General features: G+C 68.6%; 55 protein-coding genes and 3 tRNA genes (2 of these 58 only partly in view). 24 read left to right on the top strand and 34 right to left on the bottom strand.

Translation table 11 applies throughout. The features are described 5' to 3' along the window. The 7 genes from ACIOSR_RS10645 to ACIOSR_RS10615 form a co-directional block, all read right to left on the bottom strand. On the bottom strand, positions 1-1,190 hold the 5' portion of the coding sequence (locus tag ACIOSR_RS10645) for a sugar ABC transporter ATP-binding protein (RefSeq protein ID WP_402752580.1). The gene continues 328 nt to the left of window position 1, outside the view; only the first 1,190 of its 1,518 coding nucleotides appear in the window; the start codon lies at positions 1,188-1,190; its stop codon lies beyond the left edge, outside the window. A 3-nt stretch (positions 1,191-1,193) separates the two neighbouring features. Continuing rightward, positions 1,194-2,249, bottom strand: coding sequence for a LacI family DNA-binding transcriptional regulator (locus tag ACIOSR_RS10640; RefSeq protein ID WP_056044249.1), 1,056 nt, complete (start codon positions 2,247-2,249; stop codon positions 1,194-1,196). Between the two features lie 545 nt (positions 2,250-2,794). After that, on the bottom strand, positions 2,795-3,247 hold the full coding sequence (gene rplI, locus ACIOSR_RS10635) for a 50S ribosomal protein L9 (RefSeq protein WP_043595329.1): 453 nt from the start codon (positions 3,245-3,247) through the stop codon (positions 2,795-2,797). Positions 3,248-3,261: 14 nt separating this feature from the next. Continuing rightward, the gene (gene rpsR, locus ACIOSR_RS10630; protein ID WP_043595327.1) at positions 3,262-3,522 is read right to left on the bottom strand and encodes a 30S ribosomal protein S18; all 261 of its coding nucleotides are present in this window, start codon (positions 3,520-3,522) and stop codon (positions 3,262-3,264) included. 51 nt (positions 3,523-3,573) lie between these two features. Then, positions 3,574-4,149, bottom strand: coding sequence for a single-stranded DNA-binding protein (locus tag ACIOSR_RS10625; RefSeq protein ID WP_043595325.1), 576 nt, complete (start codon positions 4,147-4,149; stop codon positions 3,574-3,576). Between the two features lie 4 nt (positions 4,150-4,153). Continuing rightward, positions 4,154-4,552, bottom strand: coding sequence for a 30S ribosomal protein S6 (gene rpsF / locus ACIOSR_RS10620; RefSeq protein ID WP_054145729.1), 399 nt, complete (start codon positions 4,550-4,552; stop codon positions 4,154-4,156). Between the two features lie 191 nt (positions 4,553-4,743). Then, complete coding sequence (locus ACIOSR_RS10615) at positions 4,744-6,183, bottom strand: CCA tRNA nucleotidyltransferase (protein WP_173154067.1); 1,440 nt, start codon at positions 6,181-6,183, stop codon at positions 4,744-4,746. Positions 6,184-6,346: 163 nt separating this feature from the next. On the opposite strand from ACIOSR_RS10615, the gene ACIOSR_RS10610 reads away from it, so the two are divergent. From ACIOSR_RS10610 to ACIOSR_RS10585, 6 genes are all read left to right on the top strand, one after another. Then, on the top strand, positions 6,347-8,575 hold the full coding sequence (locus ACIOSR_RS10610; RefSeq protein WP_402752579.1) for a DUF6049 family protein: 2,229 nt from the start codon (positions 6,347-6,349) through the stop codon (positions 8,573-8,575). Continuing rightward, the gene (gene murJ, locus ACIOSR_RS10605) at positions 8,572-10,236 is read left to right on the top strand and encodes a murein biosynthesis integral membrane protein MurJ (RefSeq protein WP_056044245.1); all 1,665 of its coding nucleotides are present in this window, start codon (positions 8,572-8,574) and stop codon (positions 10,234-10,236) included. The genes ACIOSR_RS10610 and murJ overlap by 4 nt, the downstream gene beginning before the upstream one ends. A 174-nt stretch (positions 10,237-10,410) precedes the next feature. Next, a complete protein-coding gene (gene trxB, locus ACIOSR_RS10600) occupies positions 10,411-11,403 on the top strand; it encodes a thioredoxin-disulfide reductase (protein ID WP_402752578.1) in 993 nt (330 codons plus the stop codon). 48 nt (positions 11,404-11,451) lie between these two features. Then, a complete protein-coding gene (gene trxA / locus ACIOSR_RS10595; RefSeq protein WP_043595317.1) occupies positions 11,452-11,778 on the top strand; it encodes a thioredoxin in 327 nt (108 codons plus the stop codon). Between the two features lie 117 nt (positions 11,779-11,895). Beyond that, a complete protein-coding gene (locus ACIOSR_RS10590) occupies positions 11,896-13,200 on the top strand; it encodes a PLP-dependent aminotransferase family protein (RefSeq protein ID WP_402752577.1) in 1,305 nt (434 codons plus the stop codon). 76 nt (positions 13,201-13,276) lie between these two features. Further along, entirely contained in the window at positions 13,277-14,239 is a 963-nt protein-coding gene (locus tag ACIOSR_RS10585) for a D-alanine--D-alanine ligase (RefSeq protein WP_123571101.1), read from the top strand. Between the two features lie 1,136 nt (positions 14,240-15,375). Here the strand turns inward: ACIOSR_RS10585 and ACIOSR_RS10580 are convergent. The 8 genes from ACIOSR_RS10580 to rpmH all read right to left on the bottom strand — a co-directional run bounded on the left by ACIOSR_RS10580 (position 15,376) and on the right by rpmH (position 20,482). Next, complete coding sequence (locus ACIOSR_RS10580) at positions 15,376-16,323, bottom strand: ParB/RepB/Spo0J family partition protein (protein ID WP_159828383.1); 948 nt, start codon at positions 16,321-16,323, stop codon at positions 15,376-15,378. After that, entirely contained in the window at positions 16,323-17,246 is a 924-nt protein-coding gene (locus ACIOSR_RS10575; RefSeq protein ID WP_402752576.1) for a ParA family protein, read from the bottom strand. The genes ACIOSR_RS10580 and ACIOSR_RS10575 overlap by 1 nt, the downstream gene beginning before the upstream one ends. A gap of 222 nt (positions 17,247-17,468) precedes the next feature. Next, positions 17,469-18,104, bottom strand: coding sequence for a 16S rRNA (guanine(527)-N(7))-methyltransferase RsmG (rsmG, locus tag ACIOSR_RS10570; RefSeq protein WP_056044233.1), 636 nt, complete (start codon positions 18,102-18,104; stop codon positions 17,469-17,471). Between the two features lie 10 nt (positions 18,105-18,114). Continuing rightward, complete coding sequence (locus ACIOSR_RS10565; protein ID WP_402752575.1) at positions 18,115-18,678, bottom strand: protein jag; 564 nt, start codon at positions 18,676-18,678, stop codon at positions 18,115-18,117. Next, positions 18,675-19,631, bottom strand: coding sequence for a membrane protein insertase YidC (gene yidC, locus ACIOSR_RS10560; protein WP_056044230.1), 957 nt, complete (start codon positions 19,629-19,631; stop codon positions 18,675-18,677). Before yidC ends, ACIOSR_RS10565 begins: the two co-directional genes overlap by 4 nt. A gap of 10 nt (positions 19,632-19,641) precedes the next feature. Beyond that, complete coding sequence (gene yidD, locus ACIOSR_RS10555; RefSeq protein WP_082460104.1) at positions 19,642-20,004, bottom strand: membrane protein insertion efficiency factor YidD; 363 nt, start codon at positions 20,002-20,004, stop codon at positions 19,642-19,644. After that, a complete protein-coding gene (gene rnpA, locus ACIOSR_RS10550) occupies positions 20,001-20,336 on the bottom strand; it encodes a ribonuclease P protein component (RefSeq protein ID WP_056044228.1) in 336 nt (111 codons plus the stop codon). Before rnpA ends, yidD begins: the two co-directional genes overlap by 4 nt. A gap of 8 nt (positions 20,337-20,344) precedes the next feature. After that, positions 20,345-20,482 (bottom strand): 50S ribosomal protein L34, encoded by a 138-nt coding sequence (gene rpmH, locus ACIOSR_RS10545; RefSeq protein ID WP_043595303.1) that lies wholly within the window; start codon positions 20,480-20,482, stop codon positions 20,345-20,347. 388 nt (positions 20,483-20,870) lie between these two features. On the opposite strand from rpmH, the gene dnaA reads away from it, so the two are divergent. From dnaA to ACIOSR_RS10495, 10 genes are all read left to right on the top strand, one after another. Further along, entirely contained in the window at positions 20,871-22,286 is a 1,416-nt protein-coding gene (gene dnaA / locus ACIOSR_RS10540) for a chromosomal replication initiator protein DnaA (protein ID WP_056044226.1), read from the top strand. Positions 22,287-22,783: 497 nt separating this feature from the next. Next, positions 22,784-23,932 (top strand): DNA polymerase III subunit beta, encoded by a 1,149-nt coding sequence (dnaN, locus tag ACIOSR_RS10535; protein WP_056044224.1) that lies wholly within the window; start codon positions 22,784-22,786, stop codon positions 23,930-23,932. Between the two features lie 60 nt (positions 23,933-23,992). Then, complete coding sequence (gnd, locus tag ACIOSR_RS10530) at positions 23,993-24,880, top strand: phosphogluconate dehydrogenase (NAD(+)-dependent, decarboxylating) (protein ID WP_056044222.1); 888 nt, start codon at positions 23,993-23,995, stop codon at positions 24,878-24,880. A 17-nt stretch (positions 24,881-24,897) separates the two neighbouring features. Beyond that, positions 24,898-26,157 (top strand): DNA replication/repair protein RecF, encoded by a 1,260-nt coding sequence (recF, locus tag ACIOSR_RS10525; RefSeq protein WP_402752574.1) that lies wholly within the window; start codon positions 24,898-24,900, stop codon positions 26,155-26,157. Then, positions 26,154-26,708, top strand: coding sequence for a DciA family protein (locus tag ACIOSR_RS10520; RefSeq protein WP_173154046.1), 555 nt, complete (start codon positions 26,154-26,156; stop codon positions 26,706-26,708). Before recF ends, ACIOSR_RS10520 begins: the two co-directional genes overlap by 4 nt. Before the next feature lie 166 nt (positions 26,709-26,874). Further along, the gene (gene gyrB, locus ACIOSR_RS10515; protein WP_402752573.1) at positions 26,875-28,848 is read left to right on the top strand and encodes a DNA topoisomerase (ATP-hydrolyzing) subunit B; all 1,974 of its coding nucleotides are present in this window, start codon (positions 26,875-26,877) and stop codon (positions 28,846-28,848) included. Between the two features lie 77 nt (positions 28,849-28,925). Beyond that, entirely contained in the window at positions 28,926-31,613 is a 2,688-nt protein-coding gene (gyrA, locus tag ACIOSR_RS10510) for a DNA gyrase subunit A (RefSeq protein ID WP_056044217.1), read from the top strand. Continuing rightward, positions 31,606-32,013: a DUF3566 domain-containing protein gene (locus ACIOSR_RS10505; RefSeq protein WP_043595295.1), complete on the top strand. Its 408-nt coding sequence runs from the start codon at positions 31,606-31,608 to the stop codon at positions 32,011-32,013. The genes gyrA and ACIOSR_RS10505 overlap by 8 nt, the downstream gene beginning before the upstream one ends. Positions 32,014-32,086: 73 nt before the next feature. Continuing rightward, positions 32,087-32,160: transfer RNA gene (locus tag ACIOSR_RS10500), tRNA-Ile, on the top strand. Between the two features lie 83 nt (positions 32,161-32,243). Next, positions 32,244-32,316, top strand: a tRNA-Ala gene (locus tag ACIOSR_RS10495). A gap of 264 nt (positions 32,317-32,580) precedes the next feature. Here ACIOSR_RS10495 and ACIOSR_RS10490 read toward each other — a convergent pair. After that, positions 32,581-33,117 carry a hypothetical protein gene (locus ACIOSR_RS10490; protein WP_123571109.1) on the bottom strand — a complete coding sequence of 179 codons (537 nt, stop codon included), beginning with the start codon at positions 33,115-33,117 and terminating at the stop codon, positions 32,581-32,583. 137 nt (positions 33,118-33,254) lie between these two features. Between ACIOSR_RS10490 and ACIOSR_RS10485 the strand changes: the two genes are divergently transcribed. Both ACIOSR_RS10485 and ACIOSR_RS10480 read left to right on the top strand, forming a co-directional pair. Next, positions 33,255-33,794: a peptidylprolyl isomerase gene (locus tag ACIOSR_RS10485; protein WP_056044214.1), complete on the top strand. Its 540-nt coding sequence runs from the start codon at positions 33,255-33,257 to the stop codon at positions 33,792-33,794. Next, a complete protein-coding gene (locus ACIOSR_RS10480) occupies positions 33,795-34,643 on the top strand; it encodes a rhomboid family intramembrane serine protease (protein ID WP_159828368.1) in 849 nt (282 codons plus the stop codon). A 161-nt stretch (positions 34,644-34,804) separates the two neighbouring features. On the opposite strand, the gene ACIOSR_RS10475 is transcribed toward ACIOSR_RS10480, so the two are convergent. After that, a complete protein-coding gene (locus ACIOSR_RS10475; RefSeq protein ID WP_043595289.1) occupies positions 34,805-35,038 on the bottom strand; it encodes a cell division protein CrgA in 234 nt (77 codons plus the stop codon). Positions 35,039-35,190: 152 nt separating this feature from the next. Between ACIOSR_RS10475 and ACIOSR_RS10470 the strand changes: the two genes are divergently transcribed. Genes ACIOSR_RS10470 through ACIOSR_RS10460 form a run of 3 tightly spaced genes read left to right on the top strand, consistent with a single transcriptional unit; the run spans position 35,191 to position 36,766 of the window. Continuing rightward, positions 35,191-35,967, top strand: a complete 777-nt coding sequence (locus tag ACIOSR_RS10470; protein WP_159828366.1) for a class E sortase — start codon at positions 35,191-35,193, stop codon at positions 35,965-35,967. Positions 35,968-35,969: 2 nt separating this feature from the next. Then, positions 35,970-36,131: a hypothetical protein gene (locus ACIOSR_RS10465; protein ID WP_173154031.1), complete on the top strand. Its 162-nt coding sequence runs from the start codon at positions 35,970-35,972 to the stop codon at positions 36,129-36,131. After that, on the top strand, positions 36,128-36,766 hold the full coding sequence (locus ACIOSR_RS10460; protein WP_123571112.1) for an aminodeoxychorismate/anthranilate synthase component II: 639 nt from the start codon (positions 36,128-36,130) through the stop codon (positions 36,764-36,766). The genes ACIOSR_RS10465 and ACIOSR_RS10460 overlap by 4 nt, the downstream gene beginning before the upstream one ends. A gap of 117 nt (positions 36,767-36,883) precedes the next feature. On the opposite strand, the gene pknB is transcribed toward ACIOSR_RS10460, so the two are convergent. The 7 genes from pknB to ACIOSR_RS10425 form a co-directional block, all read right to left on the bottom strand. Continuing rightward, positions 36,884-38,590, bottom strand: a complete 1,707-nt coding sequence (pknB, locus tag ACIOSR_RS10455) for a Stk1 family PASTA domain-containing Ser/Thr kinase (RefSeq protein ID WP_123571113.1) — start codon at positions 38,588-38,590, stop codon at positions 36,884-36,886. Positions 38,591-38,746: 156 nt separating this feature from the next. Then, complete coding sequence (locus ACIOSR_RS10450) at positions 38,747-40,525, bottom strand: protein kinase domain-containing protein (protein ID WP_056044207.1); 1,779 nt, start codon at positions 40,523-40,525, stop codon at positions 38,747-38,749. Further along, positions 40,522-41,997, bottom strand: a complete 1,476-nt coding sequence (locus ACIOSR_RS10445) for a penicillin-binding protein 2 (protein ID WP_173154021.1) — start codon at positions 41,995-41,997, stop codon at positions 40,522-40,524. The genes ACIOSR_RS10450 and ACIOSR_RS10445 overlap by 4 nt, the downstream gene beginning before the upstream one ends. Beyond that, a complete protein-coding gene (locus ACIOSR_RS10440; protein ID WP_402752686.1) occupies positions 41,997-43,352 on the bottom strand; it encodes an FtsW/RodA/SpoVE family cell cycle protein in 1,356 nt (451 codons plus the stop codon). Before ACIOSR_RS10440 ends, ACIOSR_RS10445 begins: the two co-directional genes overlap by 1 nt. A gap of 85 nt (positions 43,353-43,437) precedes the next feature. Further along, positions 43,438-44,685: a PP2C family serine/threonine-protein phosphatase gene (locus ACIOSR_RS10435; protein ID WP_043595276.1), complete on the bottom strand. Its 1,248-nt coding sequence runs from the start codon at positions 44,683-44,685 to the stop codon at positions 43,438-43,440. A gap of 6 nt (positions 44,686-44,691) precedes the next feature. Continuing rightward, positions 44,692-45,213, bottom strand: coding sequence for an FHA domain-containing protein (locus ACIOSR_RS10430; protein ID WP_402752572.1), 522 nt, complete (start codon positions 45,211-45,213; stop codon positions 44,692-44,694). Next, a complete protein-coding gene (locus ACIOSR_RS10425; RefSeq protein WP_043595272.1) occupies positions 45,210-45,923 on the bottom strand; it encodes a DUF3662 and FHA domain-containing protein in 714 nt (237 codons plus the stop codon). The genes ACIOSR_RS10430 and ACIOSR_RS10425 overlap by 4 nt, the downstream gene beginning before the upstream one ends. Before the next feature lie 108 nt (positions 45,924-46,031). Here ACIOSR_RS10425 and ACIOSR_RS10420 point away from each other — a divergent pair. Then, positions 46,032-46,115 (top strand) — tRNA-Leu (locus tag ACIOSR_RS10420). A 94-nt stretch (positions 46,116-46,209) separates the two neighbouring features. Next, positions 46,210-46,809 (top strand): hypothetical protein, encoded by a 600-nt coding sequence (locus ACIOSR_RS10415; protein WP_402752571.1) that lies wholly within the window; start codon positions 46,210-46,212, stop codon positions 46,807-46,809. A 21-nt stretch (positions 46,810-46,830) separates the two neighbouring features. Here the strand turns inward: ACIOSR_RS10415 and ACIOSR_RS10410 are convergent, their stop codons facing one another. The 10 genes from ACIOSR_RS10410 to ACIOSR_RS10365 form a co-directional block, all read right to left on the bottom strand. Further along, on the bottom strand, positions 46,831-47,319 hold the full coding sequence (locus ACIOSR_RS10410) for a hypothetical protein (RefSeq protein ID WP_402752570.1): 489 nt from the start codon (positions 47,317-47,319) through the stop codon (positions 46,831-46,833). A gap of 892 nt (positions 47,320-48,211) precedes the next feature. Further along, positions 48,212-48,736, bottom strand: a complete 525-nt coding sequence (locus ACIOSR_RS10405) for a T6SS immunity protein Tdi1 domain-containing protein (protein ID WP_402752569.1) — start codon at positions 48,734-48,736, stop codon at positions 48,212-48,214. A gap of 60 nt (positions 48,737-48,796) precedes the next feature. After that, positions 48,797-49,276 carry a hypothetical protein gene (locus ACIOSR_RS10400; RefSeq protein WP_402752568.1) on the bottom strand — a complete coding sequence of 160 codons (480 nt, stop codon included), beginning with the start codon at positions 49,274-49,276 and terminating at the stop codon, positions 48,797-48,799. Positions 49,277-49,407: 131 nt separating this feature from the next. Then, entirely contained in the window at positions 49,408-49,854 is a 447-nt protein-coding gene (locus ACIOSR_RS10395; RefSeq protein WP_157485207.1) for a hypothetical protein, read from the bottom strand. Beyond that, complete coding sequence (locus ACIOSR_RS10390; RefSeq protein WP_402752567.1) at positions 49,826-52,219, bottom strand: DNA/RNA non-specific endonuclease; 2,394 nt, start codon at positions 52,217-52,219, stop codon at positions 49,826-49,828. Before ACIOSR_RS10390 ends, ACIOSR_RS10395 begins: the two co-directional genes overlap by 29 nt. Continuing rightward, positions 52,219-52,575, bottom strand: a complete 357-nt coding sequence (locus ACIOSR_RS10385) for a DUF6507 family protein (protein WP_402752566.1) — start codon at positions 52,573-52,575, stop codon at positions 52,219-52,221. Before ACIOSR_RS10385 ends, ACIOSR_RS10390 begins: the two co-directional genes overlap by 1 nt. Continuing rightward, positions 52,572-52,946: a hypothetical protein gene (locus ACIOSR_RS10380; RefSeq protein WP_402752565.1), complete on the bottom strand. Its 375-nt coding sequence runs from the start codon at positions 52,944-52,946 to the stop codon at positions 52,572-52,574. Before ACIOSR_RS10380 ends, ACIOSR_RS10385 begins: the two co-directional genes overlap by 4 nt. Before the next feature lie 4 nt (positions 52,947-52,950). Continuing rightward, the gene (locus tag ACIOSR_RS10375; protein WP_402752564.1) at positions 52,951-54,042 is read right to left on the bottom strand and encodes a DUF6177 family protein; all 1,092 of its coding nucleotides are present in this window, start codon (positions 54,040-54,042) and stop codon (positions 52,951-52,953) included. A 9-nt stretch (positions 54,043-54,051) separates the two neighbouring features. Further along, positions 54,052-54,360 (bottom strand): pore-forming ESAT-6 family protein, encoded by a 309-nt coding sequence (locus ACIOSR_RS10370; protein ID WP_043595262.1) that lies wholly within the window; start codon positions 54,358-54,360, stop codon positions 54,052-54,054. 12 nt (positions 54,361-54,372) lie between these two features. Next, positions 54,373-54,714, bottom strand: a complete 342-nt coding sequence (locus tag ACIOSR_RS10365; RefSeq protein WP_307785006.1) for a WXG100 family type VII secretion target — start codon at positions 54,712-54,714, stop codon at positions 54,373-54,375. Positions 54,715-55,070: 356 nt separating this feature from the next. Between ACIOSR_RS10365 and ACIOSR_RS10360 the strand changes: the two genes are divergently transcribed. Further along, positions 55,071-55,583, top strand: the 5' portion of a protein-coding gene (locus tag ACIOSR_RS10360; protein ID WP_402752563.1) for an FHA domain-containing protein. It continues 411 nt past the right edge of the window; 513 of the gene's 924 nt are visible here — the first part of the coding sequence; the start codon lies at positions 55,071-55,073; the stop codon falls past the right edge of the window.

Here is a 55,583-nt window from a genome sequence, read left to right as displayed (position 1 = left end):
TGGTCGATGTCGCGCATGCGGATCCGCAGGGTCGAGGCGACCTCGTCGGCCTTCGCACGCTGGCCGGCGAAGTCGACCAGGCCGCCCTTCGCGCTGCTGGCGAGCGTCGCGTAGCCGAGGTTGTCGTTGACGGAGGCGCCCAGCACGAGCCCCTGCGCCTTCCTGTCCTCGGGAACGTGGCCGACGCCCGCGGCGATGGCCCCGGCGACGTCGCCTTTCTTGAGGCGCTTGCCGCGCACGGTCACGCTGCCCGAGTCGTACTTGTCGACCCCGGCGATCGCGCGGACGACCTCGGTGCGACCGGCGCCGACGAGCCCGGCGATGCCGAGCACCTCGCCCGCCCGCACGTCGAACGAGACGTCGCGGAAGACCGACCCGGTCAGGCCGCGGACCTCGAGCACGACGGGGGAGTCGCCCTCGCTGCCGGGCGTGCGCGGGTACTGGTGCTCGATGTCGCGGCCGACCATCAGGCGGACGAGTTCGTCCTCGCCGGTCGACGCGGGCACCTCGGCGACGAACGCGCCGTCGCGCAGCACGGCCACGGTGTCGCCGATCTCGGCGATCTCGTCGAGGTGGTGGCTGATGAACAGCATGCCGACGCCGCGGGCGCGCAGCTGCTCGACGACGCGGAAGAGGATCTCGGTCTCGTGCCGGGTCAGCGCCGCGGTCGGCTCGTCGAGGATCAGGATGCGCGCGTCGATGCTCAGCGCCTTCGCGATCTCGACCAGCTGCTGACGGGCGATGCCGAGCTCGCCGACCTTCTGGTCGACGTCGACGTCGAGCCCGATCAGGTCGAGGGCCGCACGGGCGCGCTTCTTGAGCTCCTTGCGGTCGACCAGGCCGAACCGCGTGGGGAACCGCCCCATCATCACGTTCTCGGCGACGCTGAGCGACGCGACGAGGTTGAGCTCTTGGTGGATCGTCGCGATGCCGAGCTTCTCGGCGGCGTGCGTGTTCGGCAGGTGGACGGCCTCGCCGTCGACCAGCACGCGGCCGGCGTCGGGCTTGTACACGCCCGACATCATCTTGATCAGGGTGGACTTGCCGGCGCCGTTCTCGCCCAGCAGCACCTGCACGCGGCCGGGCCGGACGTGCACGGTGACGTCGTCGATGACCCGCACGGGGCCGAACGACTTGCTGACGTTCTCGAGCGTGAGCAGGGGGCGATCGTCGTCGATCGAATGGGGCATGGGTCAGTTCCTGCCGAGGGGTCGGGGTGGGGTGGGGTCGGTCGGGTCCGTGGGGGACGAGGAGGCGCGGGTCGTCGACTCGCGGACGATCAGTTCGCTGGGCAGCACGACCGAGTCGGGCGTGCGCCCGTCGATGACCTCGTGCAGCAGCTGGACGGCGATGCGGCCCATCTCCTCGACGCTGTGCGCGATGACGGTGAGGGCCGGGTCGAGCAGCGAGAACCACTCGATGTCGTCGAACGCGACGACCGAGACGTCGGTGCCCATGCGCATGCCGAGCCGGTTGAGCATGGCGATGGCGCCGACGGCCATGAGGCTGTCGGCCGCGAGCAGGGCGGTCGGCGGCTCGTCGAGCTCGAACAGGGCGTGCACGGCGGCCGAGCCACTGGCGGACTGGAAGTCGCCGACGTAGACCAGGTCGGGGTCGGTGCTGAGGCCGAGTTCGGCGGCGGCCGCGGTCCAGGCCTCGAGTCGCTCGCGCCCGGTGGAGACGCTCTGCGGGCCCGCGACGTACCCCACGCGCTCGTGACCGAGGTCGACCAGGTGCTGCACGGCGGCGCGGATGCCGGGGACGCTGTCGGTCGTCACGCTCGGCACGTCGACGCCGGGGATCGTGCGGTCGACGAACACCGTCGGCACCTCACGGGCGAGCAGCGAGTCGATGCTGGCGGAGTCGGTGCCCTGCGGGGCGACGATGACGCCGTCGACGCGCCGCGAGATGAGGGTGTCGAGGTAGCGGTCCTGCTGCTCGCGGTTCTCGTTGGCGTTGCCGAGGAGGGTGACGTAGCCGAGTTCGAGCAGCGACTGCTCGATGGTGTGGGCGAGGTCGGCGAAGAACGGGTTGCGGACGTCGGACACGAGCAGGCCGACCGTGTCGGAGCGGGTCGAGCGCAGCGCACGGGCCTGGGCGTTCGGCCGGAAGTCGAGCTCGCGCACGGCCCGTTCGACCTGCGCCCGGGACTCGGCGGAGGTGGCCGGGTTGCCCGACAGCACGCGCGAGGCCGTCGCCGCCGAGACACCGGCGCGCTGCGCCACGTCCCTGATCGTCACGGTGTTCATCGGGCTCTACCTCGTCGTAGTGGTGCGGGTCGCAGGGTGTCAGCCCGGCGTGGAATCGATTCCATGGAACCGATTCCACGACAGTAGACGAGCCGCCCCCTCCTGTCAACGCGAGCTGCCGCCGCCTCGTGATGCCTGCCGCTGCACCCGGTTTCGAGCCGAACAACCGGTTGCAACCGGGTGCATCCTTCGAAACCGGGTGCATCGCAACACGGGGCGCCCCCGAGGAGGCGCGGTGCCCGCCCCAGCCGCCCCGCGCCTCCTCGTCCCCTCCCGCCCCAGCCACCCCGCGCCTCCTCGTCCCCTCCCGCCCCAGCCACCCCGCGCCTCCTCGTCCCCCGCTCGTCTGGCCCGGCCCACCCCTCCCGGCGAACCCATGAACCCCGTTCACGAAGATGAACCACGGTGCACCGGGGTTCATCGTCGGAAACGGGGTTCATGGCGCCACCCGGCCGAGGCCCGCACCCCCGGGCACGCAGAAGAGCGGCGGCCCCCCGAGGGGGACCGCCGCTCTCGCGTACAGCAGGCGCCGAGGCGCCGGGGTGCTACTTGGCCGAGACGACCGTCAGCGTGATCGTCGCGATGACGTCCTCGCGCAGGCGGAGGGTGGCTTCGTGCTCACCCGTCACCTTGATGGTCGTGGGGATCTCGACCTTGCGCTTGTCGATCGTCGCGACGCCCTGGGCGGTGACCGCGTCGGCGACGTCGGCCGGGCGGACCGAGCCGAACAGACGGCCGTCGGCACCGGTCTTCACCGTGAGACGGATCTTCTGGGCCTCGAGGCGCTGCTTGAGGTCGTGGGCCTCTTCGATCGTCTTGAGCTCGCGGGTCTCGCGGGCCGTACGGATCTGAGCGACCTGCTTCTCGCCACCGCGGCTCCACGCCACGGCGAAGCCCTGGGGCACCAGGTAGTTGCGGGCGTAGCCGTTCTTGACGTCGACGACGTCACCGGCGGAACCGAGGCCGGAGACCTCGTGGGTCAGGATTACCTTCGACATGGTGGTCCTTCCGATCAGCGGCCGGAGCCGGCGTAGGGGAGGAGCGCCATCTCACGGGCGTTCTTCACGGCACGGGCGATGAGGCGCTGCTCCTGGACGGAGACGCCGGTGATGCGACGGGCGCGGATCTTTCCACGCTCCGAGATGAACTTGCGCAGGGTCGCGACGTCTTTGTAGTCGATGACACCGACGCGGATCGACTTCGCGGGTGCGGCGTTCTTGCCGCCCTTACCGCGGAGGGGCTTGCGGCGGTCGCCGCTGCTCTTTCCAGCCATTGGTTTCTACTTTCGATGAATGAAGAAGTACTAAAAGGGGAACGGCGAGGCCTAGAAGGGCGTCTCGTCGTTGTAGGTGCCGTTGCCACCGGGGGTGTTCCACACGTCGCCGCCAGAGGTGTTGCCACCCTGCTGGCCGCCGGCGGGCTGACCCCACGGCTCTTGCGCCTGACCGCCGCCGACCTGAGCCGGCTGGCCACCACGGTTGCCGCCGCCGTTGCCGCCCCCGAAGGAGCCGCCACCGGCAGCGCCGTCGCGGGAGGACGCAGCGCGCGTCACCTGAGCGGTCGCGTAACGCAGCGAGGGGCCGATCTCGTCGATCTCGAGCTCCATGCTGGTGCGCTTCTCGCCCTCTTTGGTCTCGTACGAGCGCTGCTTGAGTCGGCCCTGAGCGATGACCCGGCTGCCCTTGGTGAGGCTGCTGGCCACGTGCTCGCCGAACTCGCGCCACACGCTGGCACGGAGGAAGAGCGCCTCGCCGTCCTTCCACTCGTTCGACGCGCGGTCGAACGTGCGGGGGGTCGACGCGATGGTGAAGTTCGCGACCGCGAGCCCGTTCTGCGTGTACCGCAGCTCGGGGTCACTGGTGAGGTTCCCCACCACTGTGATGACGGTCTCGCCAGCCATCGGACTACTCGGCAGCCTTCTCGGCGGCGGGAGCAGCCGGGGCGGCAGCGGCGTTGGCGGCCTTGCGGGCGGCCTTCTCGTCGCTGACCTTCTTGGCGGCGGCGACCATGGCGATCGCCTCTTCGGCACGCAGGACCTTGGTGCGCAGCACGGCCTCGGAGAGACCCAGCTGGCGGTCGAGCTCGACCGTGGCGGCCGAGTTCGAGGTCAGGTTGACGACGGCGTAGATGCCCTCGGTCTTCTTGTTGATCTCGTAGGCCAGGCGACGACGTCCCCAGATGTCCACGTTGTCGATCGTTCCGCCATCGTTGCGGATGACGTTGAGGAACTTGTCCAAGCTCGGGGCGACGGTGCGCTCATCGATCTCGGGGTCCAGGATGACCATCAGTTCGTACTGGTGCATGACTAACCCACCTCCTTCGGACTTAACGGTCACAGACGGTCTGTGACAGGAGGGTGTTCATGACGTGGCGCCGCCGTGAGGCAGACGCAACCTTCCCAGCGTAGCCGAGCGCGCCTCCTGAATCAATGCCGGGGCGGCGGTCGCCGGCCCCCGAGAGCCGAGGAGGCGCGGGTCGACACCCGTCGGGCTGGTTACGCCCCAGCGCTCTCGCGTGCGCTCCACCAGGCCAGCAGGCGCTCGGTGGCGACCTCGGCCCCCAGCGGCCCCTCTTCGGTCCGCAGCTCGAGGAGGAAGCGGTAGGCCTCGCCGACCTCGCGGCTCGGGCCGATGCCGAGCACGCGTTGGATGTCGTCGCCGTCGAGGTCGGGCCGCAGCGAGTCGATCTCTTCACGCTCTCGCAGCTCGGCGATCCGCGCCTCGAGGTCGTCGTAGGCGAAGCCGAGCCGGTCGGCCTTGCGGCGGTTGCGCGTGGTCACGTCGGCGCGGGTGAGCATGTGCAACCGCTCGAGCTGGTCACCGGCGTCGCGGACGTACCGGCGCACGGCCGAGTCGGTCCAGGCGCCCTCGGTGTAGCCGAAGAAGCGGAGGTGCAGCTCGATCAGCCGGGACACGGCGCCGATGGTGTCGTTGTCGAAGCGCAGCGTCTTCAACCGCTTCTTGGCGAGCTTGGCGCCGACGACGTCGTGGTGGTGGAAGGTGACGACGCCGCCCGGCTCGAGGCGCCGCGTGGCGGGCTTGCCGCAGTCGTGCAGCAGGGCCGCCAGGCGCAGCGTGAGGTCGGGTGCCTCGCCCGGGTGCCGCTCGCGCTCGTAGCCGATGGCCTGGTCGAGCACGGTGAGGCTGTGCTCGTACACGTCCTTGTGGTGGTGGTGCTCGTCGACCTCGAGGCGCATGGCCGCGAGCTCGGGCACGACATGGTCGGCGAGCCCGGTGTCGACCAACAGCCGGACACCGTCTCGGGGGGTTTCGGTCTTGAGCAGCTTCGACAGCTCGTCGGCGACCCGCTCGACCGAGACGATCGAGAGGGTCTCGGCCCGGGCGGTCATCGCCTCGCGCACCTCGTCCGACACCGTGAAGCCGAGCTGCGCCGTGAACCGGGCGGCTCGCATCATGCGCAGGGGGTCGTCGCGGAACGAGTCGACCGCGGTGCCCGGGGTGGCGAGCCGCGCCTCCAGCAGGTCGTCGACACCGCCGGACGGGTCGACGAGCACGCGCTGGGGCAGACGCAACGCCATCGAGTTGACCGTGAAGTCGCGACGGACCAGGTCGCCCTCGAGCGTGTCGCCGAACTCGACGACCGGCTTGCGGGTCTCGCCGTCGTAGACGTCGCTGCGGTACGTGGTGATCTCGACGGTCTCGCCGTCGACGCGGGCGGCGATCGTGCCGAACGCGCGGCCGACGTCCCAGTGCGCCTCGGCGAGGGGGACGACGATCGCCAGGATCTCGTCGGGGTCGGCGTCGGTCGTGAAGTCGAGGTCGTTGACCGGGCGGCCGATGAAGGCGTCGCGCACCGGACCGCCGACGAGGGCGAGCTCGTGACCGGCCGCGGCGAACGCGGCGGCGAGCTTCTCGATGCGGGGGGTGGCGGCCAGATCGTCCAGTCGCTGCAGGGCCCGTGCGACGCTGTCCATGACGAAACAGCTTGCCACAGCCGAGGAGGCGCGGGCTGAGTCCCCGACGGCGCCTCGCGACCCCGTCGTCCCCCTCGCAGGCGCTTCGCCGCTGCTTCTTGGTCGGCGTTGCCTAGACTCGGCATGCTCGAACGGCCCCTGTCGCCGTCGACACCTGACGCCTATGAGACTCTTCTTCGCCGTGATCGCCGCCCTGTTGGCGGTGTTCGTCGTGTCGGCGGGACTGCCGGCCACGGCGGCACGAGCGGCGTCCGCCCCCGCGGGCGACGGCGTCACGATGACCGTCGAGCCGGCCTCCGACGGCGTGCTGCGACCCGACGACGACCTCACCCTCGGGGTCACCGTGACGAACGACGGCGACAGCGACCTCGCGGCGACGAAGGCCCGGATCTACCTCGACCGCGAACCGTTCACCACGCGGTCCAAGCTCGCCTCCTGGCTCGATCCCGACGACGTCTCGGGTGACGACTACCTGGGGCGCCAGCTCGTCCAGGTCGACGTGCCGGCGGTCTCCGCCGGGTCGTCCGTGGCGCTCGACACCGTCGTGGTGCCCGCCGACCGCCTCTCCCTGACCGGCCGCGCCTTCGGGGCACGCGCGCTCGGGGCCCGCGTGCTCGACGCCTCGGGCAGCCAGGTGGCGCAGACCCGCAGCAGCGTGGTCTGGTACCCCGCCGACAGCTTCCAGCCGACCCGAGTCGCGGTCGCCGTGCCGATCACGACGCCCGAGAGCGAGACCGGCGTCCTCGACGCCTCCGCCCTCGCCGCCTACACCTCCGACGGCGGGGTGCTGCGACGCGAGCTCGACGCCGTGTCGGGCACGGGCGCGACCCTCGGCGTCGACCCGATGATCGTCGCGTCGATCCGCCTGCTCGGCACCGAGGCCCCGCAGTCCTCCGTCGACTGGCTCGCCGAACTGCAGGCCCTGCCGAACGACATGTTCCCCCTGGCCTACGCCGACGCCGACGTCGCGGGGCTGCGTCAGGCCGGCGCCACGTCCGTCCCGGCCGTGACCTCGCTCGACACCCTGGTCGACCCCGCCCGGTTCGAGGGCATGCCGGCAGCGACCGACACGCCCACCGATGCCCCGAGCCAGGGCACGGACGACGGCTCGGGCACGGGCGTCGCCGGGTCCGACCCCTCGGCCCTGCCGAGCGACGGGTCCACCGCCGAGCCGACCGCCGAGCCCACGCCCGGCGACGGCGTGGTGCTGCCGACCACCGCTCAACTGCTCGACTTCCCGTGGACCCAGCGCGACGTCGTCTGGCCGCGGGAGTCGTCCGTCGTGTCCGCCGACCTCACGACGTTCGCCTCCGGGCCGTACACGTCGACCATCGTCTCCAGCGGCAACGTGGACGTCGACGGCGACTCGACCGAGAACGCCGCGGTCACGGTCGGTGGCGTCCCGGCCGTCGTCTCGGACGACCCCTTGTCGACGCTGGTCACCCAGGCGGCCGAGGCGACCTCCCTCGCCGAGTGGCAGTCCACGATGGCCCGGCTGTCCGCCACCGTCGCCACCGTCGCCTACGAGCGACCGAGCGACGCCCGCACCCTCCTGACGACGCTCGAGCGGGAGTGGCCGTCGACCGGCCAGTTCCTCACCCGCACCCTCCAGGCCGTCGACGGCCTGCCCTGGGTCAGCGGCGCGACCCTGACCGACGCGTTGGCGAGCACCCCCTCGACGGCGACCGTCGTCGACAGCCCCGAGAGCGACGCCCGACTCGGCCAGTTGAGCGAACTCGTCTCCGCCGACCAGAAGGTCGTCGACTTCTCGACGGCCCTCGCCGAACCGCAGTTCGTCACCGAGACGGCCCGGCTGCGGACGATGGCCCTGGCGTCGCACGCCTGGCGAGACAACGTCGACGGGTTCCCCGCCGAGGTCGCCTCGGCCGTGGCCGACGCGACGGCGACGTCGGGTCTCGTGGCGGTGGTCCAGGGCTCGCCGATCGCCATCCTCGGGGACCGCTCGGCCCTGCCCCTCTACCTCGAGAACCGGACCGACTCCGTCGCGACGGTGATGCTGAACCTGACGCCGTCGAACTCCATCCTCTCGATCGAGCGCAGCCCCATCGAGGTCACGATCCAACCGCAGTCCCAGACCCGGGTCAGCGTTCCCGTGCAGTCCGTCGCCAACGGCACGGTGTCCGTGCAGCTGCAGCTGGTCAGCCTCTCGGGCGTGGCGATCGCGACCCCGGTCGACGTCCCGCTCTCGGTCCAGGCCGGGTGGGAGACCGCCATCACCTGGATCTTCGGCGTCGCCTTCGCCGCACTCTTCCTCGGAGGCCTGTACCGCACCTTCCGCAAGCGCCGCAGGGCGCGCGACGAGGCCCGGTCCTCCGGCGACGGCCCGTCACCCGATGCGGCCGCCTCGCCGCCCGTCCAGGAGTCCATGTGAGCAACCAGGGCGGTCTCGGTCGCGCCAGCATCCTCCTCGCGTCCGGGACGATGGTCTCGCGCGTCCTCGGCTTCGTGAAGGCGGCCGTGCTGGCCGCGGCGATCGGGCAGTCGGCGAGCCGGGCGGCGGACTCGTTCGCCCTCGCGAACCAGCTCCCGAACAACATCTACGCGCTGATCGCGGGCGGCCTCCTCAGCGCCGTCCTCGTGCCCCAGATCGTGCGGGCGGCGACGTCCGACGACGGGGGCCAGCGGTTCATCAACAAGATCGTGACCCTCGGCACGATCGTCTTCGCGGCCGTCGGCCTGGCCGGCACGCTGCTCGCCCCCGTGCTCGTCCGCCTGTACGCGCAGCAGAGCTCGGACGGCGGGGCGGGGTTCACCTCGGACCAACTCGCCCTCGCGACGGCCTTCGCGTACTGGTGCCTGCCGCAGATCTTCTTCTACGCCATGTACTCGTTGCTGAGCGAGGTGCTCAACGCCCGGCAGGTGTTCGGGCCCTTCACCTGGGCTCCCGTGCTCAACAACGTCGTGGCCATCGCCGGCCTGGTCGTCTTCATCGTGATGTTCGGCGGTGCCGTCGAGAACTCCGCGGTCGACGTCTGGACCGGCGACCGGATCTTCGTCATCGCGGCCACGGCCACCCTCGGCGTCCTGGCCCAGGCGGCGTTCCTGTTGCTCTTCTGGCGCCGCGCGGGTCTGACCTTCCGCCCCGACTTCCGCTGGCGCGGCGTCGGCCTCGGAGCCACCGGCAAGGCCGCCGGCTGGCTGTTCGGCATGGTCCTCGTCACCCAGCTGGCCGGGCTGGTGCAGAGCCGCGTCGCCACCCTGGGCAGCGAGGTGGGGGCGTCGAACGCGGTCCTCGCGAACGCCTGGCTGCTCTTCATGCTGCCGCACGGCATCATCGCCGTGTCGATCGGCACCGCCTACTTCACGCGCATGAGCGGCCACGCCTCGCGTGGCGACCTGCGGGCCGTCCGCACCGACATGTCGCAGTCCCTCCGCGCCATCGGCATGTTCATGGTGTTCGCCGCCGTCGCCATGTGCGTCGTGGCCTACCCGTTCGCGCGGTTCTTCGAGGTCGACTTCGCCGGGTCGACCCGCACCGCCGAGGTCATCCTCGGCTACATGCCCGGCCTCGTCCTGTTCAGCGTCCTGTTCATCGTGCAGCGGGTGTTCTACTCGATGCACGACCAGCGCACGCCGTTCTTCCTGCAGCTCGTCCAGTCGGGCATCTTCGTCGCGGGCGTCGCGATCTCGGCCGCCGTGGTGCCCCCCGAGCGCATTGCGATGGCGATCGCCATCACCACCTCGATCGCGGGCTCGAGCCAGGCCGTGGTCGCGCTCGTCGTCGTCAAGAAGCGGCTGGGCGGCATCGACGGCCGCTGGGTGCTGCGCCGCTACGTCCAGTTCTTCGTCTTCTCGCTCGTCGCCGGTGCCGTGGGCCTCGTCGTCGTGACCGTCCTGGGTGGTTTCGCCGCCGACGGGTTCGCGCAGTCCGGTCGCGTGCCGGGCGTGCTGACGGTCGTCGTGGCCGGGGCCGTCATGGGGCTGGTCTACGGCGCCCTGCTCTGGTTCGCCCGCATCCCCGAGCTGCGGGTGCTGACCACGCCGGTGACCGCACGTCTCGCACCCGCCGTCTCGCGCCTCCTGCGTCGCTGACCCGTCACGGCGGCCGCCGCATTCCCGCGGCCCCGCGGCCGCTGCCAGGCCCGCGGGAATGCCCCGTCGGTAGGATGCGTTCCACCAGACGATCGAGGGATCCGACCGCACGAGCCATCGCTCGCGGGTCGTCTTCCCGCTCGTGAAGTTCTCCCCCCCCCCAGGAAGGTGCCCATGCGCCAGGTCATCATCATCGGTTCCGGCCCCGCCGGCTACACGGCCGGCATCTACGCCGCCCGGGCCGGTCTGCGCCCCCTCATCGTCGCGAGCTCGGTCGAGGCCGGCGGCGAGCTCATGAAGACCACCGAGGTCGAGAACTTCCCCGGATTCCCCGACGGCATCCAGGGCCCCGAGCTCATGTTCAAGATGCAGGAGCAGGCCGAGAAGTTCGGCGCCGAGGTGCTGCTCGACGACGTGACCGCCGTCGACCTGACCGGTGACGTCAAGAAGGTCACGCTCGGCAACGGCACCGTCGAGGAGAGCCTCACGGTGATCTTCGCCACGGGCAGCGCGTACCGGAAGCTCGGCCTCGCCGACGAAGAGCGCCTGAGCGGACGCGGCGTCAGCTGGTGCGCCACCTGCGACGGCTTCTTCTTCAAGGAGAAGGCGATCGCCGTCGTCGGCGGCGGCGACTCCGCGATGGAGGAAGCGACGTTCCTGACCCGCTTCGCCTCGAAGGTCTACGTGATCCACCGCTCGAGCAGCCTGCGCGCGTCGAAGATCATGCAAGACCGGGCTCACGCCAACGACAAGATCGAGTTCCTCTTCGACAAGCAGGTCACGGCCATCCTCGGTGGCGAGAAGGCCACCGGCGTCACCCTGACCGACACGGTCGACGGCAGCACGACCGACCTCGACCTCGACGGCCTCTTCATCGCCATCGGCAACGACCCGCGCGTGCACCTCGTCCACGGCCAGGTCGACCTGACCTCGGACGGCACGATCGCCGTCCAGGGGCGCAGCTCGAAGACCAACCTGACCGGCGTCTTCGCCGCGGGTGACGTCATCGACGCCACCTACCGGCAGGCGGCCACCGCCGCGGCCTCGGGCACCGTCGCCGCGCTCGACGTCGAGCACTACCTGGCCTCGCTCGACCAGATCTTCCTGGCCGAGCAGACCGTCGGGTCGGCCGAGGGCGTCGAGACGTCCGAGTCCGTGGTCGCCTGACCCGCGCCTCCTGAAGCCAACCCAGATCACCCTGACGAAAGGAACACCATGAGCAGCGCCAAAGCAGTGACCGACGCGTCCTTCGAGGCCGACGTCCTCAACTCCGACAAGACGATCCTCGTCGACTTCTGGGCCGAGTGGTGCGGCCCGTGCCGCGCCGTCTCGCCGATCCTCGACCAGATCGCCGCCGAGCACGGCGACAAGATCGAGATCGTCAAGCTCAACGTCGACGACAACCCCCAGACCGCCATGAAGTACCAGATCACCTCGATCCCGGCCATGAAGGTCTACCGCGGTGGCGAGGTCGTCAAGACCGTCATCGGCGCCAAGCCCAAGCCGGCCCTCGAGGCCGACCTGGCGGAGTTCATCGCGTAGTCGACACCGACACCACGACGAGAGCCCGCCCAGCACACGCTGGGCGGGCTCTCGTCGTCCCCGGTCGGGACGGGCATAGTCTTGACCGATTCACCCTCTGACAGAACAGGGACACCGATGAGCGACAAGGGCACCAACCTCGACCCGTGGTACGACTCGTACGCCGACCGTACGGCCGGCCTGAGCGCCTCCGAGGTCCGGGCCCTGTTCGCCGTCGCCTCGCGCCCCGAGGTCGTCTCGCTGGCCGGCGGCATGCCGTACGTCTCCGCCCTGCCCCGAGAGCTCGTCACGGGGGCCATCGACCGCGTCATGGCCGACGGGGGAGCGATGGCGATGCAGTACGGCAGCGGACAGGGCACCCCGGCCATCCGCGAGCACATCATGCAGATCATGGCGATGGAGGGCATCCGCGGCAGCGCCGACGACGTCGTCGTCACCACGGGCTCGCAGCAGGCCCTCGACCTCGTCACCCGCCTCTTCGTGAACCCGGGCGACGTCGTGCTCGCCGAGTCACCGAGCTACGTGGGCGCCCTGGGGGTCTTCAAGGCGTACCAGGCCGACGTCGTGCACGTCCCGATGGACGAGCACGGGCTCGTGCCCGAGGCCCTGCGAGAGGCCATCGCGGCCGTCACCGCTCGTGGGGGTCGCATCAAGTTCCTCTACACGATCCCGAACTTCCACAACCCGGCCGGTGTCACCCTCACGTGGGCCCGACGCGTCGAGATCCTCGAGATCTGCCGCTCGGCCGGCATCCTCGTCCTCGAGGACAACCCCTACGGGCTGCTGTACTTCGACCAGCCGGCCCCGCAGGCGATGCGCTCGATCGACGACGAGGGCGTCATCTACCTCGGGTCGTTCTCGAAGACGCTGGCACCCGGCTTCCGGGTGGGTTGGGCACTCGCCCCGCACGCCATCCGCGAGAAGCTCATCCTCGCCAACGAGTCCGCCACGCTCTCACCGAACTCCTTCGGGCAGTTCGTCATCACCGAGTACCTCGACCAGGCCGACTGGCGTGGGCAGATCGAGACCTTCCGTGGCCTGTACCGCGAACGGCGTGACGCGATGATCTCCGCGCTGGGGGAGTACCTGCCGTCGCTCACGTGGAACGTCCCCGACGGCGGCTTCTTCGTCTGGGTCGGACTCCCGGCCGAACTCGACTCGAAGGCCATGCTGCCCCGGGCGGTGAAGGAACTCGTGGCCTACACCCCCGGTACGGCGTTCTTCGCCGACGGCGACGGGCGTCAGAACGTCCGCCTGTCGTTCTGCTACCCGACACCCGAGTCCATCCGCACCGGTGTCGCGCGCCTGGCGAACGTCGTCAACGGAGAACTCGACCTGCTGCGCACGTTCTCGACAGCCAGCCTGTCGAACCGGGCCGCACGCCCCCAGAGCGTCGTGGTGCCGCCGCCGAACACCATTTGACCAGCATTTTCATTGTCTCGTAGCCGTCCGGACCACGAGACGGTCCTGCGTCGTGACACGAAGAAGAGGTTCCACCATGGCATCGAGCGAACTGCGTACCGTCACCGTCCTCGCCGGCGGCATCTCGCACGAACGTGACGTCTCCCTCCGATCGGGGAGGCGCGTGGTCGACAGCCTCGTCACCCACGGCATCGAGGTCGAACTCCGTGATCCGGACGCCTCGTTGCTCGGACACCTCACCGCGTCACGTCCCGACGTCGTGTGGCCGGCCCTGCACGGAGCGAGTGGTGAGGACGGCGCCCTCCGGGGACTGCTCGAGGCGCTCGACGTGCCGTTCGTCGGCAGCACGGCGGCGGCCGCGCGACTGGCCTGGGACAAGCCGACCGCCAAGGAGCTCGCACGTCGCGCCGGTGTCTCCACACCGCGCGGCATCACGCTGTCCCACGACGCCTTCCGCGAGCTCGGAGCCGTCGGTGTCTTGGCGGCCATCGCCGACGAACACCCGGTGCCCGTCGTCGTGAAGCCCGCACGGGGTGGCTCGGCCCAGGGCGTCACGGTCGTCGACGACATCGGGGCGTTGCCCAGGGCCATGGTCGACGCGTACACGTACTGCGACGACGTCATCGTCGAACAGAAGATCACGGGCACCGAGATCGCCGTCGGGGTCATCGACACCGGTGACGGGCCCCTTGCCCTGCCTGCCGTGGAGATCGTTCCTCGCCAGGGATTCTACGGCTTCGAGGCGCGCTACAACGCGGGGGAGACGACGTTCTTCACGCCCGCACGGCTCGACGCCGTCGCATCGGAGTCGGCGGCGCGGGCTGCCGTGGCCGTCCACGAGGCCCTCGGGCTGCGCCACTTGTCGAGGGTGGACCTGATCGTGGATGCCGCAGGGACCCCGTGGTTCCTGGAGGTCAACGTCCTGCCCGGACTGACCGAGACGTCGCTCGTCCCGATGGCCCTGGAGTCCGCCGGCTACGAACTGGGCATGTTCTACGCCGCTCTGGCTGAGAAGGCCGTCACCGACCATCTCCGCTGACGACACGTGGTCGACGTTTCACGTGAAACGTCGGGCGGCCGGCGGGGTACTGCAAGCCCATGGTCGATCTTCTGGGCATACAGGTGCACTGAATGGACGCATCCAGGATCGTCGACGATCTCGGCGCCTTCGTTGTCGTCCACCCGTGGACTTGACACAGAAATAGCCTGTGAGATCGACGTTTACGGGACCTCGACGTCTCCCTAGAAGCTACGACGAATCATCTTACGTCGAGTCTGATGAACCTCTCGGTGGTCATCATGCCCGGGTTGGATCGACGCTGCCGACGAAATGCGGCCGCTGCGAGTACCGCCTGCCAGGCACACAGCCATGCATCGGGGTCTCCATGTCGGACCGTTCAGGGGTCGTGTAGCACTTCGCCCACCCTGACCCATCTTCATGAGCCCCCTTTGCTTCGCTACGTGACCAGAACGTGGAACTGCCGCCGGTAACGCGTCTCATCCCCTGCACTGATCCCAAGCTGGGTCCGTGCCTGCGTCTGCACGGCATCTCTATCTACACCTGTGCCTGCACTTGCATCTGTCCATCCGTGAGAACCTTCGCCCCCGCGTCAGTCCCTTCGCCCCCCGCCCTGGCAGTTATGCAAGCACCTACGTCTGCACCCCGGCGTACCCCTGCCATCGCACTGCACCTGCCGTGCGCGTGCGCCTGCAGTTTGCGCCGACGACTGCACCGTCCGCCCTGCACCTGCCGTGGACGTGCGCCTGCAGTTTGCGCCGACGACTGCACCCTCCGTCCTGCACCTGCGCGCGTCAAACGCCTGCACCTGCACCTGCACCTGCACCTGCACCTGCCCAACACCGCAAGCTTCTGCCGCCGCTAAGAAGACACCCGATCAAGGCCGAAATCAGCACCGTGCCACTCCAGCAGGAACCTGCCTGCCGTTACCGGCACAAGGAAGCTCACCAACACCATCTGGGCGAGACCACTGTCAAATTCCCGCGTCGGGGGAGTGATGCAGGAAGACGAGTAGCACCGTTTCACGTGAAACGTCCCACCACACCACCCTCACATGACGTTCCTGTCCACCCAACAAGATCCGCCCCTACCGCCAAAGGCAGGGGCGGTCGATGTTTCACGTGAAACCGATGCCGGTCAACGCTGAGGGCAATCAGTCACGACTCCTGGTCGTGTCCCAACTGGCCGAGGATGCGATTCAGGTCCTGCATGGACGCGAAATCGATGGTGATCGACCCCTTCCGAGCGCCCAAGGACACCTTGACCCGCGTCTCGAACCGGTCACCGAGGGTCTCGGCCACCTCGTCCAGATGAGCCTGGTGCTTGCCGGGAGTGGCCGTGCGCGTCGACTTCGGCTTCGCGCTGCCACCCGCAGCGATGGCCTCGGCAGCTCGCACGCTGAGGTCTTCATTGACGATGCGATCCGCGAGACGAGCCATGAGGACCGGATCACCCGTGCTCAGGATCGCCCGAGCGTGGCCTGCGGTGAGGACGCCGGAGGCGACTCGCCGTTGGACGGCTGCCGGCAACCTCAGCAGCCGCAGGGTGTTCGTGATCTGGGGGCGGCTCCGACCGATGCGGGTCGCCAGTTCATCCTGGGTGATGCCGAAGTCGGCAAGAAGTTGCTGATAAGCGGAGGCTTCTTCGAGGGGGTTGAGCTCGGCGCGATGCAGGTTCTCCAGCAGGGCATCCCGCAGCATCGCGTCGTCGGCGGTGTCTTTGACGATGGCGGGGATCGTCGCGAGCCCCAGCTCTTTGGTCGCTCGCAGGCGCCGCTCGCCCATGACCAGCTCGTACTGTGCTGCTCCCTTGCCGCCGTTCTTGATCGGGCGGACGACGATGGGCTGCAGTACGCCCACCTCTCGGATCGAGGTCACCAACTCAGCGAGCTCTTCAGCGCGGAACTCGGCCCGAGGCTGCTGCGCGTTCGGAGTGATGTCCAGCGGATTAAGGTTGGCGAGACGAGCGCCCGGCACGGCGATGAGTTCGTCGGCCGTCTGCTGTGCCGTCGGGAAGAAGACGTCGACCGGGCGGTCCTGGCTCTCGTCGGAGACGGGGATGAGGGCGCCGATGCCGCGCCCGAGACCGGTTCGCTTGGTTGCCATTACTGGGGTGCTCCTCGACGTGCTAGTTCGGCGGCCGCCTCGAGGTACGAGATCGACCCGGGGGAGTTGGTGTCGTAGCTGATGACGGTCTGCCCGTAACCGGGGGCCTCACTGATCCTGACGGACCGGGGTATGAGAGTGTTCAGTGCCTCATCAGGGAAATGCTCGCGAACGTCGGCGACGACCTGCTGAGCAAGGTTCGTCCGGCCGTCGTACATCGTCAGCAGGATGCTCGACACCTTGAGCTTGGGGTTCAGGTGCTTCTCGATCAACTGGATGTTGCGCAGCAGCTGGCTCAACCCCTCGAGTGCGTAGTACTCGCACTGGATGGGGATGAGTACTTCACTGGCTGCGACGAACGCGTTGATCGTGAGCAACCCGAGCGACGGAGGGCAATCGATGAAGACGTAGTCGTAACGATCGCCGGCGTCCTCGGTCTTGCTGAGGTACTCGGACAACGCCCTGCTCAGTCGTTGCTCGCGAGCGACGAGTGAGACGAGTTCGATCTCGGCGCCGGCGAGATGGATGGTCGCGGGGATGCAGAAAAGCGTGTCGAACTCCGGGCTCTTCTGGACGACGTCCGCTACCTCGCCGTCGTTCACCACGACGTCGTAGACACTCGGGGTCTCTGCCCGGTGTTCCACACCGAGGGCCGTGGAGGCGTTGCCCTGGGGATCGAGATCGATGACCAGAACCTTGGCCCCACTCCGCGCAAGGGCGGCGGAGAGATTGACGGTGGTCGTGGTCTTGCCGACACCGCCTTTCTGGTTCGAGACGGTGATCACTCGGGTCGAGGCGGGCGACGGGAGCGGTTCGCGAGACAGGGCCTTCTTACGACGGTTCAGGTCGGCAAGCTCTCGAGCCAGGGGAGTGCTTCTGTCGTCGTCAGCCAAGGAACTCACTGAGGGTCTCCGTATCGCCATGTTTCACGTGAAACGACCTACCCGGAGGTGTGATCACGCCGCTGCGAGGCGGCACGGTGATCATCGGGGATCGGAGACCGAGTCTATCGGCAGGCCCCGACAAAGACGGGGACCCGAGGTCCGCGTGCCTGCCTAACCACTTCGGTCGACACGGAGCGCAAACCCCCGAGTAGTCGAACATGGCCTGGTCAAAGCCACATTACCGTCACTCACTTAGACCAGTCAGTCCAAGGTGGCGATGAACACCCGGGTCGTCTCGTCGACGAGCCCAACGCCCAGTTCACGAGCCTCGACGTCGATGAGGTGGTGGCGGGCGATCACCTTGCGGGCGGCGGCGATCTCGTCGTCGACCCGAGCGCCCTTCATCAACAGCAGCTGCCCCCCGGTCTTCACCAGAGGCGCCGTCAGCGGGATCAACTTGGAGAGGGCCGACACGGCTCGAGCGGTCGCCTGGTCAAGCCACCCGTCCAGCTGCACGTCCTCGGCACGGGCACGGACGACCTCGACGTTGTCGAGCCCCATGCGATCGGCTTCAGCCGTCAGCCAGTCGACGCGCCGTTCCATCGGCTCGATCAGGACGAGCGTGGCGTCCGGACGAGCAGCAGCGAGCACGAGTCCCGGGAGGCCGGCACCCGACCCGATGTCCCCGACGCGACCCGCGACCAGCAGAGGTGCCAGCAAGCCACAGTTGACGACGTGGCGGGTCCAGAGACGCGGCAGCTCGAGCGGTCCGATCAGGCCGAGTTCTTCGCCGTGCTGGGCTAGGTCGGCCACATAGCGGCGAACGACGTCGAGCCGGTCGCCGAAGATCGTCGCCGCGACGGCGGGCTCGACCTCGAGGGTCGACGTGTCGGTCATGTCGTCCGGCTCAGGGACGCGTGATGACGGTGTGACGGTCGCGGCCTTCGCCCTCGGACTCCGAGGTGAATCCCCGCGCCGCGACGATGTCGTGCACGAGTTTGCGCTCGTAGGACGACATGGGGGGCAGGGCCGCCGAGGTGGCGCCGTCCTCGAGCTTCGAGACCGCGTGGTCGACCAGGCGGCCGAGTTCCGTCTCGCGAGTGGCCCGGGATCCCCCGATGTCGAGGATGAGGCGAGAGAACTCACCCGTCTTGGTCTGCACCGCGATGCGGGTCAGCTCTTGGAGGGCGTTGACGGTGTCGGGCTTCGACAGGACGCGCAGCTTCTGCTCACCGCTCGAGTCGACCGAGATGTACGAACGACCACCGCGGACCTCGATGTCGATGTCGCCGTCGAAGTCGCAGATGTCGAGCAGCTCTTCGATGTAGTCGGCGGCGATGTCGCCCTCGTCGAGGACGTCGGCGGCGTCGTCCGAGGCGACCTGCGCCTCCTCGGTGCCGTTCGAGACGACGGCGTCGTCGTTCTCGGCGGCGGGCTCGACGATGTCGGTCGTGGAGTCGTCAGAGGTCATTTCTTGGGGCCGTTCTGTTTCTTGGAGCGGTTCTTGCCGACGGGTTGGGTCCGCTGGGTCGTCTTCGGCACGGCAGGCGCCGACTCGATCTCGGTCACGGTGATGCTCGGGAGTCCCTTGCGCTGCTGCTTGCGCGCGAGGCGCTCTTCACGCGCCAGGGCGGCTTCGCTGCCAGGGGTGGGCATGTTGCGGATGACCAGGAACTGCTGGGCCATGGTCCAGACGTTCGAGGTGAGCCAGTAGAACATGACGCCGAGGGGGAACGACAGGCCCGAGAAGACGAACACGAGGGGGAGGAAGTACAAGAGCATGCGCTGCTGCTTGAACATGGGGCTCGCCTTGGTCTCGGGCGACATGTTCTTCGAGACGATCTGCAGCTGCGTGATGAACTGCGAGGCGGTCATGATGACCACCATCGCTCCGGCCATCAGGCGGACCTCCCATGTGGTGGCACCCAGGAAGGTCTCTTTCAGGGGGGCGCCGAAGAGAGCCGACTCACCGAACGAGTTCGAGAGCGCCGCGTTCAGCAGGCCGATGCCCACCTTCTCTTGCTGCGCGTTGTGCAGCACGGTGTAGAGGCTGAAGAAGATCGGCATCTGGATCAGCAGGGGCAGGCACGAGCTGAGCGGGTTCGTCCCCGTGTCCTTGTAGAGCGCCATGGTCTCGCGCGACATGGCCTCGCGGCTGAACTGGTCGCGCTTGCCCTTGTACTTGTCCTGGATCTTCTTGAGCCGGGGCGCGATCTCCATCATGCGTCGCTGGCTCTTGATCTGGCGGACGAAGATCGGGATGAGGCACGCCCGGACCACGAGGACCAGGCCGACGATCGAGAGCACCCACGTGCTGCCGGCCGCGGTGTCCATGCCGAACGCCGTGAGGACGTTGTGGAAGCCGACGAGGATCGCCTCGACGACCCATCTCAGGGGCCAGAGGATGGTGCCGATGAAGTCCATGGTGTTCGGGTCAGCCCTTTCCGTGGCTCTGTGCGGCGATGCGGCCCGTCCCGAGGAGGTCGGGGGCGGTGGTGCCGGATCGCGGTGTCACGAAGCCGGACTTCGTGACGCGGTACTTCTGTGTGCGGGGCTCGGGGACGTCGTCGACGCCTCCGGCTGCCCAGGGGTGACACCGGGCGATGCGCCAGCTGCCCATGGCCACGCCCCGCACGACGCCGTGCAGCTGGATGGCCTCGAGGGCGTACCGGGAACACGACGGGTAGTAGCGACAGACGTCGCCGTAGAGCGGGGAGACGACGGCGCGGTAGACGCGGAGGATGAGGACGCACGCGTTGCGGGGAAGCAACGCGACGAACTGCACCGCTCTTGTCACGCTCTCACGCCCCTGTCGACCACCTCGGAGATGTCCGACAGCAGGGTAGACCACGCAACGTCGGGGCTGCCTGGCAAGGCTCTGATCACGACGTCGAGCCCGCCGGGGATCGTCGGCAGGAGTTCGTGGCACACCCCCTTGAGCCGGCGCCGGACCGTGTTGCGGACGACCGCGTTGCCCACGGTCTTCGCCACGATGAAACCGAACCGGACCAGCTCGTCGTCACGACGCCGCACGTAGACGACCGAATGCGCCGTGCCCGACTTGCGGCCACGGCGCACGGTGGTTCGGTAGTCGTCTGCGCGGACGATCCGGTTGGCCCGGGCCAACACGGAAGTGGCTACGCCGAGAGCTCGGTGCGGCCCTTGCCACGACGGGCGGCGAGGATCGCGCGGCCGGCACGCGTACGCATGCGAGCACGGAAACCGTGCTTCTTGGCCCGACGACGGTTGTTCGGCTGGAACGTTCTCTTGCTCATGGTGGTCCTCCAGGAAAGCGGACCAGGCCTGTTGCCACGATCCGAGAAGTCTTGTACAGCCAACGCGGCTGAAATCAACTGATTAAAAGTACGCGTGATCGGAGCCCGGGTCAAACGGCCGCTTCCCAGGAGGTTTGTCCACAGTGTTGAAAACTCTGATTGCGGACTCCACACCCCGTCGAACTAAGGTGGGTACTTCTCGCGGTACTTCCGCGTGACTACGGGGAACACGCAGCGATCCCGGCCCGAACGGCGCCAACCGATCGGTGGAGAAAGCTGTGCATAACTCGTCCCGCACTCGTACCCTTCGAACACCGTCGGGTGAACGCGACCCGCACGCGGAGGCGGCCGGATCCGTCCGCTGCCGAACCGCGAGAAAGAGACTCCAGTGGCGCACACCGTCGACCCGGTCCAGGACCTGTGGCGTTCCGTCCTCGCGACGCTGACGACCGACGACCGCATCACGCCGCAGCTGCACGGCTTCATCAGCCTCGTGGAGCCCAAGGGCGTGCTGGGCGGCACCCTTTACCTCGAGGTGCCCAACGACCTGACCCGCGGCATGCTCGAACAACGGATCCGTGAGCCCCTGCTCGAGTCCATCGCCGGGTTGGGCGACACCTCCGTCTCGAGCTTCGCCATCACCGTCAACCCCGACATCACCCCGGACACCCTCACGCAGCAGGTCGAGCAGTCGGAGCCGGTCCACTACATCGAGGCGCCCTTCGTGCCGGCGCCCGTCGAGACGAGCGCGAGCGGGAAACGCAACGACTCCCGCCTGAACCCGAAGTACAGCTTCGACAACTTCGTCATCGGTGCGTCGAACCGATTCGCCCACGCCGCGGCCGTCGCCGTCGCCGAGGCTCCGGCCAAGGCATACAACCCGCTCTTCGTCTACGGGGAGTCGGGGCTGGGCAAGACCCACCTGCTGCACGCCATCGGCCACTACGCCGAGACCATGTACCCGGGGATCCGGGTCAGGTACGTCAGCAGCGAGGAGTTCACGAACGACTTCATCAACTCGATCGCCAACAACCGGTCGAGCCTCTTCCAGCAGAGGTACCGAGAGATCGACATCCTGCTGATCGACGACATCCAGTTCCTGCAGGGCAAGGACAGCACCCAAGAGGCGTTCTTCCACACCTTCAACACCCTGCACGATCACGACAAGCAGCTGGTGATCACCAGCGACCTGCCGCCGAAGCACCTCACCGGCTTCGAGGACCGCATGCGTTCGCGCTTCGAGTGGGGCCTGATCACCGACGTCCAGGCTCCCGACCTCGAGACCCGCATCGCCATCCTGCGCAAGAAGGCCCAGAGCGAGAAGCTGCAGATCCGCGACGAGGTCCTCGAGTTCATCGCGACCAAGGTGTCGAGCAACATCCGTGAGCTCGAGGGCACCCTCATCAGGGTCACGGCCTTCGCCAGCCTGAACCGCACCGCCGTCGACCTGGCCCTCGTCCAGACCGTCCTCAAGGACCTGATCACGCTCGACGAGGACAACATCATCGCGCCGGTCGACATCATCAACCACACCGCGGACTACTTCAAGCTGACGGTCGACGACCTCTACGGATCGTCCCGCTCACAGGCCATCGCCACGGCCCGCCAGATCGCCATGTACCTGTGCCGCGAACTCACGAGCCTGTCACTGCCGAAGATCGGACAGCTGTTCGGCAACCGCGACCACACGACGGTCATGTACGCCAACAAGAAGATCAGCGAACTGATGAAGGAACGCCGGTCGATCTACAACCAGGTGACCGAACTCACCAGTCGCATCAAGCAGGACACCCGTTACAAGTGACGGGACGGCGGGCCAGGCCGGCCCGTCCTCCACGACCGTCCCGTCCGGGCGCCGACCACGTGTCGGTGCCCGTTCGTCGTTCCAGGGGGCGCTCGACGGGTCTGAGGGGGCCCTGGGGAGTCACGTTCCACACAGTGTGGATAACTTGTGGAAACTCGTGGATAACCGTGTCGACCTTGTTCACGGATCCGGGGGACCTGTGGGATCCCACTCGGAGCGACCGGCAGACCCCGAGCATTCTTGTCATTCGGTTCCACACGCCGTCCACAAGTCACACGCGTGTAGTTCCGCCGAGCCCCGGGGTTTTAAACAGGTTATCCACACTGTGCACAACGGTTAAGACTGTTAATCCTGGTTACAAGAAATTGATGGAGAGACAACCTTGTGGATCGATCCGGGCCCGGAGCCTCGGCTTTCGCCTCCCGGAAGGGCGGACCCCGATGCTGTGCCACTATTAACCGGCCATCCACGAGAGCGAAGTCGATAGGGGTCCCCGCGTGAAGTTCCAGGTCAACCGTGACGTCTTCAGCGATGCGGTCTCCTTCGCCGTCAAGCTGCTGCCCCAGCGCACCACCTTGCCGATCCTCAGCGGTGTCCTGATCGAGGCCGACGCCGACGGGCTCACCCTGTCGTCCTTCGACTACGAGGTCTCGGCCCAGACGAGCATCCCCGCCGAGATCGACGAACCGGGCACGATCCTGGTCTCCGGCCGACTGCTCGCCGACATCGCCAGCCGTCTGCCGAACGCGCCGGTCACCTTCTCCACCGAGGAGAACCGCATCTCGGTCAGCTGCGGATCCGCGAACTTCTCCCTGCTGAGCATGCCGGTCGAGGAGTACCCGACCCTGCCGACAGTCGGCGACCGTTCGGGCGTCGTGCCCGGCGACTCCTTCGCCCTCGCCGTCTCCCAGGTCGCGGTGGCGGCATCCCGCGACGACGTCACCCCGGTCATCACCGGCGTCCAGCTCGAGGTCACCGAGAACGCCCTCTCGCTCGTCGCCACCGATCGTTACCGCGTCGCCGTCCGAGGCATCGAATTCGATCCCGGCACCGTGGCGAGCACGACCACGACGACGGCTCTCGTCCCCGCACGCACGCTGCAAGAGGTCGGCAAGACCTTCGGCAACGCCGGCACCGTCTCGGTCTCGATCACCGGATCCGACGAGCGCGAGCTCATCGCGTTCCAGGCGGACAACAAGACCGTCACCTCGTTGCTCATCAAGGGGAACTTCCCTCCGGTGAAGCGTCTCTTCCCCGACACCGTCGAGAACTACGCCGTGATCAACACGGCCGAGCTCGTCGAGTCGGTCCGCCGCGTCTCGCTCGTCCTCGAGCGCGAGGCGGCCCTCAGGTTCACGTTCACGATCGACGGCCTCACCCTCGAGGCCATCGGAAGCGAACAAGCGCAGGCGTCAGAGTCGATCGATGCGTTGTTGACGGGAGAGGACACGGTGGTCTCGTTGAAACCGCAGTTCCTCCTCGACGGTCTCGGAGCAGTTCATTCCGAGTTCGTCCGCATCTCCTTCACCAAGACGGAGAACCCGAACAAGCCCGGTCCCGTGCTGATCACCAGTCAGTCCTCGAAAGACCAGGCCGGTGCTGACAGCTACAAGTACCTGCTGCAGCCCAACCTCCTCCTGCGCTAAGAGCGCTCTGCCAGCAACGGTGCCGCCTCCGGGCCCCACCGCCACGAACAAAGGAACCTCATGCACATCGGCCTCGTCGGTCTCGGCAAAATGGGCAACAACATGCGCGCCCGCCTGCGCGACAGCGGCATCGAGGTGACCGGTTACGACGCGAACCCCGCCGTCTCCGACGTCGCCAGCCTCGCCGAGCTCGCCACCACGCTCCCCGCCCCCCGCATCGTCTGGGTCATGGTTCCCGCGGGCGACATCACCGCCGGCGTCATCGAAGAGCTCTCGAACGAACTCTCCGAAGGCGACCTGGTCATCGACGGCGGCAACTCGAAGTTCACCAGCGACTTCGCCAACGAGAAGCTCCTCGGCGGCAAGGGCATCAAGTACGTCGACGCCGGCGTCTCGGGCGGCGTCTGGGGCAAGGACAACGGCTACGGCCTCATGGTCGGTGGTTCCGCCGAGAACGTCGCCCTGGCGCAGCCGATCTTCGACGCCCTGCGTCCCGAGGGTCCTCGCGAAGAGGGCTTCGTCCACGCGGGCGACACCGGCGCGGGTCACTACGCCAAGATGGTCCACAACGGCATCGAGTACGCGATCATGCAGGCCTACGGCGAGGGCTACGAGCTGCTCGAGGCCCGAAGCGACCTCATCAAGGACGTCACCGGCACCTTCAAGGCCTGGCAGCGCGGCACCGTCGTGCGTTCCTGGCTGCTCGAGCTCATGGTCCTCGCCCTCGAGGCCGACCCCAAGCTCGCCGAGATCTCGGGTTACGTCGAGGACAGCGGCGAGGGTCGCTGGACCCTCGAAGAAGCCATCAACCACGCCGTGCCGATGCCGACGATCAGCGCGTCGATCTTCGCGCGCTTCGTCTCGCGTCAGGGCGAGGGTTCGCCGACGATGAAGGCCGTCGCCGCACTGCGCAACCAGTTCGGCGGCCACGCCGTCAAGAAGGCCTAGCGCCTCCACCGGCCCGCGTGCGAGTACTGCATCTCAGCCTGACGGACTTCCGCAACTACACGTCTGCCGAAGTCAGCCTCGCGCGCGGGCCGAACCTCTTCGTCGGCAGCAACGGCCAGGGGAAGACCAACCTGGTCGAGTCCCTCGGCTACCTGTCGAGTCTCGGATCCCACCGGGTGTCGTCGGATTCGGCTCTCATCCGCCAGGGACGCGATTCGGCCGTCGTGCGGGCGCGACTACTCGCCGACGAGCGCGAACTGTTGGCCGAGGTGCAGATCAACCGGTCGTCGCCGAACCGGGCGCAGGTCAACCGGGGGGCCATCAAGCCTCGCGAGCTTCCGCGCTACTTCACGAGCGTCCTCTTCGCTCCCGAGGACCTCGCGCTCGTCCGCGGCGAGCCGTCCGGTCGTCGTCGTTTCCTCGACGAACTCCTGGTGGCTCGGTCGCCCCGGTTCGCCGGCGTGCAGACCGACTACGACCGGGTGCTCAGACAACGCAACACGCTCCTGAAGTCGGCCCGCGCCTCCGGGGTGAAGGCCGGCCAGCTCGGCACGCTCGACATCTGGGACGAACGTCTCGTGGCCCTCGGCAGCGAACTCGTCGTCGCGCGTGACCGGCTCGCGGCCGACCTGGCCCCTGAGGTGGCCCGTGCCTACGCCGCGGTGGCGGGAGCGGACCACGCCGCACACCTCTCGACGGTGCTGAGCATCCGGGGCGCGACACCCGACGACGAGACGACCGCGGCCGAGGGGCCGACCGAGTCCATCCCCGCCGACCAGGTGCCCGACGTCTTCCGTCAGGCGCTGGCCCGTGTCCGACCGACCGAGCTCGAGCGGGGGCTGACGCTCGTCGGGCCGCACCGCGACGACCTCTTCCTCTCGCTCAACGGGCTCCCCGCGCGCGGCTACGCCAGCCACGGCGAGTCCTGGTCGTTCGCCCTCGCGCTGAAGCTGGCCTCGGCCGCCGTGGTCCGGGTCGACTCGCCGACGGGCGACCCGGTGATCGTGCTCGACGACGTCTTCGCCGAACTCGACGGATCCCGTCGCGAACGTCTGGCCGACGCCGTCGCCGACTACGAGCAGGTCCTCATCACGGCGGCGGTCGAGGGCGACGTCCCCTCACGACTCAAGGCCCATACGGTCCGGATCGCCAAGGGGACGATCCTCGACGACGCCCCCGCCGTCGACGGTCCGGGCGACGACGCGGTCGTCACCACGGTGGCCGGCGACGAGGGGCCCGGCGACGAGGGGCTCGGCGACGCCGAGGAGGCGCGGTGAGCGTCGACGACGCACCGCAGCTTCCGGCGTCCACGCCACCCGCGCCTCCTGAGCCCGAGGCGCAGCCCGACAGCGAGGCCCAACGGGTCTATCTGCGGTTCCGCCGGGTGTTCGGCGACCCCAACTCGCGGTCGCGCGACGCCCGGAAGCGCAAGTCGATCAAGTTGGGCTCCCCGAGCCAGCCGTTCGGCACGGGACGCGAGCCCCGGGGCATCGCCGACGTCCTCTCGGCCGTCACCAACGAACTCGGCTGGAACAGCCCGTTGGCCCAGTCCGAGCTGATGACCGCGTGGCCCGACATGGTGGGGGCGGAGCTGGCCGCGCACTCGGATCCGGTCTCGATCGACGACGGCACGTTGACCGTCCAGTGCGACTCGACGGCGTGGGCGACGCAACTGCGGCTGATGCGCACGCAGGTCACGACGACCATCGTGAAGAGGTACCCGGACGCGGGCATCCAGTCGGTGCGTTTCCTGGCACCCAACGCCCCGACCTGGAAACGCGGCCCCAGATCGGTTCCAGGGCGGGGCCCTCGCGATACTTATGGTTGACGAGGGTGAATCGTCCAAGTGCGGTGGGAAAATCCGTCTGAGGGCGGATTTCGTCCCGCGGCGGACAGGCCTGCGGTAGACTCGGAAGGTCGTCCGAGGGCCGCCCAGACAGCGGTCGCGACCGGTCGGCACATCTTCGTCCCGTCCGGCAGGAGCCCCCACGCACATGTCAGCTGATCCCACCGACGCCCAGCCCGACGACACCTACGGCGCCAGTGCGATCCAGGTCCTCGAGGGTCTCGAGGCCGTGCGCAAGCGTCCCGGCATGTACATCGGGTCGACGGGGCCCCGTGGTCTGCACCACCTGGTCTACGAGATCGTCGACAACTCGGTCGACGAGGCCCTGGCCGGCCACTGCGACCACATCGAGATCACCATGCGCGAGGACGGCGGCGTCCGCGTCGTCGACAACGGTCGCGGCATCCCGGTGGACGTCCACCCCGTCGAGGGTCGGTCGACCGTCGAGGTCGTCCTTACCGTGCTGCACGCCGGCGGCAAGTTCGGCGGCGGCGGTTACGCCGTGTCGGGTGGCCTGCACGGCGTCGGCAGCTCGGTCGTCAACGCCCTGTCCAGCGAACTCGACGTCGAGGTCCGCCGACAGGGCAACGTCTACCGCCAGAGCTTCACCGACGGCGTGCCCGTCGCGCCGCTGGCCAAGGGCGAAGAGGACGACACGACCGGCACGACGATCACGTTCTGGCCCAACTCCGAGATCTTCGAGACCGTCGAGTTCGACTACGAGACGCTGCGCACCCGGTTCCAGCAGATGGCGTTCCTCAACAAGGGCCTGCGCATCGAGCTCAGCGACGAGCGCGTGCAAGCGGACGACGCCGAGCCCCGCCACGACGTCTTCCACTACGAGAAGGGCCTCGTCGACTACGTCGAGTACCTGAACACGACCAAGAAGGTCGAGACCGTCCACGACGACATCATCGCCTTCGAGCAGGAAGACACCGAGAAGAAGATCTCGCTCGAGGTCGCGATGCAGTGGAACACCTCGTACCAAGAGAGCGTCCACACCTACGCGAACACGATCAACACCCACGAGGGCGGCACGCACGAAGAGGGGTTCCGTGCAGCGCTGACCACGCTGATCAACCGTTACGCGCGCGAGAAGAACTTCCTCAAGGAGAAGGACGACAACCTCTCGGGCGACGACGTCCGCGAGGGCCTGACGGCCGTCATCTCGATCAAGCTCGGCGAGCCGCAGTTCGAGGGCCAGACGAAGACCAAGCTCGGCAACACCGAGGCCAAGTCGTTCGTGCAGAAGGTGGCCGGGTCGCAGCTGAACGACTGGTTCGACCGCAACCCCAAGCAGGCCGCCGAGATCGTCCGCAAGGGCATCCTCGCGTCGCAGGCCCGTCTGGCCGCGCGCAAGGCCCGTGAGCAGACCCGCCGCAAGGGCGTGCTCGAGTCGAACGGCATGCCCGGCAAGCTCAAGGACTGCCAGAGCAAGGACCCCTCGCGCAGCGAGATCTTCATCGTCGAGGGCGACTCGGCCGGTGGCTCGGCCGTCCAGGGGCGCAACCCCGAGACCCAGGCGATCCTCCCCCTGCGGGGCAAGATCCTCAACGTCGAGAAGGCCCGTCTCGACCGTGCCCTCGGCAACAACGAGGTGCAGGCCATGATCAAGGCCTTCGGCGCCGACATCGGAGAAGACTTCGATCCCGACAAGGCGAGGTACCACAAGATCGTCCTGATGGCCGACGCCGACGTCGACGGCCAGCACATCACGACGCTGTTGCTCACCCTGCTCTTCCGCTACATGCGGCCGCTGATCGACCTCGGCTACGTCTACCTGGCGCAGCCGCCGCTCTACAAGCTCAAGTGGAGCAACGCCAGCCACGAGTACGTGTACAGCGACGCCGAGCGCGACGCGGTGCTCGTGTCGGGTCGCGCGGCCGGCAAGCGCATCCCGAAGGAGAACGCGATCCAGCGTTACAAGGGCCTCGGCGAGATGGATTACAAAGAGCTGTGGGAGACCACGATGGACCCCGACACCCGCACGCTGCTGCAGGTGACGCTCGAGGACGCCGTGGCCGCGGACACCATCTTCGACACCCTGATGGGCGAGAACGTCGAGTCGCGCCGCAACTTCATCCAGCAGAACGCGAAAGACGTCCGCTTCCTCGACATCTGATGCGCGCCTCCGGCTGATCCGGAGCACGCCCGCGCCCCGACGAGCACCACGGGGCAGACCACGACAAACGGAGAATCATGGCCGACGAGCCGACAGACACCCCCGAGGGCACCGACGCCGAGGGTGCCCAGACCTTCGCCGAGGCACCGAAGCGCGACAGCATCGAGCAGGTCGACCTCCAGCTCGAGATGCAGCGTTCGTACCTCGACTACGCGATGAGCGTCATCGTCGGCCGGGCCCTGCCCGAGGTGCGTGACGGCCTCAAGCCCGTGCACCGCCGCGTCATCTACGCGATGTACGACGGTGGCTACCGCCCCGATCGCGCGTTCTCGAAGTGCTCGCGCGTGGTCGGCGACGTCATGGGCCAGTTCCACCCGCACGGTGACACGGCGATCTACGACGCGCTGGTGCGTCTCGTCCAGCCGTGGAGCCTGCGCTACCCGCTGGCGCTCGGCCAGGGCAACTTCGGCTCGCCCGGCAACGACGGCGCCGCCGCCCCGCGGTACACCGAGACCAAGATGGCCCCGCTCGCGCTCGAGATGGTGCGCGACATCGACGAGGACACCGTCGACTTCCAGGACAACTACGACGGTCGCACGCGCGAGCCGGCCATCCTGCCCAGCCGGTTCCCCAACCTGCTGGTCAACGGCTCGGTCGGCATCGCCGTCGGCATGGCGACCAACATCCCGCCGCACAACCTCCGTGAGGTCGCCTCGGGCGCACAGTGGTACCTCGAGAACCCCACCGCGACGCGTGAAGAGCTGCTCGAGGCGCTCATGCAGCGCGTCAAGGGCCCCGACTTCCCGACGGGGGCACAGATCCTCGGGGTCCGGGGCATCCAGGACGCCTACCGCACGGGCCGCGGTTCGATCACGATGCGTGCCGTCGTCAACGTCGAGGAGATCCAGGGTCGTACCTGCCTCGTCGTCACCGAGCTGCCCTACCAGGTCAACCCCGACAACCTCGCGATCAAGATCGCCGAGCTGGTCAAGGACGGCCGCATCGGCGGGATCGCCGACATCCGCGACGAGACCTCCGGTCGCACGGGACAGCGCCTGGTCATCGTGCTGAAGCGCGACGCCGTCGCCAAGGTCGTGCTGAACAACCTCTACAAGCACACGAGCCTGCAAGAGAACTTCGGCGCGAACATGCTCGCGATCGTCGACGGCGTTCCCCGCACGCTCGCGCTCGACGGCTTCATCTCTGCGTGGGTCGACCACCAGATCGACGTCATCCAGCGCCGCACGCGTTTCCGTCTGAAGAAGGCCGAAGCCGACGCGCACATCCTGCGCGGCTACCTCAAGGCGCTCGACGCCCTCGACGAGGTCATCGCGCTCATCCGCCGGTCGCCGACCGTCGAGGAGGCGCGCGCGGGTCTCATGGACCTCCTCGACGTCGACGAGGTCCAGGCCTCGGCCATCCTCAACCTGCAGCTGCGTCGCCTGGCCGCCCTCGAGCGTCAGAAGATCCAGGACGACGCCGACAAGCTCGAGCGCGAGATCGCCGACTACCAGGACATCCTGGCCAAGCCGGAGCGTCAGCGCACCATCGTCAGCGACGAGCTCGCCGAGATCACCGACAAGTACGGCGACGACCGTCGCACCGAGATCATGTTCGGCTTCGACGGCGACATGAGCGTCGAAGACCTCATCCCCGAAGAAGAGATGGTCGTCACCATCACCCGGGGTGGCTACGTCAAGCGCACCCGCAGCGACAACTACCGCAGCCAGCACCGGGGCGGCAAGGGCGTCCGCGGAGCACAGTTGCGAGCCGACGACGTCGTGGACCACTTCTTCGTGACGACCACCCACCACTGGCTGCTGTTCCTCACGAACAAGGGTCGGGTCTACCGCGCCAAGACCTACGAGCTGCAGGAGGCCGGCCGCGACGCCAAGGGCCAGCACGTGGCCAACCTGCTCGCCATGCAGCCCGACGAACAGATCTCGCAGGTGCTCGACATCCGCGACTACGAGGTCGCGGACTACCTCGTGCTCGCCACCCGCGACGGCCTGATCAAGAAGACCTCGCTGACCGAGTACGACACGAACCGCACCGGCGGCATCATCGCGATCAACCTGCGCGACGACGACGAACTCGTCTCGGCTCTGCTGGTCGACGAGCACGACGACCTGTTGCTCGTCTCGCGTCACGGCATGTCGCTGCGCTTCACGGCCACCAACGAGTCGCTGCGCCCCATGGGTAGGTCGACCTCGGGCGTGAAGGGCATGACCTTCCGTGACGACGACACGCTGCTCAGCGCCTCCGTCGTCGGTGAAGAGGGCTACGTCTTCGTCGTCACCGAGGGCGGCTACGCCAAGCGCACGGCCGCCGACCAGTACCGCGTCCAGAACCGTGGCGGTCTCGGCATCAAGGTGGCGAAGCTCGCGGAGGCGCGGGGAGACCTCGCCGGTGCCCTGATCGTCGGCGAGGACGACGAGGTGCTCGTGGTGCTGTCCGGCGGCAAGGTGGTCCGCTCCGCCGTCTCCGAGGTGCCGGCCAAGGGCCGTGACACGATGGGCGTCGTCTTCGCCCGCTTCGCGAGCGACGATCGCATCATCGCCGTGGCCCGCAACAGTGAGCGCAATCTCGCGGCCGAGGTCGACGAGAGTGCGGACGCCGTGGCCGAGGCCGTAGTGTCTGTCGAGTCCGTCGAGTCCGTCGACGCCGACACCGAGATCCCCACGACCGACGTCACGTCGGTCGATGCCGAGTCGACCGACGACGAGGCCCCCGGAACCGCCGGAGAGGAAACGAACAATGAGTAGTGTCGCCGAGAGACTGCAGAAGAAGGCGAAACGACCGTCCGGCACCAAGCAGGTCCGCCTCAAGCTGGTCTACATCGACTTCTGGTCGGTCGTGAAGCTTGCCTTCCTGATCTCGGTCGCGATCGGCATCATCACGGTCGTCGCCACCTTCCTCATCTGGGCGATCCTGAACCAGACCGGCATCTTCGACGACCTCGACGCCCTGCTGCGGGACATCCTCGGCGACTCGAGCTTCTCGATCCAGGACACCTTCAACGTCGGCCAGATCATGCTCTTCTCGATCGTGGTGGCCATCCTCAACGTGGTCGTCGGCACGGTCCTCGGGGCCATCGTCGCCGTCCTCTACAACCTGAGCGTGCGCATCACCGGCGGTCTCCTCGTCGGATTCACCAACAACTGATCCACCATTCGAGTCGGTTGAACCCGCCGATTCGAGTTCGCCGTCGTGGTGCTGTAGGCTTTACGACGGTCCGGGGGCTATAGCTCAGGCGGTTAGAGCGCTTCGCTGATAACGAAGAGGTCATAGGTTCAAGTCCTATTAGCCCCACGCAGTACCGGTCTCACATCACGGGCGTCTCCTGACGCGCAGGGTGGTGAGATCGTGCTCGTTCCCCCGGTGACCGGGGGGTCGGGGCCTTAGCTCAGTTGGTAGAGCGCCTGCTTTGCAAGCAGGATGTCGGGAGTTCGATTCTCCCAGGCTCCACTGGATTGCCTTGCCCCTGTCCGCTGACTCCGTCAGCGGACAGGGGCAATTCTCTTGTGCTGGTCTGGGGGCCCTCCGGGCCCGTGTCGGCTTCGCCGACGTGCGTGCAACGTTGGGCCCAAGGCAGTGTCTGTGCTGGTGCTGGTGCTGGTGCTGGTGCTGGTGCTAGGGCCGGATCAGCGTCGAATGCTGCAGTCGTCGGGGGCAGGGACGACGAAGGGCCCGCCTCCGGGGAGGCGGGCCCTTCGTGGGGGGTGTAGGGGACTACGCCTTGGTGTCGGCGTCGTCGTCGGCGACCCAGAGCTCGTCGTCGGCACGGAGCGTCTGCACGGCCGCGAACACGAGGGCACCGAGAGCGATGACGCCCACGCCGATCAGCAGGACGCCGCCGACGCCGGGGCCCGACTTCTGCTGGCGCGGCACGTACTTCGCCGCGGCCTTCTTGCCCTGCTTCTTGGCGTTCTTCACGGCCTTCGCGACCTTCGGGTCGTTCGCGAGGTCGAGGTTGCCGAGAGCCGACGAGAACGCCGGGTAGACGTCGTGCTTCAGGCGGTCCTGAGCGACCGACGCGTAGTGCGACCCGGTCGAGAGGCCCTGCGAGACCACGGGGCGGACGTTCGAGTCCACCGCGTGCTTGATCTGGGGGACGACCTTCTTGTTCGCGATCTTGACGGCGTCGTCGCGGTAGCCGCCGATGACCTTGCCGGCGTGGTCGATCACGCCGCGCTGCTCACCCCACACCGCCACAGCGTGCTTCTTGAACTTCTTGAGTTCTTTCTTCTGCTTGCGTGACAGGGCCATGAACGTTCCTCCAACGAGTAGGCAGTGGAGCCAGAGTTGCTGGCCCGTCCCAGTGTGGCACGGAGGTTCCTGACAGGTCACGGAACGGTGCCTGGGGAGTCGCTGGTGCGCAGAGGTGGCTGTGGAAGAATGACGACATGTCAACGCACACCGCTGTCGCCACCCTCACCACCAACCACGGCACCATCAAGGTGAACCTCTTCGGCGACCACGCCCCGAAGACCGTCGCCAACTTCGTCGGCCTCGCCACCGGTACCAAAGAGTGGACCCACCCGGCCACCGGCAAGGTCAGCACCGACAAGCTCTACGACGGCGTCGTCTTCCACCGCATCATCAAGGACTTCATGCTGCAGGGCGGCGACCCGCTCGGCCAGGGCGTCGGCGGGCCCGGCTACCAGTTCGACGACGAGATCCACCCCGAGCTGAACTTCAACGCCCCCTACATCTTCGCGATGGCCAACGCCGGCTCGCGCGGCGGCAAGGGCACCAACGGTTCGCAGTTCTTCATCACGACGGTTCCGACCCCGTGGCTGCAGGGCAAGCACACCATCTTCGGCGAGGTCGCCGACGACGAGTCCAAGAAGGTCGTCGACGCGATCGAGGCCGTCAAGACCGACGCGCGCGACAAGCCCCTCGAGGACGTGGTGCTCGAGAGCGTCACCATCGACGAGGTCTAGGTGACCGATCCGCACGACCGCTCGAACTTCTGCTACCGGCACCCCGACCGGCAGAGCTTCGTCCTCTGCCAGAGGTGCGGTCGCACCATCTGTGGCGAGTGCCAGACGCCCGCCGCGGTGGGGGTCCACTGCCCGGAGTGCGTGAAGGAGGCGCGGGGCAACGCACCGCGCCTCCAACCGCAGGTGGTCGGTCGGGTCCGTAGCGCGTCTCGGCGTGGCGCCCCCGTCGTCACCTACGGCATCATCGGCGTGACCGTCGCGGTGTTCCTCTTGCAGCTCGTGACCGGGACGGGCAACGGCGTGGTCACACGGGCCCTGGCGTTCTACCCGCCGCTCGAGATCGTGCAGCCCTGGCGTGCCGTCACGACCATGTTCGTGCACGGGAGCATCCTGCACATCCTCTTCAACATGTACTCGCTGTACATCTTCGGGGCAGAACTCGAACGTCAGTTGGGGCGAGGTCGGTTCGCCGCCCTCTACTTCCTTTCGGGGATCGGCGGCTCGGCCGCTGTCGCCCTCCTGGCGCCGGGAAGCTTCGTGGTCGGTGCCTCCGGGGCCATCTTCGGCCTCATGGCGGCGTTCTTCGTCATCGCCCGCAGCCTCGGTGGTCGCAGCATCCAGCTCCTGGTGCTGGTCGGCATCAACCTCGCGATCGGGTTCATCGTGCCCGGCATCGCGTGGCAGGCCCACCTCGGGGGCATCGTCGTGGGCGGGGCGATCGCGTTCCTGTTCTCGAAGACCCGTCACCGGTCGAAGCACGCCGTGCAGATCGCGGTGCTCGTCGCGATCGGCGTGATCGTCGTCGCGGTGCTCCTGGCCAGATCGGCCCAACTGGTCGGGCTGTTCTAGACCACCCGGACGGTCAACGACGAGAGGCGGCTCCCCATCGGGGAGCCGCCTCTTCTCGTCGGCCGATTCGATCTCACCCGCCGGAGTTATCCACAGGAAAGTTATCCACAGGGTTTCCCACAATGGGGATAGTTACAGGCGTGTAAGTTCGAAGGTGCGTTCTAGCGCCACCGGGTGGTCATCAAGAACCCGATGAACATGATCCCGAAGCCGACCAAGATGTTCCACGAGCCGAGCGATGCCACCGGGAGGGTGCTCTGGCTGACGTAGAACACCACGATCCAGGCGAGACCGACGAGCATGAAGCCGAACATGACCGGCTTGAACCACACGGGGTTCGGCGCGTCCTCTGCGGTGCGGGCGGGCTTCGTGCTGCGGTTCGTGTCTTTGGCCATGGCGCACAGTGTACCGTGAGGCCCTTTTCGGTCCTGGGAGGGTCGCCACGTCCGTCCCCGGGTACGCGCGCGTTCTCCACATGCTCTCCACACGTTGTCCACCGGTGGCCGCCACAGTCTCCGGGGGAGCGGAGCCCGCCTAGAATCGAGTCATGACGGACCACGGGGGCGAGGCCCAGCTCTCGAGACGCACGAAGCGTCGCCGTCGATCCCGCGCCTCCTTCGTCAGCGTCCTCGGAGAACTGCTCATCACGGCCGGCGTCCTGGTGCTGCTCTTCATCGGGTGGCAGCAGTGGTTCAACGACCTCGTCGTCGCCGACGCCCACAAGGGCGAGGCGGCACGGCTGAGCGAGCAGTTCGACCAGGCGGCGACTGCGGCCCCCGAGCCGTCGTCCGACGGCTCGTACGGTGAGCCGCCCGTGGGGGCGGCGCCCGGCGAGGCCGAGGAGTTCGCCAACTTCTACGTCCCACGGTTCGGCGCCGACTACGCGGTCCCGATCGCCGGGGGGACGAGTACCGTGCGAACCCTCAACAAGATCGGCATCGGCCACTACGACGAGACGCAGATGCCCGGCCAGGTCGGCAACTTCGGCATCGCCGCCCACCGGACCACCTACGGGGCGCCGTTCAACGAGATCGCCGACCTGCAAGAGGGCGACAAGATGTACGTCCAGACCCAGGACGGCTGGTTCACGTACTCGTTCCGCAACCTGCAGTACGTCCAGGCCACGCAGGTCTCGGTGCTGCAGCAGGTGCCCGACGCTCCCGACGTGTCGGCGACCTCGGGCGACCGCCTGATCACCCTGACGAGTTGCAATCCGATGTTCACCGCCCAAGAACGCATCGTCGCCTACGGTGTGTTCGACTCGTGGCAGCCGCTGTCGGCCGGCGCACCCGCCGAGCTCGCCGCTGCCGGAATCGGAGGCTGACCGTGTACGCCGCCCTCTGGCGCATCCTGCCCGGACCCTGGTGGGTCAGGCTCGTGCTCGTGCTCGTCCTGATCGCCGCCGTGCTGTTCGCCCTCGTCGAGTGGGTCTTCCCCTACGTCAACGAACTCCTGCCCACCCCCGACGTCACCGTGGAGCAACCATGACGCGCATCCTCGTCCTCGACAACTACGACAGCTTCGTCTACACGCTGAACGGGTACCTCCAACAGTTGGGCGCCGAGACAGACGTCGTCCGCAACGACGCGTTCGACGCGGCCGACACCGCCGACCGCATCGCCGAGTACGACGCCGTGCTGCTGTCGCCCGGCCCGGGGACCCCCGCTGCCGCCGGCGTCTCCATCGACGTCGTGCACGCCGCCCTGGCGGCCGACAAGCCGCTGCTGGGCGTCTGCCTCGGGCACCAGGCCATCGCCGAGGCGCTGGGGGCCACCGTGACGCACGCCGACGAACTGATGCACGGCAAGACGTCGAAGGTCGAACACGACGACAGCGCGTTCTACGACGGGGTCCCGCAGCCGTTCACCGCGACGCGGTACCACTCGCTCGCCGTGGTGGACGAGACGGTGCCCGAGACGCTCGAGGTGACCTCGCGCACCACGGGCGGCGTCATCATGGGCCTCCAGCACCGTTCCGCGCCGGTCTACGGCGTGCAGTTCCACCCCGAGTCGGTGCTGACCCAGGGCGGCTACCAGATGATCGGCAACTGGTTGTCGGTCGCCGGCTTGCCGGGGGCAGCCGTGACGGCCCGGGGGCTCGACCCGCTCGTCGACCTGGGCTGAACGTCCGAGCCCGTCGTCCGGACGTCGAAGTCCGAGCGTCGTGCTCCCGGCGTCTCGCTCCGAGCGTCGAACTGGCTTCGTCGGACCTCGGCGTCCCTCCGTGGCTTTTGCGAGGGCTCAGCCGGTGCAGATGCGCAGGGTGACCGCCGAGCCCTGAGCCACGTCGCCGGGCGGGACGCTCATGCCCGACACCGTCTCACCGGTGCAGCCGGGGTCGGCCTGCGGGGTGACCGCCAGACCGAGCTGGTCGCGCAGGGTCGTGATGGCTTCTTCTGAGGGCTGGCGGGTGACGTCGGGAAGCTGCACGAGACCGTTGGACACCACGATGTCGACACCCGAGCCGAGGGCGACCTGGGCAGCCGCTGCCGGATCGGACGAGAGGACGGACCCCTCGGGAACGGTGGGCGAGTAGTCGGAGCTCTGCTGGCCCCGTTCGAGACCAGCATCGGTGATGGCCTGCCAAGCGGCGTCGACGGTCTGACCGGTGACCGACGGCATGGCGACGAGTTGGGGCCCCGACGAGACGGTCACCGTGACGGCGAATTCTTTCGGGACGGACGTGCCGGGCTCCGGATCGGTCGACACGATGTCGCCGGCATCGATCGTCGGGCTGGTGGCGTCGGCACGGACGACCGTCAGGCCCAGGTCGTCGAGGCGGGCGGATCCGGTCTCGAAGCTGACCCCGACCAGGTCGGGGATGCGGGACGACTGGGCGTTGTCGACGGTGGGAGGCGTGAGGTTGACCACCCAGAAGACGACGGCGACGATGACGACGGCCACGAGCACGATGCCCGCCCAGATCCAGGCGACGGGCGGCCGGGTCTGCGTTCGTTGGGGCCGTCCGGTGTCGTCCGACTGCAGTTCTTTCAGCGCGGCCTCGCTGCCCGCATTCGCGTGCGGGTTGACGCCGAAGAGCGTGGAGCCGGCGTCGACCGCGTGCGGCCGGCGGGCCGGAGCACGACCGGCGCCCGCGGCTTCGAGGTCGTCGCGGAACTCGGCGGCGCTCTGGAAGCGGTCGAAGCGGTCTTTGGTGAGCGCGTGCAGGACGACGGCGTCGAGCGCCGGACTGACCTGTCGCTCGAGCGTGCTCGGGGGGACGGGAGGCTCGCTGACGTGACGGTAGGCGACCGCGACGGCGCTGTCGCCGGTGAAGGGCGGCTTGCCCGTGAGCAACTCGAAGAGCATGACGCCGGTCGAGTAGAGGTCGGTGCGGGCGTCGACGGTCTCGCCGCGCGCCTGCTCGGGGCTGAAGTACTGCGCGGTGCCGAGGATGGCCGTCGTCTGCGCGACGGTGGCCGCCGAGTCGCTGATGGCGCGGGCGATGCCGAAGTCCATCACCTTGACCTGGCCCGAGTTGGTCAACATGACGTTGCCGGGCTTGATGTCGCGGTGGACCACGCCCGCCCGGTGCGAGTACTCGAGGGCCGTCAGCACGCCCGAGGTGACCCGCACGGCCTCGTCTGGGTCGAGTGGGCCTTCGGCGACGATGTCCTTGAGCAGACGCCCCTCGACGTACTCCATGACGATGAAGGGGACGACCACGTCGAGCCCGCGGCGGTCGCGGACGACCTCTTCGCCGGCGTCGAAGACCCGGACGATGGTCGGGTGGGCCATGCGGGCGGCGGCCTGGGCCTCTTGGCGGAACCTCGACCGGAAGGCCGGATCGGTCGCGAGGCTGGGCTTCATCAGCTTGACGGCGATCTTGCGGCCGAGTCGGGCGTCGGTGCCGACGTGGACGTCGGCCATGCCACCGCGGCCGATCAGGTCACCGATCTGGTACCGGTTGGCGAGGAGATGGATGCTCTCTCTCACACCTTCAGCCACGCCTGTTCTCCCAACGACCCACCCCTGTCTGGCGACACGGTCGGAGCCAGTGTACCGGGGCGGTAGCCCCCGGACTGGGTACGGACCTAGGCCGAAGGGATGATTGTCAGGGCTTCGTGACCCCGGTCGTCTGCACGACCGGGGTCACGATCGGACCTACTGAGGGTCGGTGCCCTCCGAGGGGCTCGGGGCCGGTGACGTGGCCGGGGCCGTCACCGTGATGGTGACTCCCGGCGACGGCTCGGACGCGATCTGACCGCAGTTGGCCACGTAGCTGACCGTGAGGTTGCCGGCGGCCGAGGCGGTCACCGTGAGGGACGTCGCGTTGGCACCGAGGCCCCCGGCCGACTGACCCGAGGTGTCGGTCCCGCCGGTGATCGTGTACGAGTAGCCCGTCAGCGAGTAACCGGTCGGGCACCCCGTGTAGGCGGGCCAGTTGATGGTGGCGGTGTCGCCGGCCTCGATCTGGCCCGGGGTGGCGGTGGGCGTCGAGGGCTGGGCAGGGGTCGGGGCCGCGCGGTAGATGTAGATCGTCACCGACGAGCCCTTCTCGAGGGCACCCGTCGGGTCGATGCTGGCGACGGTGCCGACCTGGTCGGGGCTCGGAGCGCTCGACCCGGCGTCGGCCGAGTCGACCTGCAGGCCGAGTTCTTCGAGGGAGGCGCGGGCAGCGGCCTCGGTCAGCCCCACGTAGTCGCCCGAGGACACCGTCACGGACGTCGGGGTCGGGGTGGGCGTCGGAGTCGTCCGGGTCGGCGTCGGCGTGCTGCTCGAGGTCGTCGGCGCGGGCGCGGGATCGTCGGTGTTGCCGACCGCGAAGACGATGCCGACGACGAGGGCGATGACGGCCAGGACGGCGAGGACGATCAGCGGCCAGAACCACGGACTGCGCTTCTTCTCGTCGGGTTCGTCGTCGCCGTCGCGCAGGGCGTCGGGATCGGCCGAACCGGCCACGTAGCCCGCGGCAGCACCGCCGGCGGCGCTCTGGGCACGGGTGGCCATCGGATCGAACAGTTGCGTCGTGGCGTCCTGGGCGTTGAAGGCCTGGGTCGCCGTGTCGGCGGGCGTGGCGGCGACGGCGCCGATCGCCGGGACGGCGACGGTCGCGGCGGCCACGTCGCCGCGTCGGAGGGCCCGGGCGGCCTGGGCGAGGGCCGAGGCCGTCGCCGGCCGTTCGCCCGGCTTCTTGGCGATGCAGGACAGGACGAGACGACGAACGGGTTCGGAGACCGTCGACGGGAGGTCGGGCGGCTGTTCGTTGATCTGTGCCATCGCGATGGCGACCTGGGACTCGCCCGTGAACGGTCGACGACCGGCCAGGGCCTCGTAGGCGACGATGCCGAGCGAGTAGATGTCGGTGCTGGGGGACGCCGGGTGGCCGCTCGCCTGCTCGGGCGAGAGGTACTGCACGGTGCCCATGACCTGGCCCGTGGCCGTCAGCGGAACCTGGTCGGCGATGCGTGCGATGCCGAAGTCGGTGATCTTCACCCGGCCGTCCGGGGTGACGAGCAGGTTGCCGGGCTTGATGTCGCGGTGCACGAGACCTGCGGCGTGGGCGGCCTGGAGGGCCGAGGCGGTCTGCGCGACGATGTCGAGGACCTTGTCGGTCGGCAGGACGCGGTCGCGCTCGAGGACCGTCGACATGGCCTCGCCGGGGACGAGCTCCATCACCAGGTAAGCGCTGCCCTCTTCTTCGCCGTAGTCGAAGACGTTCGCGATGCCCTCGTGGTTGACCAGGGCCGCGTGACGGGCCTCGGCGCGGAAGCGCTCGAGGAATCCGGGATCACCCAGGTACTCGTCCTTGAGGATCTTGATGGCGACCGTGCGGCCGATGACGAGGTCGGTGGCTTCCCAGACCTCGCCCATGCCGCCGATGGCGACTCGGGTCGACAGCTGGTAACGCCCACCGAAGGTGACTCCGCCGGATGGTCTCATTTGTTCAGCACCGCCTCTAGTACTTTCTTCGCGATCGGTGACGCGACACTGTTGCCGAATGCGGACTGGCCCTGTCCGCCGCCGTTCTCGACGACGACCGCGACCGCGACCTCGGGGTCAGCAGCAGGCGCGAACCCGGTGAACCAGAGGGTGTACGGCTCGCCGGGGCCGTTCTCGGCCGTTCCTGTCTTGCCGGCGACGTCGACGCCGTCAATTCTTGCATTGCTCGCCGCACCGTTCGCGACGTCCTGCACCATCATGTCGGTCATCGTGGCCGCAGTCTGGGAGCTGATGGGCTTGCCGTACTCGGAGGGCGAGAAATCCTCGACCGGGCTCAGGTCGGGGTTCAGGACGCTCTCGATCAAGGTCGGGTTCATCTCGGTGCCGCCGTTGGCGATGGCGGACGAGACCATGGCCATCTGCAGGGGCGTCACGCGGTCGGAGCCCTGCCCGAAGGACTGCAGCATGAGGGTGGCGTCGTTGATGGCCTGGCCCTTGGAGTCCTCGATGGGGAACTGGCTCGGCGTGACGGCCTGGGGGACGCCGATGGAGTCGTCGCCGAAGCCGAACTTCTCGGCCTGATCCTGGAGGGCCTTGGCACCGAGGGCCTGGCCGAGTTGCGCCATGGGGATGTTGCACGACAGGCGGAGGGCGGTGGCGATGGTGGCCGTCTCGCCGCCGCCGCAGCTCCCGCCCTCGGCGTTGTTGATGTTCGTGCTGGTGCCCGGCAGCGTCAGGGTCGACGGGTTGGGGAAGGCGCTGTCGGGCGTGTAGTCGCCGCTCTCGAGCGCAGCCGCCGTCGTGATCAGCTTGAAGGTCGACCCCGGTGCGTACAGGTCGCCCTGGATCGCCCGGTTCTGCAGCGGAGCCGAGGGGTCGGCGATCAGCGAGTCGTAGGCGTCGGTGACGGTCTGACGGTCGTGGCTGGCGAGCGGGTTCGGGTCGTAGCTGGGCTTCGAGACCATCGCGAGGATCTTGCCGGTCTTCGGGTCCATCGCGACGACCGAGCCCGAGTTCGAGCCGAGGGCGTCGTAGGCCGCCTGCTGGACGGTGGGGTCGAGGGTGAGGTTGACCGTGGCCCCCTCGGGGTCCTGACCCGTGAGCAGCGAGTTGACCTGGTCGAAGAACTGCGAGTTCGCGTTGCCCGTGAGGTACCGGTTCATGGCGTCCTCGATGCCTCGGGACCCCTGACCCAGCGTGTAGTAGCCGGCGACGGGTGCGTAGAGGTCGGGCTGCGAGTAGGTGCGCTGGAACTCGTACTGGTCGTCGACGGGGGTCGACTGCGCGATCGCCTGGCCGCCGACCAGGATGGGACCGCGCTGCGCCGAGTAGCTGGCGAGCAGGGCCCGCGAGTTGCGGGCGTCGGCGTTCAGCGCATCGGCCTGGAACGCCGTGATGTAGGTCGTCGAGAGGAAGAGCGCGACGAACATGGCGAGCACCACGTAGCTCACGCGTCGGAGTTCCTTGTTCATCAGCCGATCACCAGCCTCGGTTGGTCGCGCACGGAGTCGGACAGTCGCAGCAGCAGGGCCACGATGATCCAGTTGGCCACGAGCGACGAGCCGCCCGCGGCGAGGAAGGGAGCGGTGAGGCCCGTGAGCGGGATCACCCTCGTCACACCGCCCATGACCACGAAGACCTGCAGGGCCACGACGAAGGCGACGCCGACCCCGAGCATGCGACCGAAGTCGTCCTGACCCACGAAGCCGATGCGGAACCCGCGGGAGACGAGCAGGAGGTAGAGCGCCAGGATGGCGAAGAGCCCGGTGAGGCCGAGTTCTTCGCCGAGCGACGCGAAGATGTAGTCGCTCTCGGCGAGCGGGGTGGTCTGCGGACGGCCCTGACCCAGCCCCGTGCCGATCAGTCCGCCGTTCGCCAGGCCGAACAGGCCTTGGACGAGCTGGAACGACCCGCCGACGGCGTCGTACTCGGACTGGGCGAAGGGGTTGAGCCAAGCGGCGAAACGGCCCTGCACGTACCCCAGGAAGGTGCTGGCGATCAGGGCCCCTCCGAGGAAGAGGCCGACGCCGAGCACGATCCAGCTCGCGCGCCCCGTGCCCACGTAGATCATGACGAGGAACAACCCGAAGTAGAGCAACGAGGTGCCGAGGTCGCGCTGGAAGATCAGGACGCCCATGGCGACGAGCCAGACGATGAGGATCGGCCCGAGGTCGCGTGGTCGCGGGAACCGCATGCCCAGGATCTTCGGCCCCATGAGCGAGAGGTTGTCGCGGGCGGTGACGAGGTAGCCGGCGAAGAAGATGGCCAGCGTGATCTTGGCGATCTCGCCCGGCTGGAACGAGAACGGTCCGATGTCGATCCACACGCGGGCGTTCAGCCCCTCGCGGCCGATGCCCGGCAGGAGGGGCAGCAGCAGCAGCACGATCGACACGAACATCGCGATGTAGCGGTACCGCGAGAGCACCCGGTAGTTGCGGATCACGAGCAGCACGGCGAGGGCGATCACCATCGCGAGGACGGTCCAGACCATCTGCTTGATGCCCAGCGCGCCCCAGCCCTCACGCCCCTCGGCCAGGTCGAGGCGGTAGATCATCGCGATACCGATGCCGTTCAGGGTGACGGCGATCGGCATGACGAACGGGTCGGCCTCGCGGGCGACGACCCGCAGGACGACGTGGAAGATCAGGGCCAGGCCCAGCACCATCGAGCCGGCGATCAGCACCGTCGGGTCGACCTCGCCGGTCGCACCGAGCTGGACCAGCACCATCGCTCCGGCGGCGACGCCGCAGGCGATCAGCAGCATGAGCAGTTCGAGGTTGCGGAGGCGCGCGGGTTCGCGCAGGCGCAGCGAGATCGCCTGCGTCATGTTCGTGGGACGCGAGGCCTTCGCGGACGGCTTGCGCGCGCCTCCTACGCGACCGATGACCTCGGTCGCGTCACCACCGGGTGCGTCAGGGGTTGCTGGCATCGGCCAACCTCTCGACGATGGCCCTGGCGTCCGCGAGGGAACCGGCGTTGATGGTGTCCTCCACGGTGGTCTGCGTGTAGTTCGGCAGGTCGTCGACCTGGACGTCGGTGGTCTCGTAGACGCTCGAGAGGCCGATGGGCCCGAGGCTCTGTTGCACGCCCTTGTAGATGACGACCGTGCCCCGCTCTTCGCCCACGTAGTAGTGGTCTTGCGTCCACTGGTAGGTCAGCACGAGCCCGGCGACGAGCGCGGCGATCGCCACGACGAGGGCGGTCAGCCAGGTGATGCGGCGACGGCGACGGCGACGTTTGTCTTCGGCGATGAGCTCGGCGAGGTACTCGTCGCTCTCGGGCTCGAAGTGGCTGTCTTCCGGCGTCGTGGCGACCTTGAGCGGGTGCAGCAGGATCGTCGGCAGACGGAGCTGCTTGCGCCCGGCGTCGCTGTCGAAGCTGAGCGGTGCGGCGGCCGACCCGACCGTGACGGGTTCGTCGAGTGCCGAGTCGCCCGACTCGTCGACGTCGACGATGACGACGGTCACGTTGTCGGGGGCGCCGTGGTCGAGGGTCTCTTTCACGAGGCGCCGGGCCGTCTGCTCGGCGTCGAGGCCCATGGCCATGGCCTTCTTGATGCGCTCCTCGGCGAGGTAGCTGCTGAGGCCGTCCGAGCAGATCAGCCAGCGGTCGCCGGGCTGCGTGCCGAGGGTCGCCGTGTCGATCTCGGGTGCCGCGTCGACGTCGCCGAGCACGCGCATCAGCACGCTGCGTCGCGGGTGCACCGCCGCTTCTTCTGGCGTGATGCGACCGCTGTCGACCAGGCGCTGCACGAAGGTGTGGTCGGCGGTGATCTGGCTGAGCTCGCCCTCGCGGAACAGGTAGATGCGCGAGTCGCCTATGTGGGCGATCGCCATGCTGTCACCGACGCGCAGCATGGCGCTGACGGTGGTGCCCATGCCGGTGAGCTCTTGGTGTTCGAAGACGGTCTCGGCCAGCAACTGGTTCGCGGCGATCAACGACGACTGCAGCGCGAACTCGGCGTCACCCGGCGAGGTGTAGACGCGGTCGGTCTCGCGGATCCGTCGGATCGCGATGGCCGAGGCGACGTCGCCGCCCGCGTGCCCGCCCATGCCGTCGGCGACGACGAAGAGCTGCGTGCCGGCGTAGCCGCTGTCTTGGTTGTTGGACCGGATCTTGCCCACGTTGGACAGAGCGGCACTCTTGGCGTGCGTCGTCATGAGGGCCTACCGCCGGAGCTCGAAGCTCGTCTGCCCGATCGTCACGGTCGCGCCCGTGGGCACGGGGGTGGGGACCGACACGCGCTCACCGGCGAGGAACGTGCCGTTGGTGGAGTCGAGGTCTTGCACGACCCAGCGGCCGTTCCAGAGCATGAGGCGCGCGTGGTGGGTCGAGGTGTAGTCGTCGCGGATCACGAGGTTGCTCTCTTGGGACCGCCCGATGGTGAGCGGCCCGTCGCCGAGGGGCATCTCGAGGCCGGCCTTGGCGCCCTTGGTGATGACCAGGCGCGTGGCGCGCCCGTCACCCTGAGGCGTCGGTGCCGGCGCGGCGGGCGCGGGACGCGGGGCGGGGGCAGGAGGCGCGGTGGCGGTCGAGCTCGCCTTGCCGGGTGAGGCGTCGGCGGGCATCTTGCGCGCCCGCTGCCCGAAGAGGTCGCTCCGCAGCGCGAACACGATCACGAAGACGAACAGCCACAGGACGGCCAGGAAGCCGAAGTGGAGCACCAGCAGGGTGAGGGCTGAGGTCATCGTCGGCCACCCGTGGAGTCGGGCCCGTCGAAGGGGTCGGGCGTCGATGACTGGGGGAGCACGCGGAACACGATACGCGTACGACCGATCTGGATCACCGAATCGGGCTGCAGCGGCGCCTTGGTGAGGGGGTTGCCGTTGAGCTTCGAGCCGTTCGTCGAGCCGAGGTCGCGGACCTGGGCACGTGACCCGTCCCACAGGATCTCGACGTGCTGACGGGAGGTACCGGTGTCTTGAACGGTGATGTCGGCGTCGCTGCCGCGGCCGATGATCGTGCGGGCACCGCTGAGCTCACGGCGCTTGCCGTCGATCTCGACGAACGGCTTCCACTGCACCTCGCCGCGCAGGTTGCGCGAGTCGACCGACATGATGCCGACGCTCAGCGAGTCGTCCTCGCGGAGGCGGATGCCGAGGGGCCCGGCGAACTGGTACCCCTGGGCGGTGGCGTGCCGCTGGGTGAGCTGCGTGAGCTCGTCGATCAGGGCCGGACCGATGCCGGACATCTTCTCGTAGTCGATGGGGGCGAGGCGCACCTGGAGCTCGTTGGGCACGAGGATGCGGTCACGCGAGACCACCGCGGCCTTGGTGTCGAGCTCACGGCGCAGCGCGTTCGTGATCTCGAGTGGTTGCACGCCCGAACGGAACGTCTTGGCGAAGGCGCCGTTGACGGCGCGCTCCAGCCCGCGTTCGAAGTTGTCGAGCAGTCCCATGGGTCTCCAGGTTCGGGGTCTCTGGTCGCCCGATCTTAGCCCGAACGAGTGAAAGGGACTCACCGGTGCTCTTTCGGGCGTCCCACGCATGCTAAAGTCTACGAGTTCGCGCGAGTGGCGGAATTGGCAGACGCGCTGGCTTCAGGTGCCAGTGCTCGAAAGGGCGTGGGGGTTCAAGTCCCCCCTCGCGCACGAACGTGAAGGCTCACCTCCGGGTGGGCCTTCTCTCTTTCCCGGCTCTGGTCCCACCCGTCGCCGTCGGCCCGTGCAGTGGTTGTCTTGTGCGATGAGCCAGCACAGCGCGGTCGTGTTCGAGTTCGACGAGGTGCTCTTCGACGAGTTCCCGAAGGCCCCGTGGGTGCCTCGCAACCAGCGCATCGTCGTCGACTCCGACCGCCGCGTCGTGGGTCGCCGCGACGGCATCGTCGTCAGCGTCACCGACCTGCCCCCGGTGTACGCGCATGCCGACATCGGGCCGAGGATCAGCAGCATGCAGTCCTTCGTCACCGTCGGCGACCACGTCTCGTGGATCGTCCGGACCGTCGAGGGCACGCGCTTCACCTCGTCCGCCGACGGCCTCGACGAGGAGGCGCGGCTCGAGATCGCGAGGGACGCCACCCTCCACGGGTTCCTCGACGACCTCGAGTGCATGGTCATCACCGACCTGTCGGAGATGCGATTCGGACAGGACCGCGAACTGACGCGCTGCCGTCTCGAGGTGACCCGCGCCTCCGGGGGTCCGGTCGCCTGGGCGCTCGTCGTCGAGGGCACGGGGCACCGGATCGAGTCGGACACGGTCGAGGCCGCGGAGTTCGTCGGCCGGCAGCTCAACGACATCGCGATCGACGGCGACCCGCTCGCCCAAGAGGCCGTGCTGCCGCTCTGAGGCGTCTCGGCCCGTAGGGCCTCATCGTCTTCGATCGTCTCCGTGGTCGCGGCCGACCAGGTCGTGGCGGGTCGGGGCGCCGGCGAGGATGGCGGCGAGCCAATCCGGGGTGTTCTCGGGAGTGCGGGGGAACTCGTCGAAGTCGGCTCGGTACGCCTCGGCGGCGAAGTGGCCCAGTTCGGGTTCGTTGTCGTAGTCGAATCGCGTGCTGAGTTTCCCTACGGCAGTGACCGTGAACCAGGCGGTGAACCATGTTCCTGCCCCCGGCCTGTACATGGCCTCTCTGAGTTCACGAGCACGGAGGGTGGAGTCTCTCTTGCCCATGATGGAGTCGTACGTCCCGTCCGGGCGGTAGAGGCGCTTCTTTCCAGAGGAGACACCACCGGCGATGCTGATCTCGGCCTCGATGCGATCGAAGCCCGCGGCGATCTCGCCATGAAGAGCCAGACCGACCCCTCTCAGCGCAGAGCGCTCTTGCTCGAGCCCGGGTGGGTTCTCATGTCGTGTCATGACTCCGGTTCTCCCTTCGACTCGTGTGCCCGACCGCCGTCGACGGCAGGCATGCCATGGGGCTCCGAGTCGTGAGCGGACGGCACGGGCCCGAGTACTCCTGAGTCCGCCAGTTCTCTCGAGGTCGTGAGGCATGCCTCGAGGTACGCATCGGGCGATGTGCCGCCTCCGACGAGGATCAGGGTCCCGCCCGTCGTCGACTGCGTGGTCGCGACCGACAGTCCCACCTCACGTGCACGAGGATGCGAGCGCGCGGACAAGAACGTGACGGGTCCGACTCGTGGCCATGAGCCCGGGCGTTGCAAGACGTCGAAATGGGTGTCGACGATCGCCCTGTCGAGGAGCTCGACCGCATCGGGATCCCAGATGGCCGCCAGGAGGCGCGTGATCTCGGTAGCGGAGCCGGCGAGGGGAAGATGGACGAGGTGCGAATCGTCACGGCCCTCGACTCGGAGCGTGACCGAGTTGCTCGGGCGCTTCGAGGACGCGACGGCGCTCGACGTGACGAAGCTCAACCGTGCGAAGGCGTCACCGACCGAGTCGATGCCCGGCGTGACGAAGGCGAGACGATGACCCCGCACGGGCAGGGGAGTGTCTCGGTCGTCGTGCTCGATCGCCGCCGCCACGAGGTCGGTCCACCCGCGGTCGTCATCGGGGACGGCACCTCCGTCGAGTGACGACCACGGAGCGTCGAAGACACCACCCAGACGGTGCAGAGCGCTGAGCGTCTGGCGCATCTTCGACGCGACGACTTCCGGCTCCTCGGGGCGAGGGCCCCACACGGCCCTCCAGGTGGGGGGACCAGCTCGCCAGCGTTCCGCCAAGCGCATGCTCTGGGCAGCGTCATCAGGGAACGAAGGTGACGTGGCGGCGAGCGTGCCATCGGTCTCGCTCACGGGAGCGGGCCCGCGACGGAGGAGATCAGGAGGACGTGCTCGCGCATGTCGACGACCTCGAGGGACGCAGCAGATCGTCGGCCTCCGAGGGCGAGCAGCGGGCTGAAACCGAAGCATTCGTCGGCGCGGGGTACCCCGAGACGCTCCCGCGCCTCCGGGAAGGGGCTCCAGTCGAAGTAGTCGGGGTCGGCCAGGAACGACTCGTAGCCGAGGATGACGAGGAGCGTCGAGAGCCTGTTGGCGATGATCCGGCTCGTGCCCAGTCGGAATTCGAGGAGGTGCGCTCGGCCGTCGAGCCAGACGACCAGGTCTCCGAGGGCGGACGACATCAGGGGCGTGGCCGCCGCGAATCGAGGTGCGACCTCCGCGAGGACGTCCTGCCACCCGGTGGGGTCGACGATGCGCAGGTACCCGTCAGCCGTCGCGCCCAGCCCGTGGTCACGCCACAGGGCCACGACGTCGTCGGGCAGACGCTCGACAGCGGCGTCGAGGCTGGCGGAGGACAGTGGCGGGCCTGGCATCAACGGCGACGGCTGCGTCACGCGACTCCACCCCTGTTGCGCGAGTCCATGTCTCGACTCTCAGACGGGACCATCGGCGCGGCCGACGAGGTCGTGTCGGGCGGGCGCACCCGCGAGGATCGCGGCGAGCCACTCGGGCGTGTTCTCGGCCGTCCGGGGGAAATCCTCGAAGTCGGCACGATGTTCCTCGGCGCCGAAGTGGCCTAGTTCGGGTTCGTCGTCGTAGTCGTACCGTGCGCTGAGTTTCCCGGCGGCGCTGACGGTGAAGACGGCGGTGAACCACGTGCCTGCCCCCGGCTCGTACATCAGGCGCCTCAGTCGACGAGCTGCCTCGAACGTGCGTCGCGCGGGAGCAGCCGACTCCTGGGAGCCGTCGGCTGCGAAGAGCGATGTCTCGCCGGCCATGACGCCCCGAGCCATGCTGGTCGTCATGACGATCCGGTCGAAGCCGGACGGGAGCAGCCCGTACAGCTGCCCGCCGATCTCTTGCAGGACCGCGCGTTGAGCCTCGACGCCCGTCGTCAGCTGGTCGTCGGACATGTGTCTTCCTCTCTCATCGTTGATCCGATGGCGGGCGAGATGTGTCGTGATCAGTCGCCCTCCGCGCCCACATGACGAGTCGTCGAGACGAGGACATCAGCGAGGGAGAGCCAGCCCCGGTGATCACCAAGTCAACGAGCCAGCAGGTCTGCCAGCCATCGTGGTGTCGCGTCAGTCGATCGGGGATACGTCGCGTGATCGTCCACGAAAGCTTGATCGTCGATCCAGCTGTACGGAGGACGTTCGTCATAGTCGAAGGACGTGCTGAGCCTGCCGGCCGACGAGACCCTGAACTGTGCGCTGAACCACGTACCGGTCCCCGGGCGGAACATCACCCGACGAAGTTCTGACGCCGCGGCGCTCGCCGCATCGGTCTCGGGCGTAGAAGATTCATTACCCTGTGCGTCATAGAGCCCGACAGAGCCGACCCTTACGCCTCCCACTTCCGAGTAATCGAACTCCGCGCGTTCGATACCAGCGGGGATGAGCTCGTAGACGGCGAGACCAGCCCGCCGTAGTGCCTCTCGCTCGGCTTCGAGGCCCGACGCTTCAGGATCTGGCGTTGGGGAATTGGACATTGATCCACCTTCCGTTGTTGACCGCGTAGCGCACGTCTACCTGTCGAGGCACAGCTGAGGAGTCCTCGAACTGCGGCTTGACCTGCAGGCGCACATTTTCCGGTGACTCACCGGAGACCAGACGTTGCAAGGCTTTCTCGAGGTTACCGAAGGATTTGTCCGCTCCGCGGTTCACATCTTTGAGCATCGGCACGATGTTGATCTTCTCGCCGCCGCCGCCGAACATGTTGGCCAGGAGGTGGCCTCCCTCGTACCCGACACCGCCCTCCTTGCCGATGCGCTTCTGCACCGACTCGGACCGGTCGGCATCGCCGAGCTGGAGGTCGTCGAACTCGGCGAGCACCGTGCGGCTGGCATGGTCGGTGACGTAGACGTGCTTGCCACCGACGACGTAGGTCGTATCCGCGGCGGGCTGCATGAGGTCGTAGTTCAGGTTGCCCTTGCCGCCGTATTCGGTCTCGACGTGGACGATGCGACCTGTCGCGTCGGTCGAGAACACGCCCCGGCCGGGCACCGTGTACGCCGTGTCCGGGGCGAGGACCTGACCGTGGGCGAACGGCTTCTCCTTCGTCGGCAGGTCGGAGCCCGAGACCGTCACGTGGTGCTCGACGGTCGGCGTGGGGTGCGGCGTCGGACCGGTTCCCGGGGTGTCCGTTCGCGGACCGGGCGTCTTGTCCGGGCCGAGCAGGTCGAGGTCGTCGACCTCGGCACCGCGGCCACCGTCTGCTGGCCGGTCCGGGGTGGCGTCGCCACCGTCGACAGGGCCGTCCGCGCGACCTGCGTCGCTCGATCCGGCACCGTCGGCTCGCCCGGCATCGGACGCTCCGCCTCCGTCGCCACGTTCGAGCAGCGTCGTGCCGCCCGACCCGGGGTCGGCGGCGCGGGCGGCACCGGCAGCGGGGTCGGAGCCGGTGCCACCACCCGCGTGGGCGGACGCGTCGGCGTGCGTGGGGGACGCGGCACGCGCCTCCTCGGCTGCTCGACCGAGGTCGCCGTAGTCGGCGAAGTCCTCGAGCTTCGACAGCGAGCCGAAGTCGACCTCCTCGCCCGCCTTGAGGGCGCCGGTCAGGCCCTCGAACTCGACGTCGGTCATGCGGTCGAGGGCTGCCATCGTGTCGGACAGACCGTCGAGGTCGTCGAGCTTCGACAGGCCGCCGGCGTGGTCGCCGAACTCGGCGACGAGGTCCTCGACCCGCGACAGGCCCTTCGGCAGGTGCGACGCGTCCTCCGCCACCTCGGCCAGCCGACCGGTGAGGGTCGCCGCCCGGGCCGCGCCCGACCCGACCTTGAGGCCCGCTCCGACCTGGCCCGCGCCTGGGATGAAGAACGAGGCGACGTTCGCCACCGCGAAGGTGCCGGCCGCGACCGGGTCCTCTTCCCACTGCTCGGGCGTGCCGACGATTCCGCCGACCATGCCGTCCATCGTCTGCTTGTAGTTGTCGCGCAGGCCGCGCAGCGACTCGGGGACGGCTGAGTCGGGCAGGTTCGCCAGCGCGGGCGCTGCCGGGAAGACCGCCGTGATGGCGAGGGCGCCGAGACCGGTCAGCATGCCGGTCCAGGCCTCGCCGGCGAACGACCAGTCGTGCTTCCAGCCGTTCGCGGCGTCGAAGCCGACGAGCGACACGGTGCCCTCGACGAAGCTGGTGCCGAACTCGACGAGTCCGTCGCCGACCGACTCCTGGCACGACCGCTCGCCCTTGCCCTGGGCACCCCACGGGTTGTCCTCGGCGACGTCGAGCTGCTCCCCGGTCACCGCCGTCTGGGGCGCGACGCACAGGTCGTCGCGCAGGGCGTTGACGGCGTTCTCGAACTCGACCCGGGCCGCGTCGATCTTCGCGATCTCGGCGTTGTACTGCGATTGCAGTTCGTTGTTGCGCTCGACCGACGGCGTGTGCTCGTTCCAGGGGATGGTGGTCTCGCCCTGACCTTCGGCCATGATCGGCACGCCACCGCTCATCTGACTGGCCTGGAAGAGCGGGTTGTCGGGGTCGTAGAAGTCGAGGGTGACGCCGCCGGAGACCGAGGCCCGGAAGGCGTTCGCCTCGGTGACCAGCTCCTTGATGCGTGCGACGGGTGCCGTGACCGCCTCGGCCAGCGTCTCGAGGAGGTCGGCCACCGTCGAGATCGTGCCGGCGACGGCCTCGGCATCGGTGCGCACCGGGTCCATCGAGGCGAACAGCTGTGGCCCCTCGGGCGCGGTGTACGACGCCGACAGTCCCGACCAGTCGGTCAACACGGCCTCGGCGTTCGTCGTCACCGCGGTGGCCGTCGACTTGTAGCTCGCCGCCGCCGACGCGATCGACTCCGGCACGATGTCGAGACCGAAGAACTCGGACGGTTCGATCAGCGATCCCTTCGTGGCCATCAGCGGCCCCCCGCGAAGAAGCTGAGGTCGCCCGACTCGGCGGCCTGCACGGCGGCGGACTGCGTCTGCGCGGCCATCTCCTCGTCGCCGTTCACGTAGGCCAGCGTCGCGTCACCCGCCCCGGTCGCGCAGGCGAGGATGCGCGCATTGATGCCCTGCACACGGTTCGTCTCGGACGAGATCAGGTCGACGACGGCCACGGCCGACGACACGAGGATGTCGCTGCCCACGCCGGCGTTCAGCTCGCCCTGGGCGGTCTCGACGTCGGCGAAGGTGCCCGCGAACGTCTCGGCCGAGCCCTGCACCTTGGTGAGGACGGCCACCACGCCGTCGGGTTCGATGCTCCATGCGGTCATCGGTCGTCTCCTGTCGTCACGAGGGTGCCCTGCACGTCGTCGGCCAGGCGCCGGGCCAGCGCCTGGGTGAGCGGCCCGTCGAAGGGGCCGTAGGCCTCGGTCCACCAGCGATCGGTGGCCGGGCCGTCGGTGGTTCGGCCCGTGGGCCGGTCGGGGGACGCCGGGTCGGTGACCGGCAGTCCCAGGCCGCGCCGCGCCTCCCGGGCGTCCTCGAGCTGCGTGCTGCGAAGCACGGCCAGGACCAGGCCGTCCTCCGACGCGATCTGGATGCCGCCGCCCTGCCAGAGGCGCCCGGCACCGAGGCCGCCGTCGACGGCCGCGGCCGCGGTCACGACCTCGACGGCCGTCACGGGCTCGGCGGAGAGGATCACGAACTCACGGGGCACGGCGCACCGCCGGGGGGAGGAGGGCGTCGGCGACGACACCCGGGCCGATCGCGTCGAGGGCCGCCGCGAAGCGCTGCCACCGGGTCGCGTCGGCACCGAACGGCACGACGAGCGAGGGGGTGCGGGCGTTGCCGGTCGTGGTCCCGCCGTGTTCGGCGGCGAAGGAGGTCGCGTCGAGCCCCAGGCGCCGCACGGCCCGCGCGCCGACCACCGCGGCGAGGGGCTGTGGCGTCGTCGGCCGGTAGGGCGTGATGGTCGCGTCGGCCGCGCCCCGCAGGCTCCACGCCGTCGCCAGCAGCACCTGCTGCTTCTCGGACAGGCTGCGCAGAGCCGAGGAGGCGCGGGTCGCGTCGTCGCCGCCGGTCGCCTCGGGCAGCGCGAACAGCAGCCGGGTCTCCTCGGTCAGTCCGGTTTCGCTGCGCGCGATGCGGATCGTGCCGGTCCAGACCGTGCCGTCGGGCGCGGAGCCCGCGACGTGAACCCGGGAGTCCCGCGGCATGCGGGCCCGGGCCAGGGCCGTGATGCGACCGCGGTCCCAGACGGTGGCGGGGGGTTCGGAGGTGCCCCACACGGTGGGCGGGACGCCCGCGACGGCGGTGACCAGCGCCTCCGTCGTGGTGCCGGTCAGGGCCTCGGCCCTCGCCGCGTGGTGCACGGCCACGGAGAACTGCAGCCATGGACGCGTCGTCTCGACCGCCGGCTGGGGCAGGAGGGCGAACTCGTCGGCGGGCGCGGTCGCCCGCGCCGATCCGTCGACCGGGTCGCCGAGGGGATCGAGCAGGGCCTCGTCGTACGACGCCACCCGGGCACCGCCGATGGCGTGGCGCAGGTGGCCGTCGGCGTCCCGGACCAGCCAGGCCCCGGCGACGAGGCGCAGGGCCTGGTAGAGCGCCCAGCTGAGCCGGGCGTCGTCGTGGGTGACGACGACGACGCGGACGCCGGCGCGGGTCGCGTCGGTGAGCAGGGCCTGCCGCCCCGAGGTCAGGCCGACGACGGGGGCGGTGCTGATCGTCGCGATCCACCCCGGCCCGCTCGCGTCGGCGAGCGGGTGGGGCAGGGTCGTCGCCCGTGAGTCGCTCACGGGCCGGGCCTAGATGCCGTCGACGGCGGCCTTGGCCCGCTGCATGGCGGTCTGGGCCGACTCGTCGTTCGACGCGAGCGACTGGCGGAGCGTGTTGATGATCGTGCGCACCTCGGTGGCGACGCGGTTCCAGCGCTGCTCCTTGCCTGCGTACTCCTCGCTGGAGCCGTCGGCCTGGTAGTCCGCCATGGCGGTCTTGACGTCGGAGTCGCGCTGCGTGATGAGCGCCTCGAGGCGGCTGGCGACGGCGTTGAAGTTGTCCTGGGCGTTGCCCGAGGCTCCGAGGTCGAAGTCGCGGCGGTCGGTTGCGTTGGCCATGGTCGTTCCCCCTTATGCGCGCGATCCGCCGAAGCGGGCGCTCTCGAACCCGGCACCGGACTGGGCCGAGGTGGTCTCGTCGGCGATCTGCTGCTCACCCTCGACGAAGGCACGGTTCTGGCCCGTGATGCCGGTCAGCACCGAGGACAGGGCGGCGTTGAGCTCGACGGAGATGCCGTCGACCTCGCCCTTGAAGCGGTCGAAGGCGGCGCGGCCGGCTCCGTTGAAGCGGCCTTCGAGCGGCGCGGCCGCGTCGGCGAGCTGGCGGACGAGCGCGCCGAGGTCGTCGCCGGCCCCGCTCGTCTTCTGGCTCAGTTGCGTGAGGGTCTCGCTCCCCATGGCGAACTTCATCATGTCGTTCTCCCCTTGCTTCGATCTGATGGCGACCCGTCACGGGTCGACTCATGAGGAAATCACGATTCCGTCTCGATCGCCACCCGTCTGCGGGGTACATGTCGGGGGACCGAGGCGGGGGACGAGTGGGTGACGGCCCCGGAACGGGTGTCTCACCGGGGGACGTGGGGTCGGCTAGCCTGGGGCCGATCGTGCGCTCCGGGGACGCGGGCGGTCGCTCCTCGTCGGTCTCGACGACCTGGTCCGGCACCCCGCAGGCGAGAGGCGGAACCGTGGGCGCACTGGTCGGCGCACGAAGCTGCGGACGCTGCGGACAACCGCTCGGTGCGGGCGCGACCTGGTGCTTCTGGTGCGGCGTGCGGATCGTCTCGGCGGCGACCGGCAGCGCCATCGGCACCTACTCGGGACTGCTCGCGGGCGTGCAGACGGCGACCCCGTCGCGGCGTCGCGGTGCGGTCGCCATCGACTGGGGCGTGCCCCTCGTCCTGTTCGGCGTCCTCGTCGTCGGTGTGGCCACGGGCGCCTCGTCCGCCACGGCCGGCGCGGCGCTCGTCCCCGTGCCCGTCGAGGTCGCGGTGGTGGTGGTCGCCCTGGCCTTCGTGCTGCTCGACGTGGTGCTCTACGTGCGCGGAGGGCGCTCGGTGGGCCGGTTGGTCCTGTCCCTGCGCACGGTGGACGACCTGACCGGTCGCCCGCCGGCCGTGCTGAGGGTCGACCGCCGCGGGCGCTTCAGCATCCGTCGTCAGGCGGTGACGGTCGACCTGCGGCGTGGCCGGGACCCCATGACGTCGTCGCCCCCGCTCGTGCAGCGGCCCGCCCTCCCCGCCGCGGCCTCCGCCCCGCTGCCGCCTCACCCGACCGACCCGCTC

The sequence above is a fragment of the Frigoribacterium sp. NPDC087798 genome (genome assembly GCF_044742985.1).
Taxonomy (GTDB): Bacteria; Actinomycetota; Actinomycetes; order Actinomycetales; family Microbacteriaceae; genus Frigoribacterium.
The sequence above is the reverse complement of the archived record's forward strand: the minus strand, read 5'-3'. Positions and strand labels throughout refer to the sequence as shown.

Coding starts and splice junctions, on each gene's coding strand:
- ACIOSR_RS10640 (WP_056044249.1), bottom strand. CDS start 2,249: ATGAACACCGTGACGATCAGGGACGTGGCGCAGCGCGCCGGTGTCTCG.
- rplI (WP_043595329.1), bottom strand. CDS start 3,247: ATGTCGAAGGTAATCCTGACCCACGAGGTCTCCGGCCTCGGTTCCGCC.
- rpsR (WP_043595327.1), bottom strand. CDS start 3,522: ATGGCTGGAAAGAGCAGCGGCGACCGCCGCAAGCCCCTCCGCGGTAAG.
- ACIOSR_RS10625 (WP_043595325.1), bottom strand. CDS start 4,149: ATGGCTGGCGAGACCGTCATCACAGTGGTGGGGAACCTCACCAGTGAC.
- rpsF (WP_054145729.1), bottom strand. CDS start 4,552: ATGCACCAGTACGAACTGATGGTCATCCTGGACCCCGAGATCGATGAG.
- ACIOSR_RS10615 (WP_173154067.1), bottom strand. CDS start 6,183: ATGGACAGCGTCGCACGGGCCCTGCAGCGACTGGACGATCTGGCCGCC.
- ACIOSR_RS10610 (WP_402752579.1), top strand. CDS start 6,347: ATGAGACTCTTCTTCGCCGTGATCGCCGCCCTGTTGGCGGTGTTCGTC.
- trxB (WP_402752578.1), top strand. CDS start 10,411: ATGCGCCAGGTCATCATCATCGGTTCCGGCCCCGCCGGCTACACGGCC.
- trxA (WP_043595317.1), top strand. CDS start 11,452: ATGAGCAGCGCCAAAGCAGTGACCGACGCGTCCTTCGAGGCCGACGTC.
- ACIOSR_RS10590 (WP_402752577.1), top strand. CDS start 11,896: ATGAGCGACAAGGGCACCAACCTCGACCCGTGGTACGACTCGTACGCC.
- ACIOSR_RS10585 (WP_123571101.1), top strand. CDS start 13,277: ATGGCATCGAGCGAACTGCGTACCGTCACCGTCCTCGCCGGCGGCATC.
- ACIOSR_RS10580 (WP_159828383.1), bottom strand. CDS start 16,323: ATGGCAACCAAGCGAACCGGTCTCGGGCGCGGCATCGGCGCCCTCATC.
- ACIOSR_RS10575 (WP_402752576.1), bottom strand. CDS start 17,246: ATGGCGATACGGAGACCCTCAGTGAGTTCCTTGGCTGACGACGACAGA.
- rsmG (WP_056044233.1), bottom strand. CDS start 18,104: ATGACCGACACGTCGACCCTCGAGGTCGAGCCCGCCGTCGCGGCGACG.
- ACIOSR_RS10565 (WP_402752575.1), bottom strand. CDS start 18,678: ATGACCTCTGACGACTCCACGACCGACATCGTCGAGCCCGCCGCCGAG.
- yidC (WP_056044230.1), bottom strand. CDS start 19,631: ATGGACTTCATCGGCACCATCCTCTGGCCCCTGAGATGGGTCGTCGAG.
- rpmH (WP_043595303.1), bottom strand. CDS start 20,482: ATGAGCAAGAGAACGTTCCAGCCGAACAACCGTCGTCGGGCCAAGAAG.
- gnd (WP_056044222.1), top strand. CDS start 23,993: ATGCACATCGGCCTCGTCGGTCTCGGCAAAATGGGCAACAACATGCGC.
- gyrB (WP_402752573.1), top strand. CDS start 26,875: ATGTCAGCTGATCCCACCGACGCCCAGCCCGACGACACCTACGGCGCC.
- gyrA (WP_056044217.1), top strand. CDS start 28,926: ATGGCCGACGAGCCGACAGACACCCCCGAGGGCACCGACGCCGAGGGT.
- ACIOSR_RS10505 (WP_043595295.1), top strand. CDS start 31,606: ATGAGTAGTGTCGCCGAGAGACTGCAGAAGAAGGCGAAACGACCGTCC.
- ACIOSR_RS10490 (WP_123571109.1), bottom strand. CDS start 33,117: ATGGCCCTGTCACGCAAGCAGAAGAAAGAACTCAAGAAGTTCAAGAAG.
- ACIOSR_RS10485 (WP_056044214.1), top strand. CDS start 33,255: ATGTCAACGCACACCGCTGTCGCCACCCTCACCACCAACCACGGCACC.
- ACIOSR_RS10475 (WP_043595289.1), bottom strand. CDS start 35,038: ATGGCCAAAGACACGAACCGCAGCACGAAGCCCGCCCGCACCGCAGAG.
- ACIOSR_RS10470 (WP_159828366.1), top strand. CDS start 35,191: ATGACGGACCACGGGGGCGAGGCCCAGCTCTCGAGACGCACGAAGCGT.
- ACIOSR_RS10460 (WP_123571112.1), top strand. CDS start 36,128: ATGACGCGCATCCTCGTCCTCGACAACTACGACAGCTTCGTCTACACG.
- ACIOSR_RS10450 (WP_056044207.1), bottom strand. CDS start 40,525: ATGAGACCATCCGGCGGAGTCACCTTCGGTGGGCGTTACCAGCTGTCG.
- ACIOSR_RS10445 (WP_173154021.1), bottom strand. CDS start 41,997: ATGAACAAGGAACTCCGACGCGTGAGCTACGTGGTGCTCGCCATGTTC.
- ACIOSR_RS10440 (WP_402752686.1), bottom strand. CDS start 43,352: ATGACGCAGGCGATCTCGCTGCGCCTGCGCGAACCCGCGCGCCTCCGC.
- ACIOSR_RS10435 (WP_043595276.1), bottom strand. CDS start 44,685: ATGACGACGCACGCCAAGAGTGCCGCTCTGTCCAACGTGGGCAAGATC.
- ACIOSR_RS10430 (WP_402752572.1), bottom strand. CDS start 45,213: ATGACCTCAGCCCTCACCCTGCTGGTGCTCCACTTCGGCTTCCTGGCC.
- ACIOSR_RS10425 (WP_043595272.1), bottom strand. CDS start 45,923: ATGGGACTGCTCGACAACTTCGAACGCGGGCTGGAGCGCGCCGTCAAC.
- ACIOSR_RS10415 (WP_402752571.1), top strand. CDS start 46,210: ATGAGCCAGCACAGCGCGGTCGTGTTCGAGTTCGACGAGGTGCTCTTC.
- ACIOSR_RS10410 (WP_402752570.1), bottom strand. CDS start 47,319: ATGACACGACATGAGAACCCACCCGGGCTCGAGCAAGAGCGCTCTGCG.
- ACIOSR_RS10405 (WP_402752569.1), bottom strand. CDS start 48,736: ATGCCAGGCCCGCCACTGTCCTCCGCCAGCCTCGACGCCGCTGTCGAG.
- ACIOSR_RS10400 (WP_402752568.1), bottom strand. CDS start 49,276: ATGTCCGACGACCAGCTGACGACGGGCGTCGAGGCTCAACGCGCGGTC.
- ACIOSR_RS10395 (WP_157485207.1), bottom strand. CDS start 49,854: ATGTCCAATTCCCCAACGCCAGATCCTGAAGCGTCGGGCCTCGAAGCC.
- ACIOSR_RS10390 (WP_402752567.1), bottom strand. CDS start 52,219: ATGGCCACGAAGGGATCGCTGATCGAACCGTCCGAGTTCTTCGGTCTC.
- ACIOSR_RS10385 (WP_402752566.1), bottom strand. CDS start 52,575: ATGACCGCATGGAGCATCGAACCCGACGGCGTGGTGGCCGTCCTCACC.
- ACIOSR_RS10370 (WP_043595262.1), bottom strand. CDS start 54,360: ATGGCCAACGCAACCGACCGCCGCGACTTCGACCTCGGAGCCTCGGGC.
- ACIOSR_RS10365 (WP_307785006.1), bottom strand. CDS start 54,714: ATGATGAAGTTCGCCATGGGGAGCGAGACCCTCACGCAACTGAGCCAG.